The sequence below is a fragment of the Flavobacterium sp. CR10 genome, from assembly GCF_055814415.1.
In genome coordinates this window covers 3,342,721-3,400,391 of sequence record NZ_CP185985.1, presented here as the reverse complement: position 1 = coordinate 3,400,391, position 57,671 = coordinate 3,342,721, and the positions used below count along the sequence as shown (strand labels likewise).

The window sequence follows — 57,671 nt, the reverse complement described above, 5'->3', positions numbered from 1 at the left end:
GTATTTCAAAATGATAAAATAATAATCATGAGAGAATTTGAACAAAAGAAAATAGCCAATCACTCCTCTTCTACTTTTTTTGGACCAAAAGTTCAAAAGAAATTAACTACGGGGGCTGTAGGAGACAAATATGAAGTAGAAGCCGACAATGTAGCCGATAAAGTAGTCAACAAACGCAAAACTGGAGGTTTACTTCAATCCAGAAGCGAAGAAGCTGTACAGCAAAAACCTATTGCAGAAAGCATTTCAACAGTTCAAAAAAAGGACTTGGCACAAGAACCGCCTCTGCAAAAAAAAGGCGAAAAAGAGGAAGACAAAAAAGTCCAAAAAAAATCCGACAAGGAAGAAGATAAAAAAGTACAAAAAAAGAGAGAAAAAGAAGAAGACAAAAAGGTTCAAAAGAAATCGGATAAGGAAGAAGACAAGAAAGTACAGAAAAAAGGCGAAAAAGAGGAAGACAAGAAAGTGCAGAAAAAATGTGCCGAATGTGAAAACGAAGACAAAAAGGCTCAGAAAAAAGAAGACAAATCTGTTCAAGCAAAACTAAAGGAATCGAACTCGGTTGACGAAAACGTCGAAAGTAATCTTAACAGCTCTAAAGGCGGAGGAAATGCTATGGATAAAAACACAAAGCGTGAAATGGAATCGGGTTTTGGAGCTGATTTTAGCAACGTAAACATCCATACAGACAGCAGAGCCGTTCAAATGAGCGAAGAACTGGGCGCACAAGCTTTCACACATGGCAACGATGTCTATTTCAATAAAGGAAAATACAATCCAGACTCTAAAGAAGGCAAACATCTGTTAGCACATGAACTCACACATACGATTCAGCAGACCGGAGCCAAACAAAAATCAGGAACAGTACAAAAATCATCTATAGAAAACCATTCAGAAGATCTATATGCAGAAAGACCTGAAAACCCACAGTTTAAAGGCAATCCTCCGTTGGAAAAAGCAAATGACAATCAGATGCTTATTTCTGCTGGTCAAAAAGGGCAATATGTTTCAGAATTGCAGCAAGGTCTGATGAAAGCGGGTCAGAGTTTACCAAAATTTGGAGCAGACGGCGATTTTGGAAGCGAAACACGAAATGCAGTAATAGGCTTCCAAGAAGAAAATGGTTTGAATAAAATTGACGGTATTGTCGGACCAGAAACTATAGGAGCTTTAGACAATAAACTGGTAGGACAAAAACGAGGTGGTGATAATTGTTGTGGTGAAGCGTCTCAATTACCGCAAACTAGGGATTTTAATATCGATGATACCTCTGTGCCATCTACAACTTTCTGTTCAAAAGGAAATTTTAAAATAACTTCAACAGCAAATTGGGCCAAACCACATAATGCAAAACATTATCATATAGTATTAACAGCTATACAAGGAGGCACAATACGTAAAACTAGCAGAAGATATGATGTTGGCAGAACAGAAACACAATCATTTGCTGTAAAAACCAAAGATTGCATCTTCTTCAAAGTAGAGGTTCAGGTAATTAATCCTGGAGGCAGTCCAAATTTAAAAGGAAGTTTTAATGTAACCAATTAGAGATGCCAGCATTAAAGCAAATATCAAAATCAAATTCTCCGCACTCCGCGTCGCATCATGACAAGGGGAAGGAATCTTTTTTTGGTGTTCAGGCAAAATTGAATATAGGAAAATCTAACGATAAATTTGAAGTCGAAGCCGATAGAGTCGCAGACCACGTGGTGGCCAATAAACAAACGCCAAAAGCAGACTCTTTCTTTTCACCGTCACCAGTAGTGCAAAAGAAACTGGCACGCAATGTTCAAAAACAAGAAGAGAAAAATAAAGAAGTGCAGCAAAAAACAGCTGCGCAAACTATAACACCTGTTGTACAACTCAAAACGGATTTAATCCAAAACAAACTCGATTCTAGAATAACCGAAAAACGGGAAGCCAATCCCGCTTTTTCTGGATCAAAATCATTAATTCAGCGCAAGCTTGAAGATAAAGTCCAGAAAAAAGAAGAAACGGTTCAGAATAAAAAAGAAGTCAAAAAACCTGAAACGGTCTCAAAAGATACTCCAGCAATCAAACCTTTAATTCAAAATAAAGGAGAAGAAGAAAATGTACAGCAGAAAAAAGAAGAAGAGAAACAAAACTCAGACGAAGAAAAACAACTTCAAAAAAGTGCGGCTAGCGATGCCAGTCCTAGCGATGATTCTAATATCGAGTCCAAACTAAACAGCAGTAAAGGCGGTGGTTCTCCTCTATCTGGAAAAATAAAAACCGAAATGGAATCTGGCATTGGAGCCGATTTCAGCAATGTCCGCATACATAATGACTCCAATGCTGTTCAAATGAATAAGCAATTAGGCGCTCAGGCTTTTGCTACGGGAAACAATATTTATTTTAATGAAGGAAAATACAATCCGAATTCGAAAGAAGGCAAACATTTACTGGCTCACGAATTAACGCATACCGTACAGCAGGGAGCGGCAATTAGAAAAAAACCAGAGCCTATCTCCCCTGCTCCTGAAATGGTTCAAGGTTCATTCCTCGATTTAGTTCCCGACTGGATAATCGATGGTGCACGACACGTTCCGGGTTACACCCTATTTACTGTTATTATTGGTTATGATCCTTTACGACAAGTCGATGTAGAGCGAACTCCAATTAATCTTGTTGAAGGTTTAATGGGACTTATTCCATTTGGAACCGCCATATTCGATAAGCTTCAGGAATATGGAATTTTACAGCAGGTTTTTGACTGGGTAGAAGGAAAATTAGGAGAACTGGGACTAACAGTTGACAGTATTCTTGATTTGGTTGAAGAAGTTTGGGACGAAGTATCATTTCCTTTTACAGGCATAATTGATTTAGTTACAGAAAAATTCAATGAAGTCGTTAATAGAATAACTTCTTTCGTTAGTGCAACAGTTGATCAAGTAATTACTTGGATAAAAGAAGCTTTGATTAATGTTGCTGAACCTTTATTGGCAGAAAACAAAGCTTGGTCATTAATCAAAAAAATAATCAAATACGATCCGTTACGAGATGAGGCTGTAAATGCCACAACGGTGGAAATATTAGAAGATTTCTTAATCCTGATAGACAAGCAAACTGAACTGGAGCAGATGCGCGAAAAAGGCACACTGCAAAAAACTGCCGATTGGCTTGATACTCAGGTTGGAACTTTCAACTCTTTACTTGGCGAACTTCGCGGACTTATTACCGCAGCTTGGGATGCCATTCAGCCATCCAATTTGGTCAATATTGCAGATAATCTTTCTGCACTTGCCAATCAAGCTGGAGATTTTTTACAAAGAGTTTGGGATTTCGCTTCAGGTGTGGCATTAAAAGTATTAGAACTTGTCAAAGATTCACTATTAACATGGCTGTCTTCTCAAGCCGCTACCGTAAGAGGGTATTCGCTTGTTAAAGTAATTATCGGAAAAGATCCTTTTACACAAGAAGTCGTACCTCGCACAGTTCCAAATATGATACGAGGTTTTATGAGCCTTATGGATGGCGGAGAAGAACAATATGCGCAAATGGTGGAATCTGGTGCAATAGCCAGAATTGCAGGCGAAATTGAAGCCGCAGTAGAGACGCTCAACATGACGCCACAATCTATCATACAGCTCTTTACTGATATATGGGATTCTATGACTATCGATGATCTCATTCATCCGATAGATGCTTTCATGAGAATCATTGAGAAATTTGGAGAACCTATAGGCCGATTAATTGCTTTTGTGGCAGAAATTGTTAGAATCGTTATTATGGCCATTCTCGAAATTATGAATTTCCCATTTGATCTCATCGGAAATATTATTACAAGAGCTTTAGAAGCGATTGATGACATCAAAAAAGATCCAATTGGTTTCTTAAAAAATATACTGCGAGCACTTAAACAAGGATTTGTACAATTCTTTGACAATATCGTCACACATCTAATCAATGGTGTCACTGGCTGGCTGATGAGCGAGTTGAAAGATGCTAATATTCCAGTTCTAACTGATTTCTCTTTACGCGGTGTTATTACCTGGATTATGGAAGTGCTGAATATCTCGATGGAAAGAATCTGGGAAAAACTAGCCGCACATCCTCGCATTGGCCCTGCAAGAGTAGCTAGAATCCGCAGTATGATTAATACGCTTGAAGGCATTTGGACATTTATTAAAGATGTTCAAGAACGCGGTATGGCGGCCATTTGGGACAAAATACAAGAACAGCTGAGCAATTTATGGAATACCGTTCTCGATGCCGTGAAAAACTTTGTCATGGAACGTATTGTCAATAGAATTACAGCCAGACTTTTAAGCATGCTTGACCCAACGGGAATCATGGCCGTCATAAACGGTGCTATGGCATTCTTTAATGCAATTCAAAGTTTTATAAAATACTTGCGCGAAATGCTCGAAGTGGTCAATTCGTTTGTTAATGGTGTAGCCGATTTAGCACGAGGAAATGTCGCCACAGCCGCAGATTATCTAGAAAGAACCATGGGACAAGCTATGCCTGTTGTAATAGGCTTCTTGGCAAATCAAGTCGGTTTAACTGGTATTGGAGCAAGAATTGGAGAAATGCTTATTGCTGTTCGCCAAATGGTTGATGATGCGTTGACTTGGTTGGTAAACAGAGCTGTAGATACAGGAATGGCATTGTTAGACAGAGCTATGGCAATGGGTGCAAGTGTAAGGGATGCTATTTTGGGATGGCTCGGAATAAGAAAAGAATTTGTTGCTGATAATGGCGAAAATCATACTTTATATTTTACTGGAGATGAAAATGCTCCTGTTTTAACTATAGCTAGTAATCCAACAGCATTTACAACATTTATAACTTCAGTTGATGTTGGTAATGATCCTGTGAAAACAAATTCTAAAGCTCAAGCCTTAATTATTGCTGGGCAAATTGATGCTAAAAAGAGAGAATCTGTTGCTGCACCAACTCCTGCGGAAGAAAATGCAAATAGCGAAAGAAAAAAACGAGAACTTGAAGCCTTATTAAACCAACTAAGTAACCATGCAAAATCTCTTTTTGGCGTGTCAGATGCTGACTTACCCGAATCCGTAATTGATCAACAACAAGAAAGCAAAGGTGGCGATATCGTTGGTAAGAAAATGACTGCATCAATACTTACAAAAAAAGGTCCTGCAGGCTCAGAACCTACACAAAGAAGTCATGCTTTATTTGACAAACTTGCCAAACGCAAAAATGGAGGAAGTAGTTATTACATTAGAGGTCATTTATTAAATCATAACACACATGGCCCTGGAACATGGGAAAACATGACTCCATTGTCAAGAGAAGGAAACAGTGCACATGAAGGATCTGTAGAGTCACTTGTTAAAGCAGCTGTTCAATCAGGAGCAATAGTTTTTTACTCTGTCGAACCAAAAAATTATATTGGAAATTTAAATACTCCAAATGATGCAGATCCTACAATTAAAGAAATTAGAGAAGCAGAACAGTTTGTACCAAGAACTTTAGATTGTAAAGCTGTATTACTTGAAAAAAATGGAAATAATTATACTGAAAAAGCTGGAGGTAATATTGCTACACTTTCTGTAAATAATCCAGTTGACACAAATATTAATTCATACGAAATAAGCACTACAAGCAGAGCAAGAGTTAGCATAATAAATAGTTCAATAGATGATCTAGTAAACAATACGGTTGGAATTAGAAGCGGAACTATGACTACTATCCAAAACAAAGCAAAAACCATTGCAAATCTTAGATTGTATAATCAAATAAAAGACGAATTTCCTGATACACCTGAAAATGCAGTTATTAGAGCTGCTATTAACTCACTTCAAGCATTATCAAATGTTGTTATTAATTAAAAGAACAAACCCATGGAAAATATTTTTAACAAAATAGATTTAACATTTCTAGAAATTAGCCAAAACGAAAAAATAAATAAACAAAAACAGGATTTTAATTCTTCTGCAAATAATGACCTCATTTTAGAAGGACAAAAAGCAGGCTTAGATCATAACACATTATCTTTTTTTAAAGAATCAAATGGGTATGAGATGAGTTGGGAAAAAGATTCTCAAGGCAATATTTCGGGGAAAATTAATATTTTAAAATTAGAATACATTCTAAAAGGTATAAAAAGTAATTACCCCAGCTTATCAGATAAGGATCCTCTTTATAATTTCCATCCTATTGATCAATTTACAGATGAAGCTCATTGCGGTATTTTTATAAACAGCATCGCTAATAATCGAATGTTCTTTCACAGAGATGGAGAATCTGAAACTATTGATTTAATGATTGATTTTAATGCTTACATGGAGCTAGCATTAGAAGCAAGAGGATTTTTTTATTGGCAAAAGTATATCATTGAAAAACTATATGATATCTCAAGCCCAGAAAGTGAAAGTTTTAAAAAACATATGTCTGAAATATTTACTGATTTTAAACTTGAAAGTTTTGATAAGAAATATGAAAGCTTGAAACTTAAATAAAATATGAACACTCTTCTAAAAAAGTCTTCAAGTAATAAAAAAAGAATATGCAAAGAAAAAAAATGACATAACCTCCACTAGTGAAACATAAGGAGAACTTTTTATTATGGCTATTTTGGCCACGAAAATAAAAACTGGAGAGGTTGTAGAGACAATAATTTTAAAAACATTTAAAACACTAAAGTCATGCAAAAAACATTCTACCAAAAAGAACTGCTTATTAAAGCACCACAACAAAGAAACGGAGCAAACAACAACAAGAAAGACGTCGAAAAAATTCAGTCTTGGCTTAATTTATTTGCTATGCAGAATCCAGGCTCAGGAACGTCAACGGGTATCGATGGCGATTTTGGTCCTGCAACAGAAAAGGCAGTATTGAATTATCAAAAATTTAATGGTTTGCCTCAAAACGGAAATGTAGATCAAAGCTTATTCGATAAACTGGCATCGCCACTCAAAAAAGCTTTTGAAAGTCCGATATCTGGAAGTAATCTGAGAGAATTGATTCTGAATACAGCCAAAAATCATCTCAAAAATCAGCCTTTTGAACTTGTCATAAACAACCAAAGCAATACTGGACCGTGGGTTCGAAGCTATATGGATGGACACGAAGGAACGGAATGGTTTTGGTGCATGGGTTTTGTTCAGGCTATTATAGATCAGGCGGCTTCTATTCAAGGAAAAAATTTCAAAACGTTAATGCCGCTAACCTATAGCTGCGATACTGTTGGAACAACTGGTCTTCAGAAAAAAATATTAACTCGCTATCAAACGGCCAGAACCAATTCCGCTTTGATAAAACCCGGAGATATTTTTCTTCTTCAAAAAACGCCAAACGACTGGATTCATACCGGAATTGTAACTGCCGTTCATGCCGATACCATAGAAACTATTGAAGGCAACACAAATTCTGGCGGTTCTCATAACGGAAACGCTGTGATGGACAAAATCAGAAATTATAAACAATCTAAGCTTGATTTTTTCTCAATCGAATCATTAGTATAGCAAATGGAAAATGTATTTACCTATATCAAAAACCAATTCGTATTTCAGCTTGATGCTTTATTTCAGGCCGAAAATCCAACGGAAAAACCTGTTTTAAATCAGCTTGATGCGAATGATTTTATTGACGAATTTATTATCGAAAATAATCTTTCAGAAATTGATATTCTTATCTTAGGATTAGCTCTGGTTCCGCATTTGAAACCCGATTTTTTGAATTCGATTATTGCCGAATATTTGCCAAATGGCGGCGAACTGCCTGAGTTTGGCGGAATCAAAACAAAAAATCATCGAGGAATTCTGCCAACAGGCGAAACGGCTCAGTTTTTAGTTGCTGGAAATGATCTCGAAAACCGAATCGCATTTTATAATTTCCTTCACAATCAATCTTTTTTATATAAAAAAGGAATGGTCAAAATAGAATCTGTTCCAAATGGCGAACCTAAACTAAGCGGTCTATTAATTTTAGAAGATGAATACATCGAAAAATTCATAACTGGAAAAATCCTAAAACCTCAATTGAGCAGCATTTTCCCTGCCCAATTAATAGAAACGCAATTAGATTGGGACGATTTGGTCTTGAATTCTAACACCTTAAATCAGATAAAAGAAATTGAAACTTGGCTTAAATTCAACGATATTCTGCTTCACGAATGGAATATGAAAGCCAAAATAAAACCCGGTTTTAGAGTAATGTTTTACGGTGCGCCAGGAACAGGAAAAACACTTACTGCTTCGCTTTTAGGAAAATATACCCAAAGAGATGTTTATAGAATAGATTTGTCGATGGTGATTTCGAAATACATTGGGGAAACCGAAAAAAACCTGTCTTCTCTTTTTGACAAAGCAACTGATAAAGATTGGATTCTATTTTTTGACGAAGCCGATGCCGTTTTCGGAAAAAGAACCAATGTTAGAGATGCGCATGACAAATATGCCAATCAGGAAGTTTCATATTTATTACAGAGAATCGAAAATCATCCTGGATTAGTGATTCTGGCCTCAAACTTTAAAACGAATATTGATACTGCTTTTACTCGTAGATTCCAATCTATAATTGAGTTTGAAGTGCCTTCTTATGGCGAGCGTTTAAGATTGTGGCAAAATAATCTTCCAAAAGGAATTAAAATTGCTGAAGATGTAAATCTCAATGAACTTTCAAAAAAATACGATATTACAGGCGCCAACATTGTCAACATTATTCAATATGCCTGCTTGAAAACTTTAGAAGATCAAAACAAAAGTATCAATCTCAATCATTTACTTCAAGGAATTAAAAAAGAATACGCAAAAGAAGGAAAAATGATGTAATTGAATATCACTTCAGATCTTTTTATGACCTTTATGTAAAAAGCATAACTCCATTTATTATAGATTATAAATTACAGTAAATAGATTTCCTAAAAAATCAGATTATCAATAAATTAAAATCTACTGCATTACTTTCATTCAATTAATTAATTTGCAACGTGATTTTTCAATCTTTTATTTTAGTAAATTTACTAGTGTTTATAATAATCGATTTACATGGAAATCACTAATATAGGTCCTGTTTCTGTCAAGGATGTGCCAATCACAAAGATCAATGCTTTTAATAGCGAAGCAGTATTGGATATGCTTTCAGTTGAAGAGCCGCTGGAAATAAAGATTCTGTACGGACCCGAAAATCAGAGAACTCAAAAAAACATCTCTGTGACAATGAGAACTCCAGGTAATGATCATGAACTCGCTACAGGTTTTTTATTCACTGAAGGAATTATTCCTTCATATAGTGTTATTAAAGAGGTCAGCCATTTAGCAGGACAATGTACAAGACAAAAACAAAATTCCATTCAGGTCGAGCTCAGAGAAGATTTTATTCCTCAATTAATGCAAGCTGACCGAAATTTCTACACTACTTCAAGCTGTGGGGTTTGTGGGAAAAGTTCAATTGAATCTATAAAAACAGTAAGTGCGTTTAGCGTTAAAAATAAAACTGTCTTACATCTTTCTAGAGAAATCTTGTCTCAGCTTCCTCAGAAATTAAGAACGGCACAAACCGACTTTTCCAATACTGGTGGTATTCATGCGTCTGGATTATTTTCTGTTGATGGAGATCTTATCCTTCTTCGTGAAGATGTGGGAAGGCACAATGCCCTAGACAAACTAATTGGATCAGCATTATCAGCAGACTTGTTGCCCCTTAATAAACATATTTTGCTGCTGAGCGGAAGAGCAAGCTTTGAGCTAATCCAAAAAGCAGCTATGGCTGGCATATCGGCTGTTGCAGCAATAGGCGCACCATCAAGTCTTGCTGTCGATCTAGCAAAAGAATTTAACATGACTCTTATAGGATTCCTCAGAGAAGATAGATTCAATGTCTATAATTCCTCTGATGTTGCACCCATACTGATTTCTGATTTAGAGAATAAGACTGTTTAAAAATCAATAAAATATTTCCAAATAGAGCGAAAGCAACATTATTCACAAATTTCACAAAGTGCCAATTAATACCAAAAAGCGATGAAAAAGGATCAAAACGAGAAAAGTAGCAATGGAGAAAATATAAAATCACCAGACGCTGAAAACCCATATAGACTTTTAGATCTGAAATTAACGAAAGTTGAAAATTGGGCGGCGGGAGTTCCAGCCGTGGTAGCTGCTTTTAGCGATCTTATTGAAGAGAAAACCTTGGTTAGAGGAACAAAAGCTCTCTTTAAGATGAATCAGACTGGCGGTTTTGACTGTCCGAGCTGTGCGTGGCCCGATCCTGATGATGAACGGTCTTCTTTGGGCGAATATTGTGAAAACGGTGCTAAAGCACTGGCTGAAGAAGCCACTACAAAAAAAATTACTGCCGATTTTTTTAAAGAAAACTCTATTTATGATCTCGCTCAATTAGACGATCATCAGATAGGAAAAATGGGCAGGCTGTCTGAACCCATGTACCTTCCCGAAAACGGCACTCACTATGAACCTATAAGCTGGAATGATGCATTCAAAAAAATAGCGCAACAGCTCAATACGCTCGAATCGCCAGATCAGGCCGCTTTTTACACTTCTGGAAGAACGAGCAATGAGGCTTCTTTTCTTTATCAGCTCTTTGCCAAAGAATATGGCACCAACAATATGCCAGATTGCTCCAATATGTGCCATGAAACATCTGGAACTGCTTTAAGACCGACAATTGGAATCGGAAAAGGCACTGTTACTCTGGACGATTTCTATGATACAGATCTCATTATAATCATTGGTCAAAACCCTGGCACCAATGCTCCGAGAATGATGAGCGCCTTGGCAAAAGGCAAAAAGAACGGAGCAAAAATTATTGCCATCAATCCATTGCCAGAAGCCGGTCTGATGGGTTTTAGAAATCCTCAAGAAATTAACGGAGTTCTCCGAAGCGGGGTTAAACTGGCAGATCTATATCTTCCTGTAAAAATAAATGGGGACATGGCTCTTTTAAAAGCTCTTGAAATTATCTTAATTGAATTAGAAAAAAACAACCCAGGAAAGGTATTCGATGCTGATTTCATCAGAGAAAAAACAACAGGATATGATGCCTTTATAGAACAGTTTAGCCGCTATAATCTTGACGATCTTGCACAGCTTTCAGGTGTTTCTAAAGAAGAACTTTATCAGGCTGCGGAAATGCTTGCATTCAAAAAACGAATTATAGTTTGCTGGGGAATGGGACTAACCCAACAGCCTAATGGTGTTGATATGATTAGAGAAATTCTCAATATCTTACTGCTAAAAGGAAGCATAGGCAAACCTGGCGCTGGTGTCTGTCCTGTACGCGGACATAGCAATGTGCAAGGAAACAGAACTATGATGATCGATGAAAAACCTACCGACGAACAGCTTGACCGTCTGCAGGCGTTTTATGGTTTTAATCCGCCGCGTAAACATGGATATGATGTTGTACGTGCCATTAAAGCAATGCATGACGAAAAAGTAAAATTACTTTTCTGCATGGGAGGCAATTTTTTATCTGCAACCCCCGATACATCTTACACAGCCGCAGCATTAAGAAAACTAAATTTGACCGTCTGCGTGTCTACCAAACTTAATCGCAGCCATCTCATACACGGACGAGAAGCCTTAATACTGCCAACATTGTCTAGAAGCGATATTGATATGGTTAATGGTCAGGCGCAGTTTATATCGACAGAAAACTCTATGGGTGTGGTTCAGTCTTCAAAAGGCATACTTAAACCTGTTTCTGATAATCTTATTAATGAAACTCAGATTGTCTGCAGAATGGCCATGGCCACATTGGGAGAGAAATCCGTGATTAACTGGATGCGTTATCATGACAGTTATGACGCAATAAGAGATGACATCGAAAAATGCATACCTGGATTTGAGAATTATAACATAAGAGTGCGCGAAAAAGGCGGTTTCTATCTCCCAAATGCAGCGCGCCACGGAGAATTCATAACAAAAGAATTTGGAGATCGAGCACCATTTACCTTAACAGAAGTGCCACAAAATGAACTTGAAAAAGACGAATACATGATGGCAACAACTCGCACGCATGACCAGTTTAACACCACAATCTATGGTCTTGATGACCGCTATCGTGGCATAAAAAATGAACGCAGGGTAATCTTCATGAATCAGAAGGATATTGACAAAGCAGGCTTCAAAACTGGCGATAAAGTTGATTTGTTTAATTATGACGACAATATTGAAAGGATTGCTCCGCTTTTTATCATTGTTTCATATCAAATACCTGAAAAAAACACTGTCACCTATTTCCCAGAAACCAATGTTCTAGTATCTGTAAATAATGTGGTGAAAGACAGCAATATGCCAGCGTCCAAATATGTAAAAATTAAAATCAGGAAACACGATCCTGAAATTTACACTAAAATTAAACAATTGTAATTTCACTAAATTAATAGCGTGCCATTGCCTTTAAAAATAGTTCTCAGATGCCAATTCGTTTATATTTGCAACCGAAGTGCTGTTTTTAAAGGAACTCGAATAAATTGATTATGATAATAAAAAGTAAAGATAACTGGTTTAAAATGCTTTTTGTCTGGCATGGTTCGGTGCTGCCTCGTTTACTGCCAAGATTAGCTGTACTATTTCTGATGTCTCTAGCCATCGTATATTTTCACGGAATTATCTTCTCATTTAAAATTCCTCTTAATCCGGCACCACTCACTTTGTTTGGTTTTGTGTTGGCTCTGTTTCTAGGATTTCGCAACAATGCTAGTTATGACAGATTCTGGGAAGGTCGAAAACTTTGGGGAGCCTTATTGAACGATACAAGATCATTAGCAAGACAAAGTCTGACTTTAACAGATCCTAAAACAGATAATATACAGATAGTGGAATTTATTTCCCTGCTTCGCACTTTTCCTTACGCTTTGAAACATCAGCTAAGAAATACAAGTCCTGATGAGGATTTGAAAATGCGTCTCACAGAAAAACAGTTGGCAATAGTTTCTGAGGCACGCTATAAACCTATTGTTTTGACAAAACTTATGGCAGAATGGATTGGAAAGGCAAAACAAGAAAACAAAATTGATTCTATCCAACAAGCGCGTTTTGATGAAAATCTCGATGCTTTAACTATTATTGTGGGCGGCTGCGAAAGGATCGCCTCTACTCCTATACCATTTTCTTATCGTGTTTTACTGCATAGAACGGTATATATCTACTGTTTTCTGCTGCCATTTGGATTAGTAGACAGTTTGAATTGGCTTACTCCCTTTATTGTAGTATTCATTGCCTACACTTTTGTTGCTTTTGAGGCAATTGCCGATGAAATAGAAAATCCTTTTGGAACAGAACCCAATGATTTGGCCTTAAATAGCATGTGCCATATGATTGAAAATACGGTATGTGAACTCGCAGGAATAACTTTGAACGAAACGACAAAATCAGCAGCGATCATTATTGATTAAGGCTTTACTTATGCCTTAATAAATCTAGCTAATTTCACTATGAAATAAATTTATCAAAAAAAATCACTCGCCAAACTGATCTAGCATATCCAAAGTTGGTACAAAAAATAATGTTCCCGTTTGCGCTGCGCTAAAATCCAAAATGCGATCGTAATTGCCTGGCGGATTACCAATAAACATATTTTCCAACATTTTTTTGGTAGTGCTGAATGTGCTGGCGTAAGAAATGAAATAGGTTCCTGCAACACCTTTTGAAGGATTTCCGAATGGCATATTGTCCCTCACAATTTTAAGGTCATCGCCATTTTCATCTGTAATGGCAGTAAGAGCGCTATGAGAATTTGACGGTTTTACTTCATCAGACATTTCAATATCATCCATTTTAGATCTTCCAATTACCTTTTCCTGTTCTTCTGTTGAAAGACTTTTCCAGTCCTTCATATTATGCAAATACTTCTGAACAAATAGGTAACTGCCCCCTTTGTATGCAGGATCCTCATCTCCTACTACGGCAAAAAACTCCCTTTCTTCTCCTATTGGATTTTCAGTGCCGTCGACAAAACCGATTATAGAACGCCCGTCCCAATATCTAAATCCGTGGACTTCTTCGAGACACTCAGCATTCGGCCTTAGTACATCACTGATTGCCATGGCCATATCAAAACAAATAGCTTCATTTTCTGCTCTTAAATGAAAATGAAGGTCTCCAAAAGTGGCTACTGCAGTGTGTTTAATCCCTACAATAGGCTCAAAATTAACCAATTCCTTAGGCAGCGGATTTGGCATTCCCAGTCTTATCCATGCATCATGACCAACTCCCATCACACAGCTGGTGCGTCCGTCAGGCCTTCTTACAGCATAAGAATTATTTAAGTTACCTACTAATGAACAGAGTTTCTTAAATACAGCTGACGCATCGGTCTGATCTTTAAATTTCCAAACCATAAAAATCGTATTCTTATTTGGGTAATCTGTAACGTTTTGAGACTGATTCATTGTTGCTGATGTTTAATTGCCATTCAAATATAAAACTAAAATTTCGAAGTAAAAAGATCCATCGTCCAATAAAACCTACAGTTACAGCTAGGTATTCCCTAAAGCAAATCAGTCACATCTATTTCATTTATATGATGCCAAATTCTGAATTAAAAGTTCAAAACTTAATTCGGACGTTTAAACAAAACATATTCGGACGTTTAAACAAAATGACCTTACAGTATCGCACATAACTTTGCCTCATCATAATAACTTAAATAAAATTAAAATGGAACAGAACAATTATCAAGGTGCACTTCAGAGAGCTTTAGGTTCAGGATTTAATGCATCATCAACAGCAGAGGAAATAATTAGAGGAATTGATCTTCAGGGAAAAACCGTTATTGTAACTGGAGGAAATACGGGTATCGGATTACAGACCGTAAAAACGCTTTCTCAAGCGGGCGCTCAAATCATAGTGCCGGCAAGAGACATAGAAAAAGCAACAAGAAATCTGGAAGGATTATCCAACGTAACAATTGAAGAAATGGATTTGATGAATCCAGACTCGATTGATGCTTTTGCCCAAAAGTTTATCCTTACTGGCAGACCGCTACACTTGCTGATAAATAATGCCGGAATTATGTGGGTGCCTTTACGAAGAGATCATCGAGGATACGAATCACAGCTGGCAACCAATTATTTGGCCGTATTCCAACTTACGGCAAGACTATGGAGTGCTCTCAAAAAAGCAGACGGAGCCAGAGTGGTAAATGTTTCATCAGGCGGACACCAATTTTCTGATTTTGATTTTCAAGATCCTAATTTCCTAAATCGAGAATATGAAACTTTGACTGCTTACGGACAGTCCAAAACAGCTGTAAACCTTTTTTCAGTAGAATTGGACAAAAGAGCAAAACATCACAACGTGCGCGCTTACTCCTTATGTCCAGGATCAGTGGGAGAAACTGAATTAGGAAGAGAAGCTCCTGTTGATTTATTTCATAAACTAGGATTCAGCGATGCAGAAGGAAACATACTGCCAGAAGTTGCCGCATCCTTAAAAACAATTCCACAAGGCGCAGCCACGACAGTTTGGGCAGCTACGAGCAAACTTCTTGATACGATTGGCGGAGTATATTGCGAGAATGCAGATGTAGCAGATTTAAATTCTGATGTATCCATAATCGGCGGAATCAAACCGTATTCGCTAGATAAAGCAAATGCAGAAAAATTATGGAAACTGAGCGAAGAAATGACAGGCATAACATTCAATATCAGTTAAAATTGGTATCTTTAAACCGCACAGGCATTATGGAATATCAGGTAAATTATATCACAAGCGAAATAAAACTTTCCAACTACACTGGCAGACTCTTCAAAACAGAGGCTGCCTTTGATGACCATTTGCTTGTGTGGCTGATTTCGGGTGAAACAAAAATTATTCAAGCAGATGAAAGTTTTATATTTGGCGCTGGCAGCACTTTTTTAATTCCGCGAAACCAACTCGCTACAATAATCAATACCCCAAAAGACGGTTTACCGCACCAAGCTGTTGCCATGCATCTTTCAGCTCAAAGACTTAAGGATTTTTATAGCCATGTAAATCCTGCACCAAAGATTTCTAAATCAAGCATTTTCAGTTTTGGCCAGCATCCTCTGCTTTCTAGCTGTATGGCTTCGCTGATTCCTTATTTTGAAATGCAGGAGAGCTTTCCAGAAAATATAGCTTCACTAAAAATTACTGAGGCCATTACAATTCTTAGAACTATAAATAAAGATATTGACTCTATTCTATCAGATTTTGCTGCACCAGGCAAAATCGACTTAGCCGCTTTTATGGAAAAGAATTTTATGTTTAATATGTCTCTGGAAAAATTTGGCTATCTGACAGGCCGAAGTCTTACTACCTTCAAACGAGATTTTTACAAGGCCTTTAACCTGACGCCTCAGCGTTGGCTAACCAAAAAAAGGCTAGAAACGGCATACTATCAGCTTACAGAGAAAAATAGAAAACCTTCTGATATTTATTATGAAATCGGATTTGAGAATCTATCCCATTTTTCCTTTGCTTTCAAAAAACAATTCGGCTGCTCCCCTACCGATCTAACTAAAATATAAAGGCGTTACTTTATTTCATAAAAAAGACAGATATTGCTGATATCTGTCTTTTTTCATATACAAGAAATAATTAACTCTAATCTATATTTTTTTCAATACAGGAATCTTTATTTGCTGAAATCGTAGCTTATAGCAGCGCCAAGCCCAAATTGAAATGTTGTAGCATAATCCGTAACTGCTACAGGTCCCCAATAGTAGTCCCAATAATAGTCATATCCAACAGCTGCTGACATAGACTGCAGATAGGCATGAAGATTAATTGATAATGGCGAATTGGTTTTTACTTTCACACCGCCTTTAATCTCCCAAGCAAAATAAGTTCCGTTGCCACTTCTAGGCGTTTCAAGAATAGATACCCCTAAACCTGCACCAAGAAACGGAAGCGCCTTTTGAGAGCTCGAACCGAAATAATATGTATAATCTGCCAATATGTAATTGATAGCGCCTTTATCATCTCCCGCATTAAGCTGAGTGCCGGCAGGAATGGTATTAGCACCATTTATTATAGCAACTTTTGTATACAAAGGCATGTGTGTATCAAGCCTATTATACTTTAGCTCTACCGAAGCGTTATCCATTATAAAGTACTCCAAACCTATTCCGTACTCAAAACCATCTTCTACACGTGCGTAAGAAGAATCGAAATCTACTCTGTCAGCAAAGGTATAACCTCCGTACAGGTTAAGCAGAAATGACTGGGCGCTTTGGGCCGACAGCGCCAACGAAAAGAAAAAAAAGGTAACTAATAAATAATACTTTTTCATGATTTCTAATTTTAGTTTTTAATAAATGATTTTATTGTTCCAAGCCTGTCAGCTTAATTGAAAAATAATTAGAGTCTGTATGGGTGGCTTTTCTTACCCAAAGTTATCTTACAAAAGTGATTTTCTGCAAAAATGCGTAACCAATTATGTTTCAAATTATAAAATGAAACCATTATATGATAAATTCTAAAAAATCATGTGTTGTTTTTAAAATCAAAATGCTATTAGACAAATTTCTTTTTTATGTTTTTGGTAACGAATGTTTTATTCTGATGCAGAATCAACTTGGTTTCTTTTCTTGATTTTCCGTTCGCTCGGATTTGCAATTCGTACCCGCAACAATAAGACACAAAACAAATCATCAAAACAAAAGTTACACAAATTAATGCAATCTTTTATATTCCCCTGCTGGCGCGAGCGTATCGCTTGTGCGTACACAGAATAAAACTAACTCTAAAAAAGAATGAGCCCGATGCAATATCGAGCTCATTCTGATAAAATTTAATTATAAATGCGTCTGCAGTTCATTTTCTAAATTTTAATCTATCATTTAATAATCAATTTTTTAGAGACATTAAAAGCATTGGAATTAATTGTCACAATATATATTCCAGGGGCCAAATGATGACTGATTTTTGAAGATGAACTGATTCTGTTTACCAAAACTTTTCTTCCACTGCTATCAGTGACTGTTACAGTTGCTGTATCATCTGCTTCCAGTTCTGGCAAAACAATATTAAATTCTTTATTAACTGAAGGATTTGGATAAATGCTCACTACAGAATTCTCAACTGTAACTTCAGGAGTATTCACTTTTTTCGCTGTCGAAGTGTTTTCAAACTGCCATTGTGCACTTTCCCAATTATTTTGACCTCCAAGATATTGCGCAGAACCATTTAGATTTTCAATATGAATCATCGCTCCTGTCTGCCATCTGTTTTTGATTCTTACCCAGGTTGCGTCTACATTTTCAGAAGACCATTGTGCGCTCAACCAGCCGGACTGGCCTGCTGTACATTGTACTGCACCAGTTAAATTCTCAATATGCATTACGTCTCCTGTACCTACATTTTTTATCATATAGTAAGTACCATCAATAGCTACTTTTTCCCATTTGTAAGTATTGTTTGCCACTGTTGGACCATATCCTACATTGTTTCCGGCATCATATAAATAATTGCCTGTCCATTTGTTTTTGATGGTAAAATAGTTTCCTGTTGCGGCATTTACAGTAATTGCTGCAGTACTCGTTTTATTTCCATCAACTGTTGTTACCGTAATTGTAGCGGTACCTGCTGAAACTGCAGTAACTAATCCTGACGAATTAACCGTTGCCACACCTGTATTGTTTGAAGTATAATTAATCGATTTATTAGTTGCATTTGAAGGCAAAACTGTTGGTGTTAACTGCTGTGTTCCGCCTACAGCTAATGTAGCTGATGAAGGGCTTAAACTCACACTTGTTACTGCCACATTTGATGAATTTACTGTTATTGCAGAAGTCGCCGTTTTATTACCATCCTGTGTCGTTACGGTAATGGTAGCCGATCCTGAAGCAACCGCAGTTACTAAACCTGAACCATTTACCGTTGCAACACCAGTATTATTTGAACTATAACTTACTGTTTTATTGGTAGCATTGGCTGGAGAAACAGTAGAAGTTAATTGCTGTGTAGCGCCAACACCTAGAGTTACTGTTCCTGGCGAAAGCGTTACACCTGAAACCGGAACATTTGTAGTGGAACAGTTTCCGCTCTGCGTCCATGAAAATGTGCCAATTGCACTAATTTCTTCATTAGTTGTGGCATTTCCGCCTCTGTTAGAATAATTCATATTGCAATAGGTGCCATTTCCGCTTGGAGAACCTGCAATAAGCACAAAATAGCCTCTGCCCCAGTTTCTGTTCAATACATTGTTATTTGGATATTCTTTACCCGTTCCGTTAACGGTTATGTCTTTAAAAGAAAGATTATAAATACCATCTCCCGATCTTTTACTAATAGAAATTGCATCGTTTCTTGAATCTATAATATCAATGCTGTAAAGCTGAACATTCTTAACCTGACTTCCAGCATTTGTAGCACTAAAAATATCAATTGCCGCCACGGGATTGTTGTAAGTATCATTAAAAGTTCCGCAGGCTGTTATGGTAATATCATGAATTTCGTGCATACCATCGTTGTTAAATGGTGCTCCTGGAAAATTATTACTCACTCTGATTCCTGCTTCCAGATTATCTTTGATGATTAAATTGTAACCTTTGTTATTTTTCCCTCCGTAAATAGCAAGTCCACAAGCGCGCCAGCAGTTTTCTGAAGTATTGTATCGAAATGTATTATTGATGCATTCGAGTCCGTCAGCAGACCAAATCGCCTGATCGTCGTCTCCATTGTTTCTAAAATTACAGTGTTCTACAATTGAATTCGCTGTTCCTTTGCAAAGATTGATTCCATCAGCATAATTATTTCTAAAACGACAGTGCGATAATGTAAATCCGTCAGCAATTGCTGGCCCACCAGAATTGTATTGCGCAATCCAGGCACCACATTCAAAATGTTCTGCCCAGATATTTTTTACTATTGAACCACTTGTAAAAACTCCGTTTATTGCTTTATAAGAATTACTTCTCGAAGCCGAATTTGTGGTAAGATATAAATCTGTAAATGAAATGTTGCTTGCATTGGCACGTAATCCGCCATTTAAACTGCTGGTGTTAGTAAAATTAATCTGTGTGTACCACATTCCTGCACCAATTAGCGAAGTGTTTGCAGAACCAAAATATAATTCTCGGTTAACATTATAAACTCCGCTCGGAAGAAATATTTTTTTTCCGCCATTTGCATCAATAAAAGTCTGAAGATCACTTCCGTTTCCTGAATAAGTTACGGCACCTGCAGGAGCTGTAACAGCTGTTGGCACCGGTTCCATTTCTGCAAAGTCAATATGAACATTACCTGATTCTCTCACCAATTTTAATGTTCCGTTTACAGCAATTTTAGCAGGAAGTTTATAGCGAACTTCATCAAAACGCATTCTTGGGTTTTGATTTGTAATTCCGTTATTGTTCGGATTTCCGTTGCTCCACAAATATTCCCAAGACCAGGTTGAAGTCAAAGTAAGCGTTGTAAGCTTTGTGTTGCCATTATAAACCCCAATAGTTCCAGATTGCCCGTCAGGAACACTATAGCGAATTACTAATCCGTCAGCGGCTTCACTAAGCGTCCATTGAACGGTCGCATTTGTGGCAGACATATTCACACACTGCTGATCTGAAGCTTCTGACTGAAGATCGGCCTGACTGTATGATTTTGCAGTGACTGAAGCACCATTAGACAATTGCCCTAAATTTGCCTCGTACCTTTTATAAGGTGCATCATAATAACCGCGTTGGGCATAGGAACCTGAAGTAAAAAGAAGAAAAAAAAACCATAATATAATATGGTAAAATTGAGCTTTTCTCAAAAAAAAATAATGTAATTTGTTTCTCATAAGTTTTGGTTTATTAAATAGTTAGTGCCTTACAAAAAGGCCGTAACGAAACTATACTTAAAAAAGAAATTAAGGTAAAAATGGACAAAAAATCAAGATCAATAAAACGATTTTTTCATTATAAAAACTTAACAATCAATAAAATACATTTTTTAACAAAATAAAAAATCAAGAATCAATATAGATGCAAATTTGATAATTTAAGGTCTTGAAAATGAGAATATAAAAAAACAACCTTATTTTTTAAACTTACTTGCTTCTAAAAATTTACTTTCATTTATTCCTCAAGAATTGTTTGATTGCAAATCCGCGCTATCGTTACGGAGATAAATCTGCGTGATCGGGTTCCTTTTCTTGATTTTCTCAACTCCCCTTTCTCTTATGAATTCTACTGCATCAAGCATTTTGTTTATATGAATATAAGGTGTCATCAAATCGGGCTCGGAATCTGCGGAATGTGGAGACAATGAAAGCTCAAGGATTTGGTACAGAAATGATTCAAATTCTTCTAGCGTTTTTTCTGCAAATGCTTTTTGAAACACCAAAAATGGATTCTCATATTCTTCTTTTGTTAGCGAAGAAAGATGAAAAACCGTTTCAGATCGCAGAGAATCTTTTATTTTCCATTTTCTACTTTTCTCCTTTAGACAGGAACACACCTTGAGGAAAGATTTGATAACGGTATACAAAACAAAAACATGCGAAGGATTGTCCTGTTTGTAGACTTTTGTTTTATAGCTGTATAGTACAGCTTCGGTTAAACTTTTTTTGTAGTAATCCAGATGTGCAAAAGCAAAAAAAGCATCGATTGCCTTAAACGGATTTCCCGCTGCATATCCTGCCCAGAAGCTAGTTTCGAAGGTTGTTTTATTCTTTTTCATGGCTTATAGATTTAAAATTCTAAAGCGAAATTCTCTTCTTTCTAAAGGATAATCTATTCGAAATACAGATATAATATTCTTACAAAACAATTCTTCTTTGAAATATTTTTTTATCTTTGAAACTCACGATTTTTAGCCCAAATGGCTTTATCTTTGAATCTTCAGAAAACTCAATATTCATTATGGAACAGAAAATACATCAGGGAAGAAACGTAAAACGTTTTAGAGAAATGCTTAACATAAAGCAGGAAGCTTTGGCTTATGATCTGGGCGAAGACTGGAACCAAAAGAAAATTTCTATGCTGGAGCAAAAAGATGTTATTGAAGAAAATCTACTGAAACAAATTTCAGCCGTTTTAAAAATTCCTGTTGAAGCTTTTCAGAATTTTGATGAGGAACATGCTGTGAATATTATTGCTAATACTTATTCATTTCAAGACTTTAAAGATAATGCTGTTGCTTCTGGATTTAGCTATCAACCTACTTTCAATCCTGTTGACAAAATTGTTCAATTATATGATGAAAAAATTGCTTTATACGAGCGCATGTTGAAGGAGAAAGATGAGATGATGGTTAGGCTTGAGAAATTGATTGGGAAATAGTTACTTTATAGAGATATATAAAACAGAAAAGAGACTTTTAAAAGTCTCTTTTTGTTTATCAAATGATTATGCTCTATTATTTTATCATTAAGGAGTTAAGTGTCTAAATAAAAAAGAATTAGCATTCCTAAATAATGTATTTGACAACTCTTTTGACATGCCTACTTCAAACAAAAAGCCACTCACCAGTAGCATTTTTAATCTTTCAGATAAAAACATTAGATCTTTTTCAGAGATTTTTTTCTTTTCCAAGCTTTTACTATAATGTGTATAATAATTCCTTAAATCCTTAACTTGTTTAACAAAAGTTGTTTTTTCTGGAATAATTTCATCTATTATGTCATTAGAATACTTCTCAGTCAATTCTATAAGTCTTTGGGCTAAATCTAAATGATTGCCGAATTGTAGCTGTCCTTTCATCCAACTATGATATTTAGCTGGCAATATTTCTAATATTTCTTTTTTCATTTCACTATATTCTTCCTTTGGCATTTTTGTATGGTCATAGATTCTAGAATGTAATGTTTCAGCTGATTGTGCCAAATTGAGAAACGTATTTTCATCAAATACAGCACCATTATAAAATTGATCAAATAAAAGATTAAAAGCAGGGCTTAACTTATCGTACTTTTCAAACCAATTTTTTATAATCAACGGAAAAACATCTTTAATTTTAGTGTAATTAAAAAGCATCTCATATGGATGTTTTTCTTTTTCATTTCTTCTTTTGCGAGTAGTTTGATAAAATTCAATTGGCTTTCTATATTTACCAGCTACACCTAAATCATTTTGGATATTATTATTATAAAGAATTATTTTGTTTGGAAGAACACTTCTGTATATTCCAAGAATCAAGAAATTTTGAAAACGACTTAACAATTTGCGTATTTCTTGTAAACTTATTTCATTTCTAGAACTAAGTTCTAGTCGAGCTTCTTGAATTATATATTCATGCTTTTTAGAATAAAATTTAGGTCTAGAAACACTAAAAGTAAACTTCCCACTATGATTGTCATGAAGATCAAATTCAATATCTTTTGGCTTTATATAATTAATACTATATAAATTTTCAACAGTTGTTTTAGAATCATTCTGAAAACCTGAAATATCAAGCCACTCATCAAAATTTTGTAAAGAACTTGCAACCGTATTAAATTTAAGAGATTCTTCATCTTCAAAATGATAACCTTTTAAAATAAAATTAACATAAAAGGTTTCTTTCGTAGGACCTGGCACTTCACTGCGTAACGTCTTTCTTTCTCTAAAACTTAAATAGCATCGATAAAGTGTAATAGATTCACTATCAACCGAAGTCCCTAAAATTATACTACCATTCTCTAGAGAGGAGTTAAAATCCTGAAAACTTTTATTTTCGTCTAAAGAACCTATTAATTCCAAATAGGAACCTTCAATAGGGTCAAATCTTAATATCCCTGATACCTTCTTGTCTTTATTAGAAGGTAAAAACCATAATCCTTTTATTTCAAATTTTTCTGTCATAGATTATTTACACTAAATAAGTTTTAATTTAAACATTTCTGAGAGCTGAGTCATAGAAAGAATTTCCGAGCTATCGCAAAAAAATATTCTTACAACATAAATTCTGGACCGAATTCGGTGAATTCTGCTATTTGTCCATCATATTTATTTCGTGTGCTCCCTCCTTTTACTATTTCTTCTTGATTTATTACAGCCCCTCCACTAATATATATTGAAAATCCTATATCAGGTTTTTCCATAAAATGCTTTTTATTCTCTTTATTTAGTATAAAGTTGTTATAATAGAGATCTGAATCTTTGTTTATAACAGCTTTATTATATACTGTTATCGGTTGTCCGCAGCTTTGAGTATTAAAAATAAAATTTTCCAAATAGTTAACTGTATAGTCTAATTCTCCTATAAATTGATTAATGTAAAAACCAATATAAATCGGTTTTTCAATTTTATCGTAATATCTAATTTTAAAAGCCTTTTCTAATATTGCTACGAAAACGGGATCAAACTCTTGAGTAACGTCACTGTTAACTTTAGCAAGTAGATTTTTAAGCTGTTCGAATCTGTCAAAATGATAATTGTACCATTCTCTTTCTTGTAAATTAAAAACAATTATAGCTTTCAAATATTTTTCTACGGCAATACTTGCAAGAGCCAGCCCTTGAACGATATAATGATTATTAAGTAAAAAGCGCGCCGCAATATAATCTCGGTATCCAAGGTCAGTAAACGTATATCCTACAGATAACTTTTCCATAAATTTAATTGATCTTTTCATAATGTTATGTCTTACAATTAATAAAATCAGTCATGACGATTAATGATTCAAAGATACCAGACAACTACGCAATAATTTTGCGTAGTTAAATAATATTATTCAGATTCTATTAATTTTATAGCAAACATGACTAGTAATATATAGTTACAATCCAATCACGCGCATTTTTAATACTTTTCCGCAAAGTCTATAATAACAGATTTAAAAATACCAATTTATTATAAAAATAATTTACCCGATAGCACGGATTGCAAATCCGCGCTATCGGGTCATAAAATAAAAAACCAGTGAATCAACTTCACTGGTTTCTTTTTTTTCATAAATCATCATCTATTTTAAGATGACTTATAAAACTAAATTATTTTGTAATCCCAAACATCATGACCAATTTATCATTTAGATAAAAATTAAGCGTTTGGTCTGCTACATCAAAACGCAGATCTTTATTGTTTAAATAAGATAATATTTTTTGCTCTGTGTCATTTCCTTCACCAATGCAAGCCATTTTTGTAGTCGCTATTTTATCAAAAGAAATAGTATCACCGTTAGTTTCATAAATTCCAAAGAAGTTATTGCAACCCGTATTTCCGCTTACTTTCTTTTCTGATGGATTAAACTTAATAGAAGCTTTTCCGTAATCCTGTCCAACATTTTCTAGTGCGATTAGTTTCCAATTGTTTTTTCCAATAAAACTCCAAAGTTGGTCTTGAGTTGGAATAGAAAATTCCATAACCACTTTGTTCTTAGAATTTTTAAACTGCACTGTATTGTTTTTCTTTACAATTTTGAACTTTTTATTGGTTATCGCAGCGCTAAATTCTTTTTCCAATTTCATGCTTTCGTCGTCACAAGCCATTAAAGTTCCCATAGGAGAATTGGTCTTGATTTGATTTTTTGAAGAAAGCTTCGTGTATTTTACGTTGAAATTATTACATCCGTTTTTACCGCTTATTGTACCAGCTTCATCGTTAATTGTAATAAATGCTTTTCCGTTATTTACCTTTTTTCCGTTTAACTGGGTTAAAATCATTTTGGTATTATAAATTCCTTTTTCCTTATTTACAGGTGTTTTAGAAATTATGCTTTTCAGTTTATACTGGTATGCAGAAGCATCAGCCGGAATAGGTTCTGGTCTTTTGGTTCTCGTTACCAGTAGTTCATATCGATTTCCTTTTTCAAAATTAAAACCTTCAATATGATCATAAAATAATTGCCATTCTTTGCCATTATCATACTTTACCTGCAGACATTCCATAGGTGCAACTCCCGTACATGGCACTTTACTTTCTTTTACAAACATTTTTAAACTTTCCTGACCATATGTAAATGTTGATAATAACACTACTACAAAAACATACATACATTTAAATCTTTTCATTTATTTTAATTTTTTTAGAACACCGATTAAGCGCTCAGATTATTCAATGATTTTTTTGCAGGCAGGAATTGTGCCACTTTAAAATTAAGAATGCTTTTAACTTTTTTTTATCATCGCTGAATTCCGTTTTTTCTTTAACAATTAAACTATTACAACACTGGGAATCAGTTTATTTGTATAAATATAACAAAAATAAGCACTTTTGTTATATTTAAGAATATTTTTGTAGTATTTTTCAACTTCTTAAACTAAACTGCCATTATTTTGATTGGTCTTGACAGTCTTCTTTAAGCTCTATAATATGTTTATATCAAATTTTAAACTATAATTCATTATAGCTTAAAATTACTTCTCCTTTTTATTTTTACTATTTTCTCTTTTTTAACTTCTCTTCTCACTAACCTTAAATTTGGTTTATGTAAGCTTTCATCAAAGGAATTTTGGATTGCACGAAATGTGGCTACTTCATATGCCATAGCTCTTGCGTCTACAGGGTGATAAGTACTGTCAATAATTTCAAAAACAAACTTTTGCCCATCGGCTCTTTCCTTCTCAATAAAATCAATAAATAGGTTTGCAACTTTATCAACACTGTCCCTACAATATTTAGGCAATTCTTTCTCACTTACACTGCAAACTATTTCCGAATCGCTTTTAGTAGAAGTATAAAATCTAAATTTTACATGTCCATAGCGATCACTGCCAGAAATCATTATACAAGTACCTTCTCCATTGAGTTCTAAATTATCTTGATTTATTCTGCTTTTATCAAAATCTTCAAACTTCTTAAAATAATCATTTCTCACTAATTCTTCCATTGAGAGCTCAGAATTGACATCTTTATCTGGAGATTCCACAACAATCTCTTCATTTGGGGTTTCGCTCTTGCCATTATCATTTAGAAGAAAAATTTCTTTAAGAAAATCAAATATTCTCATATAAAGTCATTTTATTGCTGTTACACAAATAATTTAAAAAAGACTAAAAATAAGCGCTTAAGATTTAAGCACACCATCTCGAGAAGAAAGACTAGCAAGCAATTCTAAAGGCTCTACATAATGCGGGTTTTTGCTAATTTTTCCGTCCTTGATTACGTAAGGATGTGTAAGCAATATATCTGTAAGTGCCTTTTGGCTGAAACTGTTGATATCGTACATACAAATTAATGAAACTGAATGTTGTGGAGTGAGTAGGTTCAGTTTGGCTTCATACTCTAAAAGTTCATCAGTTCCTGGCAGGTTTTTGAGAGCCCAAACCATATCTCCGCACGCCCTTACACTATCATATCCCGCTCTTGAAGCCGATAATAAAGTCTGTTCGAGCATTTTGTACATTTTATCTGCGGCGAACTCGCCATCTTTGATATAGGAGTTTTCAGAAGCCAGTACTTCCAATTGTCCGGTTGATAATTTTTCGGCAATAGATATTCCGTTCTGAGCCAGACAACGGCAATGTTCACTATGGCGGTTTCCTTCAAGAATATTTATGACTTTTTCATTTGTCTCTAAACCTTCCATAATATAAGGAATAATTACTTCATACTGCTGTTCTCTAGAATCGAAAAAACCGCAAATGTGCATTGGAGCCGTCAATGATTCTCCACATACCGTAAAAGGAGTCTGTTTGTTCATAACTCAAATATAAATAAATATTTTTCATCAACAAATCAGCAGCAACCGATATTCCCCGTCATTTTCTATTGGCGCTCTATGCACACAAGGCAGTACTTCTTGCTTTGGGTGATCTACAGCCAATCGCCAAAGATGCCCTAAACCTAAATTAATTGGTTTGGCATTTGCACGAATCTGATAATGCAAATCAAAATAGTTTTCTTTCAAAAAATCTTCAAACTCTTCTTCTGCTCCATTGTGCAGTTCTTTGAGTTTTGCTCTAATTTCTGGAATTAAGATTTTTTGTTCTGCTTGCGAATTAGCCACAATATCACTTGCAGCTCCGTGATACGTGCATAAAAAAGTGTCTGTTGCAATTGGTGAACGATCTACATGAAACGAATAAACATCTGTAGAAATGAAATCAAATTCGTCATCACGTTCGTAACACTTTAGTAAATTGAGAGATGGCGAAGCTCCAAAATCGGCTAGTAATTGCAAATCATTTAAAATTATTTCTCTCGCTATATTCCCTTTTTCTGAGAGTTGGAGTGTTTTTAAATCTTCTCGAGAAACTTCTGTTATATTTTCTTTTAAAGATAACTTGGAAACAATCTCTTTAAAATCGCCTTCCAAATTTCTGTGCCAGCAAAGCGCATTCATTTCTCCTTTGAAATTGGTATGCACAAGTTCAGAAAAAGTAGATACTACTCCAATCTGGCTATTATCAGAAAAAGTATTGCTCATGAGAATATTTAGAAGTTTTTTACTTCTTAATTATAGAAGATTGATAGTTGCGGTTATTTCTTGGATTGCCAAAATCTGTCTTTTCCTTCTGCAATCCATTCTAGAGATTGTGCAATTCTTTTATTTCTAGTTTCATCTGTCTTTGCATCGGCAACCCAAATAATATAATTTTTACGGAATGACGGCGATTTGCTTTCAAAAATTTCGATTGCTTTACTATCCTTTTTTAATGCATCCATAAATTCTTGAGGCGCCACGACTTCTGCAGTCGATTTTTCTTTTACTGGTTTGGGTTTTGCGGTTCCATTTTCATTTAAAACCATTGCTTCTTTAATATATGCAGTCAATTTATCTTTGCTTGGTAACTCAGAAAAATCCTTAATCTTGTCTAAATAGCCAAATTTTTTACCCGCTTTTACACTTGCTTGAATCTCCTCATCTTTCATTAATTCAGCTTTATATAAGCTAAAAGAACAATGCTGTTTAAAACCGCCCATCATAACTAAATGATCTCCTTTATAAGAATAATGTGGTGTTCCCCATTTAATGTTTTCTTCTACTTCGGGACAAGCGTTAAAAACTATTTCTCGTAAATGGTTTAAAATAGGTTTTGCAAAGTCAGCCATTTTTGCAATGTAAGCCGTAACGTCTTTATTATAATTTTCCATTGATTGAATTATTTAATTTTCGATAAAATTTCAAACTACTTCAATATTACTATATTCTAACACAAAATGATTTTAATTATTTTGTGCTTATGACAAATCTACTTAAATAAGCATATATTTTGATTACTTCATTATATCATATTATGAACATTATTTCTTATCAATTTCCATTTCATTTTAGTATGACAAATATAGACTTCATAAAAACTAAAATCCCATTTCATTACAAATGGGATTTTAAAAACTATTTATTTTTTTACTTTAAAAACTTTATAGAATGCAAAAAGGATACCTAGCCAAATAGGAATTAATTCTACAGACAACTTCATTCCTGTCATCCACATAATGAATAAAATACCCAATAAAAACACAAAACAGATGTAATTGCTTATTGGATAAAATATAGAAGCAAACTTGGTTTTTATGTTTTCATTGTCTTTTGTACGTCTAAATTGCAGATGCGTATACGAAATCATAACCCAGTTAATAACCAAGCATGACACCACTAAAGACATTAAAATACTAAATGCTTCTTCTGGAATTATTTTGTTGATTAAAATACAAATGGCGGCAAAACATGACGAAATTAAAATCGCATTAACTGGCACCGATTGTTTGTTCAGTTTCTTTAAAAATTTAGGAGCACTGCCTTGGTCTGCCAAACCAAACAACATTCGTGAGTTACTGTATACACTGCTGTTATACACTGATAAAGCTGCAGTTAGTACAATTAAATTCAGCACATTGGCAATAAGACGCGTAAAGTATATTTTGTTGCCAAACAATTCAAATTCCATTCCGTTTAGATTCTGAAAAACCATTACAAACGGACTGCTATCTGTCGTAATTTGTCTCCAAGGCGACAAAGCAAACAAAATAACCAATGCACCAACATAGAATATTAAGATTCTATAAATAACCTGATTGGTTGCTTTTGGGATGTTTTTTTCTGGATTTTCTGCCTCAGCAGCTGTAATTCCAATTAGTTCTAAGCCTCCAAAAGAAAACATAATTAACGCCATTGCAGATAATAAACCTTGATAGCTTCCATTTGCAGTTTTTTCGAAAAACCCTTTCGGGAAAAAGCCTCCATCGTTATATAGATTATGAATCGTAGCATGCTCTCCTCCTGTTCCGCTTACTAACAAATAAGTTCCGAAAAGGATCATGGCAATAATGGCAACAACTTTTATGATAGAAAACCAGAATTCAGTTTCTCCGTAAACTTTTACCGAAGCAAAATTCAAAGCATTAATAACCAGAAAGAAAAATAAACTGGACGCCCAAAGCGGAATCTCAGGCCACCAAAACTGCACATAAACACCAATAGCAGTAAGCTCAGCCATACTAACCAGAATATATAAAATCCAATAATTCCAACCAGAAGCAAAACCAGCAAAAGAACCGCAATATTTGTAGGCAAAGTAGCTAAAACTTCCTGAAACTGGTTCTTCAACCACCATTTCGCCAAGCTGTCTCATAATAAAAAAAGCGATAATTCCGGCAATGGCATATCCTAAAATTACAGATGGTCCCGCCAGTACAGCCGCTGGGCCAATTCCGAGGAAAAGTCCCGTTCCTATTGATCCACCAAGGGCAATTAATTGAATGTGGCGATTAGTTAGTCCACGTTTTAGCTGATTGTCTTCTGCGACATCATGATTATTTTTCACAAATTATATTTTAAAGGAGTTAATTGTTTTTGGAAATCTATAAAAAGCGAAGATAAGTTAAAAAAGGAATCGTACAAAGACTGCTTTATGCTAAAACCCTAATTTGGTGTTTCTTTTTTAAAAGTTTTCTAGAAGTCTGTGTTTATGAGCTTAAAATGAAGTTTTCGAATAATTTCTTCAGATAAATTTTTAGAAATCTTTATTTATAAATATTCATTCCTTCATTATAAATAGGGCTTTGTATATTTAAAAAGTTTAAAACACTGTGAAATACATGATTTTGAGACAACATTTCATTTTCTTTAAGCTGTTTAGAATTGTCAGAAACCCAGACTATAAAAGGAATTTGATACTGTTCTTTAGGCGCAAAACTTATTGGAACTCCATGCATATACAGATTTTTTTCTCCTAAAGATTCTCCATGATCCGAAACAAAAATCATAGTGCTTTTATAATCTTTCAACTGCTGTAAATCTTGAATTATTTGAGACAAAATATAATCGGTATAGACGATCGTATTATCATAGGCATTTAAAAGTTCCTGCTGTGAACATTTTCCTAATTCAACACTATTGCAAACAGGTTTAAAAGTCTCAAAATCGAGCGGATATTTTTTGCTGTATGTTGGTCCGTGGCTTGTACTGGTGTGAAGTACAATTAGGATTTTATTTTTTGTACTGGCCAAAATCTGTTCTTTCAATCCTGTTAGAAGCACTTCATCATAATTACATTGCTCACCTTTACAATTCTTCCTCAAAAAATCTCGGTTTTGATACTCTTTAATATGTACAGGAGGTTCACCCCAATTGGTTGTTTTCCAAATAACTTCAACATTATTTCGGTATAGATAGTTGGGCAAAATTTCATAGAGATCATCTGAATTGGTATGTTCTAAAATACACTTTACGCCCGCGGTGGTATAAGTGGCGCAAGAAGTAGCATTAAAATGAAATACATTCTTTGTTTTAGAAAGCAGCGGATTCGTATTTTTAGGGTAACCATACAAAGAAAAGTTTTGGCTTCTCGCCGATTCTCCAATTACTAAAACAACAACAGATTTTACGTTGTCTTTAATTACTGCATTTGGAAGTAAAATTTCTTTTTCATTTTTTTTGTATTGATGAATGTAAAAAAGCGACGTATTTACAGTATATGACCAAGGCATTGCAAGACCGCCCAAACGCTTAGAATTTTTATCGATCCAAAGCCAGTTGGCCGCATTGACAAACACTAAAATAATAATAAACAATAAGCTGACTGAAAACTGAATTAGGAATTTCTTAACCGGCTCTTTTATTATTTTAACTTTAATAATATAAATGCCAGGCAATATTCCAAATAGAATCACATATAATATCAATTTGAAAGAAAAGAAACTGCTAGATTCTTCGTAATTGGTATTTAAAACATTCCCAATCATACTTTCGTCTATTATAACGTTGTATGTATTAATAAAATAAACCGCTATAGAATTAATCAAAAAAAACAGCACCAAGAAAAGCTTTCCAAGAAAACGAGATAGAAAGCAAATCAGGTAGAAAGCAAACGCGTTTGCCACTAGCATTAAAACGATTAGACTGATTACTAAAATTAATCCGTTGAAACTTTTGCAATCAACATTTTCAAAGACGAAAGTGAAAAAAGGCAAATGAAAGAATATAAAATTCAGCACACTCATTATCAGAACAAAATGAGTCAGTTTTAAACTACCTTTTAACATAAGCTTGAATAATTTTATACAAGAAACAGATTAAACGCAAATTGAAAAATAAAGATACTAATTGATGCAATAACTAAACCTAAAATTATTTTCCGACGATATTTCGTTGGCAATCAATTTTATAATTTTTTAATCTTACAGACATAATTATCAATACCTTCGTATAGCCAAAACCAATTTAACTAAACAAAAGATGTTTCTTAACCATTATAAAGCATTTTTGCTTCTCCTTGTTACATTTACAATTGGAGAACAAAATGCTTGGGCTTCTCATAGAAACAAAAAACAAGTCGAAACCGCCGAAAAAACGCTATCTGCCAAAGTATCTAATAGCAGTCAGAATACAAAGTATAATGAATTGCAGGTAAAAAAAGCCGAAAGTCTGCTTCATACATTACCGGAAGATATTAATAAAATCGAAATTTTATTAAAAGTAAGCGACTGGTATGAAGCATCTTATAATAATCCAAAAACACTAGAAAAAGCTTTTCAATATGCAGAGGATGCTCTTAGAATAAGCCAGGCTATTCATTCTAATATATATGCTGGAAAATGCTATTTGCAGCTTTCGATGATACATGAATTGAGAAATAACAATTCTATGATAGAAATTACTGCTAGAAAAGCAATAGCAATGTTAGCCAAAACCAATCAGCTTAATGACTTGGCTGAATCTTGGGTTATGGTATGGTCAGCAAAAATGCGTACTAATGCACCCATAAAAGAGAGACTTGATCCCATTTTCAAAGCGGCATCTTTATTTGAAAAAACGGGCAACAATAAAAGAATTGGCGACTGTTATAGAGAAATTAGCGAATTGTATTTTTCGTCCTCCAATTTTAACAGCTCTCTCCATTATCTCAAAAGAGCCGTATTTTACTATAAAGCTGCACATCTAAAAGAAGAAGCTATTTATCCTATTTCTACAAGGCTCAATATAATTTATGAGGCTGATAAAAGAAATAGGGATATTCTAAAGCTGAAAAACAAAACTCTTTTACAGCAAAGCAAACTGAACAGCGAAGTGTTTTTGCGCAATTCAATGATAACTTTTGTGATTCTCTTACTCATAATTCTTGGTCTTTTGTACAAAAGTTTTATGTTCAAAAAGAGAACAAATAAGATACTGGAAACCCAGCAGAATGAAATCAACAAACAGAACGTCAAACTGCAAAACCTTCTAATAGAAAAAGAATGGCTATTGAAAGAAATTCACCATCGGGTAAAAAATAATCTTCATATGGTTGTGGGACTTTTGGCAAGCCAGTCTGAGTTTTTAAAAAATGAAGAAGCAGTTCAAGCTATTAATGACAGCCAGAACCGAATTCATACGATGTCTTTAATTCATCATAGATTGTATCAATCAGAAAATTTATCGATGATTAATATGCCTGCGTACATATTTGAACTAACTGAGTATTTGAAAGATTCGTTTCAAATTCGAAACCGTATTCGTTTTATCCTTGAAATAAATGGCTTTAGCCTGCCTCTATCGCATTCCATTCCAATTGGATTAATACTCAACGAAGCGGTTACAAACGCTATAAAATATGCATTCCCTAATAATGAAAAGGGAACTATTTCTATTTCACTAAAAAAAGATAATGCAAATAATTATACCTTAATTATCCATGACAATGGCATTGGTATTCCAGACGATTTTGATCCCTATAACAATCCTTCATTAGGCATAAAATTAATGTACGGACTATCTGCTGATATAGAAGGAAAGTTTTTAATAATTAATTCAAATGGTACAAAGATTACTTTGGTATTTACTTTCGAGGAAAATAGTCTCCATAAATTTAATTGAAAAAAAATGGCAAAACCACTCAAAATCCTAATTGTTGAAGATCAGTTTGTAGAAGCAAATCACTTGCGATTAATGCTCAAAAAAGCCGGACATTCTATTATAGGAATCGCACGTTCGGTACCAGATGCCAAATACTATATCTCGCAAGAAAAACCAGAATTAGTTCTGCTGGATATTTTTCTTTCTGGAAAAGAAACAGGAATTGATCTTGCAGAAAAATTAAAAGAGGATAACATTCCTTTTATTTATCTGTCTGCAAATTCAAACGAAGAAGTTCTTAATAAAGCTAAACTAACACATCCGTATGGTTTTTTGGTAAAACCTTTTCGCGAAAGAGATTTATTGATAACCATTGAAATAGCGGAATATCATCAGCAACACGGAATTGAATCTTCTATCAGAAAAGAACTTTTATTTCAGCAGCAATTAAAAAGTATAGCAGGCAAAAAAGGCACTTGGGATGACAGAGTTTTGAATATCATAACCTCTCTGCAAGCCCTAATTTCTTTTGATCTTGTAATGGCCGTTTTTTATGTGGACAATAAATTATCTAATAAAGTTTTAGGCTATGCCAGAACAGGTCTGCATGAATATCAAAAAATAGGCATTGAAGAGCTACAGAATATAACAGCTTTAAAAGAATTCGAAATCAACGAATTAAGAAACAAAAGCAAAGTAGAAACTATCGCAACTTTCTACAATGATTTGGATTTTGTAAAAATATGCGAAAAAACTCCAATCAAAAAAATGATTGCCACTTCCATGAATATGAAATCCAATCTTATGCTGCCAATTCCTTTTAAACTTCTTGAAAATGGAGGTCTTTACTTGTCCTTTTTCAGCAGGCAGCCTAATAATTATAATAAAAATGTTTTAAACTTATGTGAAAGGCTTCAAGATCCTTTAATATATGCCATTGAAAATTTAATAAGCGAGGATAGAAAATTAGACCAAAAAGGTATTTCTAAGAGCCATGAAAACCGAAAAAATGTAAATGTATCAGGCTTTGAGTCAATTGTAGGTAAAAGTCCGATATTGCTCAAATTATTTGACCACATTATACAAGTTGCCCAAGCCGATACAACGGTTTTAATTACAGGCGAAAGCGGTACGGGAAAAGAAAGCATTGCCAATAGTGTCCATCAATTATCAGGCAGAAAAAATGAAGCTTTTGTAAAAATAAACTGTTCTGCTCTGCATCCGAGCCTCATAGAATCTGAATTGTTTGGCCATGAAAAAGGCTCTTTTACTGGAGCCACAGAAAAAAGAATTGGCAAGTTTGAACAAGCCAACAACGGAACTTTATTTCTGGATGAAATTGGAGATATGCCTCTTGAAATGCAGGCAAAACTGCTTCGTGCCATACAGGAAAAAGAAATTGAACGTGTTGGCGGAAATATTCCGGTAAAAGTAAACGTAAGAATTATAGCGGCAACAAATTGCAATCTCGAAAAAGAAGTGGCAGACGGGCGTTTCAGACTTGATTTGTATTATAGATTAAATGTATTTCCAATTCAATTGCCACCGTTGAGAGAACGCAAAGAAGATATTGGACTCCTTGTGCGCCATTTTATAGCATTATATAGCGCTAAAACAGGAAAAAATGTAACTGAAATATCAGAAACTGCCCTAAAAAGTCTTTTATCGTATCAATGGCCTGGAAATATCCGCGAACTCGAAAATCTTATAGAACGAAGCATCCTTTTGGCAAAAACAGATACTATCGAACATATTCCACTTCCTTCTTTTGATGAAACCAAAATAAATATCAAGTCCAATGAATGGTTCTTTAAAACGATTCAGGAAAACGAAAGAGAACACATTATTAACGTTCTCGAAAAATGCAATGGAAGAATCAGAGGTGCTGGAGGAGCATCAGAAATATTAGGCCTTCCTCCTACTACATTAGCCTCAAGAATGCAGAAACTGGGCATAAAAAGAAGCCATTTTTAATTATGAGTTATGAATTACTTATTTGTAATCTAGAAATTGAATTGAAGTTTTTAATAAAATTCGCAAAATCAAAAATCCAAAACTTACAATTCACATTTCATAACTCATAATTCATAACTCATAATTAAAGAAAGACGATATTTAGTTGTCTTTTTTTCGTTTTACGACGAAATATAGTTTGGCATACCCAAATCAAAAACACATAAATACTTAAAAATCAATACATTAAATAAATAGGCTTGATTTTAGTCTATAGTTTGGCATAACATTAAAACAATGTATTATGCTAACGGAAAATCCTACTACAATCCTTTTTATTACTGGCGCGTTTGTCAGCAATAAATGCTGGGAGGACTGGAAAATCTTCTTTGAAAATAAAGGTTTTAAAACACTGGCACCCGCATGGCCTTATAAAGATGCGCCTGCGACTGTTCTTAGAGACCGTCATCCTGATCCACAGATTGCTAGCTTAAGGCTTACTGATCTAATAGAACATTTTGAAAATATCGCTAAAAGTCTTTCTCAGAAACCCATCATTATAGGTCATTCTATAGGTGGATTAACGGCCCAAATACTTCTGCAGCGTAATTTGGCGTCGGCAGCAATAGCCATACATTCTGTTCCTCCTCAAGGAATTATGACTTTCAAATTTTCATTTTTAAAGGCTGGTTGGGGGCCATTAGGTTTTTTCACTTCTGCCAAAAAAACATTTTTAATGAGTTTTCCGCAATGGCAGTACGCTTTTACAAACGGAATGCCCGAAGAATGGCAAGAAAGAGCCTATTGCGAATCGGTTATTCCTGAATCTAAACTCATAGTTCGCGACACCATAACTTCAGCTGCAAAAGTGGATTTTCACGCGCCTCATAAACCGTTACTACTAATTGCAGGATCAGCAGATCATACCATTCCTGAATCGCTTAATTATTCTAATTACAAAAAATACACCGACAAAGATTCAATTACAGATTTTAAAGTCTTTACAGATAGAAATCACTTTGTTTTGAATCAGCCCGGATGGCAGGAAATCGCACTTTATATCCAAAACTGGATAGAAAAACTTCCAGTTCAAAATTCATAATAACCAATTATTCAATAACTAATTAAAATTTTAAAATCATGAAAACGAATTTATTAAACATCACTTTTTTAAACTTCAAAAGCAAATTGACACTGCTTATCTCCTTTGGTCTTTTGTTACTAACCTTAATTTCTTGTAATAAAAAAGCAGAAGAAACTCCTGCTGCAGAAGCAAAACCTGCCGAAACAACTGAAACAGTTCAAGTCGCTCCGGCAAATCCGCCTGCAAATTTCAAACATGCAACCGCGACAGTAAACGGAATTAAAATTCATTATGTTATTGGCGGACAAGGTGATCCGTTAGTTTTAGTTCACGGTTTTGGACAAAACTGGTACATGTGGAATCGTTTACTCCCAGAACTTTCTAAACATTTTACTGTAATTGCTCCCGATTTAAGAGGTGTTGGTGAATCTGATAAACCAGAAAGCGGTTACGACAAAAAAACAATGGCGTCTGATATTCACGAATTAGTGAATCAGCTTGGATACAAAAGCATCAATCTGGCGGGACACGACATCGGACTTATGGTTGCTTATGCGTATGCAGCACAATATGGCGACAGCGTAAAAAAAGTTGCCTTAATGGACGCACTTTTACCAGGAATCGAACCAGTTTGGTCTTCTGTAAAAGCTTCAGCGTGGTGGTTTGGTTTCTTCGGATGGCCTGCTTCTGGAGACATTGTAAAAGGAAAAGAAAAAGAATTCTTGACAAATTTCTGGCCAGTTGTAGGTCACGTAAAAGATCCTTTTACTGCTGAAGAATCTGCAGAATTTATTAGAGCTTATGCTACAGAAGGCGGAACAACGGCCGCTTTTAAATGGTTTGGAGCATTTGATCAGGACGGAAAAGACAATGTTATTTTCGCAAAGAAAAAACTAAAAATGCCATTATTGGCAATGGGTGGAGAATATTTCGCAGCAGCTTTTCTTAAAGATCATTCCAAATTGGTTGCAGAAAACGTGAGCGAATCTAAAATTGCTGGTTCTAGACATTGGCTTGTTCAAGAAAATACGGCTCAGGTACAAAAAGATTTACTTGCCTTCTTTTTGGCTAAATAATAAATGCCATGAAAAAATTATTATTAATTCTATTGCTTTCTGCGGGCTTGTCATCTCAAGCCCAGCAAAAAGCTGATCTGATTATTTACAACGGAAAAATTGCAACCATGCACAAACCAAACGAATTTGTTCAGGCCATTGCAATGAAAGACGGAATCATTTTGGACACAGGAATCGATAAAAACATTCTTGCTTCTTATAAATCTTCAACAACAAAATTAATTGATGCCAAAGGCAAAACGGTAATTCCGGGATTAAATGACAGCCACATGCATGTTATTCGTGAAGGTTTGAATTACAATTCCGAACTCCGCTGGGACGGCGTAAAAACACTAAAACGTGCCATGGAAATGCTGAAAGAGCAAGCCGCAAGGACTCCAGACGGTGTTTGGATAAAAGTTATTGGAGGCTGGAACGAATTTCAATTTGAAGAAAAAAGACAGCCTACAATTGACGAAATCAATGCTGCAGTTCCTGATAAACCAGTTTTTATAACGTATTTGTATGGAAAAGCTTTTCTGAACAAAAAAGGAATTGAAGTTTTAAAATATTCAAAAGACACAAAATATGAAGGAAGTCTTTTAGAACAAGATGCTAATGGAAATTTGACGGGTTTAATGTATGCCAAAGAAACGCCCAAAGCCATTTATATGACGATGGGATTGACAACAAAGTTGACTCCCGAAGAACGCAGCAACAGCTCGATACAGTTTAATCACGAATTGAACCGTTTCGGACTTACAAGTGTAATTGATGCTGCTGGCGGAAGCCAAAATTTTCCTGCTGATTATGTTACATCTCTTGACTTAGCGAAGCAAAATAAACTTAGCCTTCGAATTTCTTATTATTTATTTGCCCAGCAAAAAGGCAAAGAACTAGAGGATTATGAAAAATGGGTTGCGACAACTCAAGTCAATAAAAATGATAATCTGATTGTAGCAAATGGTTATGTCGAAGAAGGCGCTGGAGAAAATATCGTTGCTTCGGCTGCTGATTTTGAAAATTTCCTAGAACCGAGAATTGTTTTATCTGATGAAATGGAAACTGATTTGGAGCCTATCATTCGATTATTAGTCAAAAATAGATGGCCTTTTCGTTTGCATGCCACTTATGGCGAATCGATTGACAGAATGCTGAATGTTTTTGAAAAAGTAAACAAAGAAATTCCGTTTAACGGATTACGCTGGTTTTTTGATCATGCCGAAACCATTACGCCGTCAGAATTGCAACGTGTCAAAAAACTTGGCGGTGGCATTGCAGTACAGTTTAGAATGTATTATCAAGGAGAATTGTATAACAAATTGTATGGAGCGCCAAAAACACAATTGCCTCCAATTAAAAAAATGCTCGAATTAGGCATTCCTGTCGGAATGGGAACAGATGCAACTCGAATTTCAACTTTCAATCCTTGGATGGCTTTACATTGGCTTTTGACTGGAAAAACGATTGGCGGAATGCAGTTCTGGCCAAAAGATCAAGTTTTGGACAAATTCACCGCTTTGCAATTGTATACTTCTGGAAGCGCTTGGTTTTCTGGCGAAGAAAAAGACAAAGGAAAACTCGTAAAAGGAATGTATGCTGATATTGCAATTTTGTCTGATGATTATTTTTCAGCAAAAGCAGATGATGTTCGAAAAATCGAATCGGTTTTGACTATTGTAAATGGCAAAATTGTTTACGCTTCCGCGGAATATAAAGCTCTGAATCCCGAAATTCCTGCGGTAATTCCAAATTGGTCTCCTGTGAAATACTTTGGAGGTTATCAGAAACAATAACAAGCAGATTTTACGGATTCGCTTTCGCGAAGACGCGGATTTAAACGGTTTTTTTAGGCTCTAATTTGAGATGATTGCAAAAAAGCGATTTCTCTCCCTTTAGCCCTGATCGAAGCGGCATCCTTTGCTTTTTTTCTTTAAAAAAGCAAAGATATAGCGGAGAGCAGGAAACATGTTCATAAAAATGCCTTTTGTTTCTGCTTTTAAAAAAATTATTCTTCAATAAAAAACAATCATGAAAAAGATAAAAAATATATTAATGATACTGATGATGCTGTGTCTAGTACAGCATACGTATGCGCAATTTCCAATGCCACCAGAAGTTCCAATTTGGGATGCTAATAAAGTGACTTTACAATTGCATAAAATCTCGGATAATGTTTATGCCGTTTCGCCATCAACGACCGAAACTGAAACCACAAAAGGAATTCCGCAAGCTACTTCTGCGGGATTTATTGTGGGCGACAAAGGCGTTTTGTTAATTGAAACCATGTTGAGTAAACGATTATACGATCAATTATACAAACTGATTCGTTCTGTTACTCCAAAACCAATTGTTTATGCAGTAAACACAAGCGATCACGGGGATCACTGTTTTGGAAATTATCTGCTTCCAAAAGAAACTATTCTGATACAAAACGAATTCTGCAAAGAAAACCTTGCTAAGAATTATGACGGAATAAAACAATTTATGATCATGCTTTTTGGAAAAGACCGCGGGATAGAGCAAAGTGTGTTTCGTCCTGCGGATCTTACAATTGCTTTAAATCAAAGTTTGAAAATTGATATGGGCAGCGGAAAAATTGTAGAAATCATAAATGTTGGAACGGCACAATCTCCAGCCGATTTGTTTGTATTTCTAAAAGATTCGGATAAGAATGTTTTATGGGCAGGAAATCCTTTTATTGCTGAAAGTCCAACGATTCCGTGGTTGTTTGACGGTTATTTTTTGGAGCCTGTTCGCAATCTTCAAAAAATTTATGACATGATTGGAGATAATGATGTTGTGGTTCCGGGTCACGGGCGAATTACCAATAAAAATGGAATTAAATACACCATTGATTATGTAAATGCTTTGAAAAAAAATGTGGAAGATGCAGTAAAAAAAGGCGAAACTCTGGAACAAGTAAAAACTTCGGTAACAATGAAGGAGTTTGATAAAGGATATGTTCTTTTTAATTGGCTGCATTACAATTTTAATATTCCAAACGCATACAACGATATTAAGAAAAACTTAGGCAAATAGCCATGAAAAAAATCATTCTTATATTTCTTATTTGTTTGAAACTTCAGGCACAATCGTATCCAGATTTTAAATCCTTGCGATATGATGAAAACTATGAGGTTTTACAAAAAGATACTGTCAAAAAAAGCTGGTACAAAACCATGAAATATCTGCCTCTCTCCTCTTCGGGAGAAACTTATCTGAGTTTTGGAGGAGAAGTCAGGTATCAATATTTCTATGCCAAAAATGAAAAATGGGGAGATGATCCCGAAGATCCTGACGGATACATTTTGAATCGACTTTTGCTTCATGCCGATTTTCATTCGAGCAAATACTTTCGAGCTTTTATTCAGCTTCAAAGCAGCAATGCCAATGGGAGAATTGACCCGAGTCCGGTGGATAGTAATCCGCTCGAAGTGCATCAGGGATTTATTGACCTGAATCTGTTTTCTGAAAAAAATAAACAATTGATTTTTAGAGCTGGAAGACAGGAATTGAGTTATGGATCACAGCGTTTGGTTGCCGTGCGCGACGGACCAAATAACCGCCAATCTTTTGATGCTGCAAAAGCAATTTTTGGGTACAATAATTTCCACACCGATTTATTTTACAGCCATTATGTAGTGGCTCAAGATGGTATTTTTGATGATTATTCGAATAAAAAAAGACAATTCTGGGGAAGTTATTTTGTTATCAATAAAATTCCGGCGATCAAGAATGTTGACCTTTATTATTTGGGTTACCAAAGAGCCAATGCCAATTTTGATGATGCTAGCGGAAAAGAATTGCGCCACTCTATAGGAACTCGTATTTGGGGAAAATATGACGAATGGCGTTATGATGCCGAAGCGGTTTATCAGTTTGGAGATGTAGAATCTAAAAACATCAAAGCTTGGACAGTTTCTCTAAATACTGGATATCGATTTGCATCTGTAGTTTTAAAACCTGAATTTGGTTTTAAGGTCGAATTAATCAGCGGAGATAAAACAAACGGTGACAATCAATTGAATACTTTTAATCCATTGTTTCCAAGAGGTGCTTACTTCGGATTGGCTTCTGTTATTGGCCCTTCCAATTTAGTTGATTTTCATCCTTCCATCGCCTTAGAATTAGCAAAAAACATCGATTGGGTTATTGATTACGATATGTTCTGGAGATATAGCAGCGAAGATGGAATTTACGGTCCGAACACGATCATGATTTATCCTGGTGATGCCACCGACGCAAAAGAAATTGGAAAACAGTTGGAAAGTGAAATTATCTATACGCCTAACCAGTATTTGTATTTCCGCGTTGAGGCAACTTGGTTTAAAGCGGGGGATTTCTTAAAAGCTGCGGGAACTGGAAAAGATATGTTTTTTACAGGCGTTACGATGCAGATTAAGTTCTAAGTTAAATCATTGGCAAATTTTTAAACACATAGAAACATAAATTTTTTAATCTTAGAAAAGAATATTGAAAGAAACTAGTTTCTAACACATAGTCCCGATAGCTATCGGGATGCATTTAAATTAAGTGAAACGTCTTTTTTGGCAAAGTATATCTGTTTCTATGTGTTTAAAAAACTTATTGCTAAAAAAAATGATAATTTCTAAATATCAAAAAAATGACAACAAGAAGAGATTTTATAAAAATGGCTGGCTTGACAGGTGCTGCAGTGATGACAAATCCTGTTGATACATTTTCGAATCCTATAAAACAAGAAAAAATGGAATCAGAAATTCAAAATAAATGGTTAGATGGCTCAAGGTTGGTGGTTTCTATTTCTATGCAGTTTGAAGCTGGCGGACAGCCCGAAAATGCAGAAAGTCCGTTTCCGCAAAATATGCAAAAAGGCTATATTGATCAGCCTGCATTAACTTGGTATAAATACGGTTATAAAGAGGGAATTCCGAGAATGCTGGACAATTGGGATAAACATGGAATAAAAGTTACTTCGCATATGGTGGGTTCTGCCGTTTTACAAAATCCGCTACTGGCAAAAGAAATTGTGCAGCGAGGTCATGAAGCTGCTGCTCATGGCATGAACTGGAGTTCGCAATATGCCATGCCTTATGATGAAGAGAAAAAATTCATAAAAGCAGGTGCCGATGCCATAAAGCAAGTAACCGGATTTACTCCAGTTGGATATAATGCGAATTGGCTTCGACGTGGAGAAAATACCATTAAAATTCTGCAAGAATTAGGTTTTATCTATCATATTGACGATTTAAGCCGAGACGAACCTTATATAATTCAAGCCAATAAAAAAGATTTTGCAGTGGTTACATATACCATTCGTTGTAATGATATTGTTCTGATTGAAGGGAAAAACTTTTCAACGGATCAGTTCTTTAATCAGGTAAAAGCAGAATTTGACCAACTTTATGCCGAAAGCGAATTCAAGCGCAGACAAATGTCTATTAGCTTTCATGATAGAATTGGAGGCACTCCGCAAATGGTTCAAACAGTTTCTGAATTATTAAATTATATGAAAAAACATAATGGCGTATCTTTTAAAAGAAAAGACGAAATTGCCAAAATGACTCTAGAAGATAAAACATCTATTCGTGAGTAAACAAATTCAAAGTGGCTGAAACATTCAGTAAGGATTATAAACTTGAAAAGCCCATTTCAATAGAAATGGGCTTTTTATTATAGTTTTCATACCAAAATGTTAACTCCACTCTGGAAACTGGGTTTTATTTAAATCCAACTTTTCAATCGCTTTCATATCAGCATCGTCAAGCTTGAAATCAAAAATATTAAGGTTTTCTGTAATATGTTCTTTTTGAGAAGACCTCGGAATAGCAACAATACCTAGCTGGTAATGCCATCTTAAACTTACCTGTGCGGTAGTCTTGCCATGTTTCTTAGCTATTTGAGTCAAAACTTCGTTAGTAAAAAGACCATTTCGTCCTTCTGCAAAAGGCGCCCATGCTTGCATCTGTACATTATGCTGCTTTAGCACTTTATAGTCATTTGCCTGTTGAAAATAAGCGTGAGTTTCGATCTGATTTATAACTGGTTTTATTTGCGCATAAGATAAAAGATCAGCCAATTGGGCAGGATCAAAATTACTTATGCCGATAGCTTTGATTTTTCCAGCTTTGTACAGTTCTTCCATGGCTTTCCAAGATCCTTTTACATCGCCTCTCGGACGGTGTATTAGATATAAATCCAGATAATCTAGCTGTAATTTTCTTAGCGTTTCTTCAAAACCTTTTTTAGCATTTTCGTAACCAGCATCGTCAACCCATAGTTTTGAAGTTACAAAAAGCTGCTTTCTATCAATTCCGCTTTGTTTTATGGCTTTGCCTACTTCTACTTCATTCCCGTATACTTTTGCTGTATCAATAAGGCGATAACCAGCAGATATGGCTTCGACCACAGATTTCTGGCAAACTTCACCGCTTAATCCGTAAGTCCCGAACCCGAGCATAGGCATTTTTAGTCCATTATTTAGCTTTATATCTGGTATGCCTTTAGCATCTTTATCAATCAAGACATTTCCGAATACTTTAGGCATGCCTAAAATACCTAAGTAAATTCCAGCTGTCGCTAATGTACTATTTTGTAAAAACTTGCGCCGGCTTATTTCGTTTTTTGGGTTTTGAGAACTCATGTTTTTTTGGTCTATTAGTTAGTTAGTAATCAATTACTAAAAGTATATATTTTTTTTAATAAAATGATTCATTTTCTAATATTGAAAATTTTTCAAAAAGAAATTTAAAAGCTACTCCATAGCCATTTGTTTTTCTCCCCAAATTCGCATCTGGTCAATAAACGGAATTAATTCTTTTCCCGTTTCCGAAAGGCGATATTCTACACGAGGTGGCACTTCTTTATAAACCTTTCTCATAATTAATTTATCTTCTTCTAATTCTCTTAGCGTTTGAGTAAGCATTTTTGGTGTTATTCCTTCTACAATTCTTTTTAATTCGCCATATCTCATGATGCCATCTTTCAAATACCACAAGATTCTTCCTTTATATTTTCCGCCAATTCTTTGAAAAGCATAATCAACAGGACAATAAGCGGTTTTATTTTTTTTTATCATTTTTTTGATTTTAACAAACTGATAATCAGCATTACTTTGTTTTTGGTATGTAGGATACAAAATTGTGCCTACTTGTCGTAAAGATATCATTTAATTTACTTTGCATAAACATTTTAAATAGAAATAATATGGCTTATAATACACAAGAAGGTTCAAAAGATATCAAAGTATTGGAGATTCGTAATTATTTACTAAAACCCAATTTAGCCGACACATTCAGTAATTTTTTTCACACAAAGTTTGTTGAACCTATGCAGGAATTAGGCGGTTACACTTTGGGAGAATTTAAAATTGAGAACTCAAATGATCGATTTGTTTGGTTTCGTGGCTTTAAAAACATGGAAACCAGAATAAAATTTCTAAATGACTTTTATTGTGAAAGCATTGTATGGAAAGAAAACGGAAAAGCAGCCAATGAAATGATGATAAACTCTGATAATGTTTATCTCTTAAAACCATTGTATAAAAGCTCAAATCTTAAAACCAATAAACACATCACAGTTATTGATTTCTACATCTGCAACAGTACATTAGAACAAACAATAAAACTATTTGACATTGAATATATTCCGTTTCTGAAAACTATGGATGTTACTGATATTTCGTTTTGGGTAAGTGAAATGAAAGAGAACGATTTTCCGAGACTGCCTGTTTTTCAGGATAAAAATCTCTTGGTAGCTATAACCCATTATGAAGACAAAAGTGAGTATAAAACAAAACAAAAAGCAATTGACAATATGCCGTCTTCATTAAATTTTTCAATACAGCAACTGGTAACAATCCATCGTAAATTATTACTTTTAAACCAACAGACTAATAATCAAACAACTAAAAATGATGCAAACTGAAGATTTAGAAATTCCAAAAATAAAGTTTGATGCAAATGGAGAATTAATAATCACGCCTTCTCCTACTTCATCTAAAGATGATTTTGATTTTTTTCAAGGAAAATGGAAACTTCGCAATAAAAAACTCAATTCAAGATTGTCCAATTGCACTGAATGGACAGAATTTGAATCGACACAAGAAATGTATAAAATTCTAAATGGAATTGGCAATATTGATAATTTTCTTGCCACTTTTGACGGACATCCATTTGAAGGCATGACCGTAAGATTATTTAATCCGAAAAGTAAATTATGGAGTATTTATTGGGCCGATTCTAATGAAGGAAAACTAGATCCGCCGGTATTAGGTTCTTTTGAGAATAATGTTGGCCATTTTGTAACTAAAGATGTTTTTAACGGAAAAGATATCGTTGTGATTTTTCGCTGGGATGCCAGAGACAAAAATAATCCTGTATGGAGCCAAGCATTTTCTGAAGATAACGGAAATTCTTGGGAATGGAACTGGTATATGTATATGTCCAGATTTGAGCAGGAAAATTAAAAAAACTAAAGCCGTATCAAACTCTCTGCTAATACGGCTTTCCGATTTTTTATATCTCTTTTAAGTATATTTCTTTCTTTTCCCCATCCTTATCAATCGTCACGCGCTTCTCAATATTAGCTTTATCAGTATAAGATTGCCTTGCACTACCATAATTTGTTGTAGAACCTTGATAGCCAAAATAATTATAATAATTAGTATAACCAGATACGTACGAATAATTATATGAGTTTGTGAAATCAAAACTTACCATAACAACATAAGTTCCTGGCATTAGATCTGCAAATTCAAAATGTCCTTGATCGTCATACACTTTGGCCTTTTTAACTGAATAACCAAAATCGCTATCCAAAGGCACTTCTGGCATTTTTTTCTGTTTGCGAATTTTTTTGTTGACTTCTAGCCATTCTTCATAATACACAGAACTTGGAAATAGTGTAATTTCTGTACCTCTTGGAGCGTATTGTTTTTTGGCTGTATTAACCAAACCTCCCAATCGCTTACCCGAATCAGATCTTGCATAAGCTGTACCAATTATGACACTGTTGCCACTGGAAATCTGTCTGGCAACTTCTTCTTTATTAAATTTATTTTTAATTGGCTGATAATCTAATTCTTCATTAACAGTAATCTCCCACATTCCATTTGCCATAGACATTTCGCGCTGCCATAATCGACGGTCTTTTTTGTCTATAATATAATTATAATAAGCGTTAGTACTTTCTTCCAGAACTGAAACAATCCATGAATCATGCTTTCCAGTTCGAGGAGAATTGTAAACGAAGCTTTTTACTTCTTTAATAGTGTAATATTCAACAAGAACATTTGACTCGTCATTGTAATAAAATTGCGGAAAACGACCTTTATACCCAACATCCAATGGTAATGTTCCAATTAAGTGATCGGTCCAGTTGAAATCAAAAAATTCCTCCTTTGGCTTAAGCTTAAGCTTTTTGTCTTTTTTGGTTTTCTTCGAATAAAAATTACCTGTAATCGTTTCTCCAAAATTAAGGTTTAGTTTTGCATTCTTCGTTTCATCAGAATAACTAATCGCTTTAAGAGTTAATGCATCTGCTGTACTAATTCTTGTTGTAGGCTTTCCGTTGTCTTTTGGAGTAAAAGTATTATTTAAAGTCAGCTGATTGTTAGCCAAAGAAATATCGTAAGTCAATGCTCCCATATTTTTCCATTCTGTACCTTTTACATAATACACGGTATAGAGCGATTTTTCGGGTTTAATATATTTTGTATTGATATCTTTACTTCCAGGGACTATTTCTTTTTGGCTAAATGCAAGAAATGGAACTAGCATCATTATATACAAAATCTGTTTTGCTAAACTTGCTTTTCTATTCTCAAAAAATGTTAATTTCATTGCTAAAAAACCATCTAAACTGTTAACTTTCATCGGTATTTATTTGATTAGCCACAAATTTACTGACGTCAAATACAGAAAACAATACCTGATTACATGGTTATTTTCCATTAAAAAAAAATAGTTTTTTTTAAGTCTAAAGCATTATTTAAAAATATTTCGAATCGCTTTTCCTATTTCTGCAAAATCATCGTGACTGCTTACAGATCTTTTTTCTGTATTGCTTAATGCCGTTTTAGAAAAAGGATAAATAAGCATATAGTTGTTATTATTAAATCTATGATTCAATAGATCCGGAATATCTCGCATTCTCGGAAAATAGGAATGCATTCCTCTATCTCCCATCATAATGACTAGGCCTTCATTTTCTTCAATAGAAAGTGCTGTCTGTTCTGCATTTTCCCAATTTGAGAAAACATCAAATGTGGCTTCTATAGAGGCCTTTTTTGCAATTCTTTTCAGAATATCCAGCGTTTTCTCTTTTCCATAAAAACTCATTTTTGCTCCAGAATTACGGCCTATATTCCAGATTCTCAACATCGAATGAAAAAATCCAGCATCCAGCTCGGCATCTGCTGGTATAAAAACCAAATATCTTTTAATCGTGGCGGCAGGCTGTACAGCGTGATATACCATCAAATTGATGCTTTTATTTCGAAGATAACCGTTATACAAATTATACACAAATGAAGCCGAAAAACCTTTTCCGCCTTCAAGCCCTACAATAAGGTCTGTAATTTCTTTTTCTTTTATCACATTACTTATTCCGCTTGCTATATCATTGTCGTGACGTGTAATTGGGTGCAATTCAACATCGGCAGCAGAAGCGGCTTTAATGGCATTTTCTAATATTCGTTCAGCATTTTTTTCAGAAGATTCATTGGCATCTTCGTTAATTACATTTACAGCATACAGCTGCTTATTTGCAGAGGACTTTACCATCAGTCCAAGATTGACCATTTTTTCAACAGTAGCCTCATGGTTTACTGCCAAAAGTATATTTTCTTTCTCTTCGTTCTTACCCGATACGGTATTGTCTTTATCTGCCTGTGCTATACGCTGTGCACTTGCCATCGATACAAACGATGATACGGTACAAGAAACGAGAATAAGAAGAATACTGCCGTTAAGCACATGTTCATTTAAAAGTCTTATAGGTTCTCCCGCATCATTTTCGCCAATAATTATATTATATCCAACCATTACAGAAGCCAGCGTAGCTGCCGCAGATGCAGAACTCAATCCAAAAATCAGCTGACCCTCATCATTTGTAAGTTTAAATGTCTTTTTCGTTAGCATAGCTGCAACGTATTTTCCTCCAATAGAAGCAATAAGCATAATTGATGCTACCCACAATGTCTCCCAACTTTGTATAAAAGCACTAAAATCAATCAGCATTCCGACACTTATTAAAAAGAAAGGAATAAAAATCGCATTTCCGACAAACTCCACTCTATTCATCAACGATGAAGTATGCGGAATTAACTTGTTTAAAGCCAATCCAGCAAAAAAAGCTCCAATGATAGATTCGATACCTGCCAATTCAGCCAAAAGTGAAGCCAAATAAATCATGACGAGTACAAAAAGATATTGAGAGATTTTATCCTCCACATTTTTAAAGAACCAGCGGGCAATTATCGGAAAAACAAGCAGTACAATTAATGTGAAAATGACCATCGAAACTGATAACTTCACCCAGAAAGCTGTTCCGACTTCTCCCTGTGACATTCCGACTACAGCGGCCAAAACGAGAAGCGAAAGCACATCGGTAATCATCGTTCCTCCTACTGTTATATTAACTGCAAGATTTTTGGCAATTCCTAAACCGCTTACCATCGGGTAAACGATTAAAGTATGTGACGAAAAAAGACTGGCAAAAAGAATTGAGGTAAGCAATGAAAATCCCAGTATATAGTAACCACCAACGAGTCCTAAAATAAACGGAACAGCAAAAGTGAAAATAGAAAAAATGATACTCTTCCATTTGTTCTTTTTAAAATCGGCCATATCGATTTCCAGACCTGCTAAAAACATAATGTACAAAAGACCTGTAGTTCCAGTAACTACTACACTGCTGTCCCTAGAAAGCACTCCAAAACCATTTGGACCTATTAGCGCACCGGCAATAATAAGACCCAACAGATGTGGCACTTTAATTTTATTCAATAAAAGCGGAATGCATAAAATAATGATAATCTCGATAAGATACTTTAACAAAGGATCTTCAATAGGAAAACTTATATGATGTATACTCAGCTGCATAAATTACTTTTTATTGGATGGAGTAAGTTCAACTGAGAATTTTGCGATGCAATTATCTTGACCCGTAATGGTCTGCGTGCCTTTGATTATATTTTTTTTAATATCATCAAGTACCACGCTCACTTTTATTCTGTTTTTAGAAGAAGTTTCCTTTGCCGAATCCAGCACTATTTTATTCTCAAGATATTGCCCTGTAAAAACTCGTTTAATTTCATTATTGCTCAATACATTGGTATACATTCCTGTCGAATCTGATCGGAACTCCCAAGTTTCAGTGCGCTGATCGCCAATGACATAATTACTGCAATTCGATTCCCTGCAAACCATTTTGCTGTTCCATGCTATTTTTAGGTTTTCAGGCCATTCTTTTATTTTTGGAAGCGTATCTTTTACTTTAGAGAGAGACAGTAAACTGTCTTTCATTTTTAACAGCTTTTCGTATTCTGCTTCTTTATCTTGAAACTGTTTCTCCCTTTCTAAAAGTGAGTTTTCGCGCACAATAAGCTCCTGCTCTTTTTTGTTTCCACAAGAATATAATGCAAGTATAAAACCGATAAGAATAAGTCCTTTTAAAGTCATAAGAATTGATTTTGGATTCTACAAGTTAAGCAGAAAAATCCTTTTAACCTTCCAAAAACTGATAAAAAAAGGAAAAATTGATTTTTAATTTGCAAGGATCTTAAAAGAAAAAGACGCCAATTATGACGTCTTTTTACGTTTATTGCTTTTCGCTAATATTCTTTTTTCAAATCAAATCTATCCAGATTCATTACTTTAGTCCAAACGGCAATAAAATCATGCACAAATTTCTCATGTGCATCAGATGCAGCATACACTTCTGCAATTGCTCTCAATTCTGAGTTTGAACCAAAAACAAGATCGGCACGTGTTCCTATCCATTTAGGCTGTCCAGTGCTTCGGTCGTTTCCTGTATAAAGTTCTTTATCGTTAGAAACGGCTTGCCATTGTGTGTTCATATCCAAAAGATTTACAAAGAAGTCATTTGTCAGGCGACCTGGTCTAGTGGTAAAAACACCATTTTTGCTTCCGTCAGCATTAATATCCAGCACACGAAGACCTCCTAAAAGCACTGTCAATTCTGGAGCTGTAAGGGTCAGTAAATTAGCTTTATCGATAAGCAATTCTTCTGTCAAAACAGATGATTTTGTTTTTCTGTAGTTTCTAAAACCATCTACTTTGGGCTCAAGATATCCAAATGATTCAACATCTGTCTGTTCTGCAGATGCATCCATACGTCCAGGAGCGAAAGGCACAGAAACTGAAGCTCCTGCGTCTTTAGCCGCTTTTTCAACGGCAGCAGTACCACCAAGAACTATTAAATCTGCCAATGAAACTTTTTTTCCGTCTCCTTGTACAGCATTAAATTCTTTCTGAATGGCTTCTAATTTATCTAAAACCACTTTTAATGCAGTTGGATTGTTTACTTCCCAATCTTTCTGTGGTGCAAGTCTTATACGTCCACCGTTTGCACCTCCTCGCTTGTCTGATCCTCTAAAAGTAGAAGCCGAAGCCCATGCTGTAGAAACCAATTGCGAAATACTTAAACCTGAGTTTACTATTTTCTCTTTCAGTTGAGCTACATCCTGATCATTAATTAAAGCATGATTCACTGCAGGAATTGGATCTTGCCACAATAATTCTTCCGCTGGCACTTCAGGTCCTAGGTAAAGGGCGCGCGGTCCCATATCACGGTGTGTCAGTTTAAACCATGCTCTTGCAAAAGCATCTGCAAATTCATCAGGGTTTTCTAAAAATCGACGGGAGATTTTCTCATAAGCTGGATCAAGTCTTAATGATAAATCGGTTGTAAGCATTGTTGGCAAATGTTTTTTGTTGGCATCAAAAGCATCAGGAATAATGGCTTCTGCATTTTTTGCTACCCATTGATGCGCTCCTGCAGGGCTTTTGGAAAGTTCCCATTCAAAACCAAATAAATTTTCAAAGAAGTTATTGCTCCATTGCGTTGGCGTTTTTGTCCAAGTCACTTCAAGTCCGCTTGTGATGGCGTCAGAACCTTTTCCTGAACCATAACTATTTTGCCAACCTAAACCTTGCAATTCTAAACCAGCAGCTTCTGGCTCTTTACCTACGTGATCTGAAGAAGCAGCTCCGTGCGTTTTACCAAACGTGTGACCCCCTGCAATTAATGCCACTGTTTCTTCATCATCCATTGCCATACGTCCAAAAGTATCTCTAATATCTTTGGCTGCAGCTATAGGATCTGGATTTCCGTCTGGTCCTTCTGGGTTTACATATATAAGTCCCATTTGCACTGCTGCAAGAGGTTTTTCAAGATTTCTGCTATGAATATTTCCATCTGCATTATCATCTGATGAAACAACGCCATGATCTTTTGGAACACCTTCAGAACCATCTTTATAACGTTCGTCACCTCCAAGCCAAGTCGTTTCAGATCCCCAATATACAGATTCGTCTGCTTCCCACACATCGGCACGTCCTCCTGCGAAACCAAATGTTTTAAAACCCATTGATTCTAAAGCCACATTTCCTGTTAAGATCATTAAATCGGCCCATGAAATTTTTTGTCCATATTTTTGTTTTATTGGCCAAAGCAATCTTCGTGCTTTATCAAGACTCACATTGTCTGGCCAGCTGTTAAGAGGTGCAAACCTTTGTTGTCCTGCTCCTGCTCCTCCACGTCCATCATGAACTCTGTAAGTACCAGCACTGTGCCAAGCCATTCTTATGAAAAGTCCTCCGTAGTGTCCAAAATCGGCAGGCCACCAATCTTGTGAATCAGTCATAAGAGCATGCAGATCTTTCTTTACTGCTTCGAGATCCAAACTTTTAAAAGCTTCTGCATAATCAAAATCCTTATTTAGCGGATTTGACAATGCTGAATTTTGTCTCAGTATGTTTACCTTTAACTGTTTAGGCCACCAGTCACGATTTTTCGTACCCGAAGCGGCTTGTTTGTCCATGCTCCCATTATGAAAAGGGCATTTGCTGATGTCATTTGATTGATTATCCATAGTTGAAAATTTTTATTTTTACTAAATTACAAACTAATGAAAGAGAAAATTAAGGCTGTAGATTGTAAATAATACTTCCGAAATAGACAAAATCTATTCTTAAATCTTTTTACACCCATGAATCCTTATAACTCAGATACTTCTACAAAAAAGGCTTCTTTCTAAAAAGCAACATTTTTTTTAAATGAGATTTTAACTACATAAATTTAATAAAAAGAATCTTTTTATTCTATAAAATTTTATCATCCAGCCATTTACTGATTTTAAAAACTATCGAAAAAGTATTTCTGATTTACTGGCGCTAAAAATCTTAGTGTATATCCCTTTGAAACCTCAACAAAATATAGAGAAAACATGGCCTGTATTTTTGTGTACGTAAAAACGTACTTTATTACTCCTTCCAAAAATTATTATTATCCAACTTTACACTTTCGGTTCCAAATACTGTAATCTACTATCTATTACTAACGATTAATCGTTTTACTAACCTTAAAATTTAAAAAGATGAAGAAATTCTTAAAATTAACCAGTATGCTACTTACCATGGCATTGGTACTTACTTCTTGCGAAAAGGAACAAGAAGACACGAATGGGCCCCAAACCTCTAAAAAAGAAGCTCAGCAAATCGCTAGCAAAGATACTCTAGCATCTAATTCGCCACTTGAAGGCAGCACCACAGCAAAAGGTACAGCTGGAGCTAGGACAATTACATTGCAAACTAATACGCTGTCTTGCCCTGGAGGTTTATGCACATCATATGGTGTTTGGTCAACAGGTGTTTACACTGTTTGGTTTCAAATGAAATTTAATAACGGATTCTATTGGAGCCGTGGCGGTAAATGCGGATATGGAATCTTAATTGGTGACCAAAATACAGGCGGTGATGCAGCATGGGATGGAAATGGCGGAAGTGCAAGATTTATGTGGTATTGCCCAAATGGATCTAACACTGCTAAAGGAAGCGGCGCTTATCTTCAGCCATATGTATATTATAGAGATCAGCCTGGACAATATGGTAATGATTTTGGAAAAAAATATTACATTCAAGAAGGCGTAACTTATAACTGCCAGATATCTGTTAAACTAAACACTGGATCAAATACAGATGGATATGTGAAATATTATGTGAATGGAACAGAGATATTGAATGAAAAGATTCGTTGGGTAACTAATGATTCTAAGAGAAATGTTAATGCTGTCAGCCTACATACTTTCCGTGGCGGAAGCCAAGATTATTGGACAGCTCCTGTAACAAGTTCAATCTACTATCCAAGTGCATCTTGGGATGCTCTGTAGTGCATAAGCTTTAAAAAGAATTTGAACCGAAAAAACAAAATATACAACTTCGATGTTTTTATCATTACCAATAAAACATTGGAGTTGTTATTAATACAAAAATCAGACAGGCAAAGGATGCTAATCGAATTGATTTTTAAAAATAAATCCTGAACCAAATTATTGATTCAGGATTTTATTTTTTTAAGCAATAGAATCTATCTCCAACCCAATGCCGGAGCCACGTGTTCTAGTATAGAAGATAAAATGTGTACATTATAATCTACACCCAAAGTATTCGGAATGGTCAACAGCAATGTATCTGCTTCCTGAATAGCTTCGTCTTGCGCCAATTCTTCAATCAGTTTATCAGGTTCTGCGGTATAGCTTTTACCAAAAATTGCTCTTTTGTCTTGCTCTATATAACCAAAACTATCATTGCCTTTGGCTTGTCCGCCAAAATAATATTTGTCTTGATCGTTGACGAGTGCAAAAATCGAGCGACTGACAGAAACTCTCGCTTCACGCTGATGCCCAGCTTTTTTCCATGCTTCTTTATATAATCTTATTTGCTCTGCCTGCTGAATATGGAATGGCTTTCCATTTTCGTCATATTTAAGCGTAGAACTCTGAAGATGCATGCCGTTTTCTGCTGCCCAAATAGCAGTTGCATTAGAGGCCGCTCCCCACCAGATTCGTTCTCTTAATCCTTCAGAGTGTGGCTCTATGCGCAACAGGCCAGGCGGATTTGGAAACATCGGGTACGGATTGGGTTCTGCAAATCCTTCTCCATTTAATTTATCCAAAAATTCCAAAGCTTTTTTACGCCCCATATCGGCATCGGTTTCACCTTCTTCGGGTTCATAACCAAAGTAACGCCATCCATCAATAACTTGTTCTGGCGATCCTCTGCTTATTCCTAGTTGTAAACGTCCTTCTGATATCAAATCGGCTGCTCCGGCATCTTCAACCATATACATCGGATTTTCGTATCGCATATCGATTACGCCCGTCCCAATTTCTATTTTGCTCGTTTTAGCTCCAACTGCAGAAAGCAACGGAAAAGGAGATGCTAACTGCTGTGCAAAATGATGCACACGAAAGTAAGCTCCATCTATTCCTATTTCTTCTGCAGCTACAGCTAAATCAATAGATTGCAACAAAGTATCTGCCGCTGTACGAGTCTTGTATGATGGATGATTAGCCCAATGCCCAAATGATAAAAATCCTATTTTCTTCATAACGGCTTTTATTTTTTTATTCTCTCAAATATACGCATCAGAAGCGAGTAATGCTATATTTTATATCATTAATGCATAAAATTAAAAAAACTAAATATTAGCTTTCAAACTTGTTTCAAATTATAATATGCAACATCAAAAAATAAATTTCAAAGAAGACATTCTGTAAATTTGATAGTACTCACTGAATATAATCCTAAAAAACAAGTCAACATGAAAAAGTTATTAGTATTATCTACCTGTTTCTTTTTAATTATTTTAACAGGTTGCAAAAAAGAATCCACAACCAATCCTGAAAAAGCTACCGCAGAAAAGGTATCTGATACACTAAGTACAGATTCTATTAAAGTTCCAGGTTCAGATGTTCTTCTACATCCTGAATATACCAGAACTATTGCTCGTACTGCCTATATTTGGGGATATCCTTTAGCTAATGTTTTTAATAGAAGAAATGCTTTTCGCCCTTTAAAAGAGCCTGGCAGACTTAACGGAGTTCTTCCTGGTGCCCCACTTGGGCAAATCTGTATGCTTTCTGATTATATAGCGCCGCAACAAAACAGTGTCGCATGTCCTAATCAGGATGTTGCATATGGTTATGGTTATTTTGAGCTTGATAAAACTCCTGTAGTCATTCAGGTTCCAGATTTTGGAGATCGTTTTTGGGTTTATGCTCTTTACAACGCCCGAACTGAACAAACTGGTCATGTTGGTAAAATGTACAATACAAAACCTGGATTTTATCTGCTTCACGGCCCTAACTGGAAAGGAGAAGTTCCTAGTGGAATTACTGGCGTAATTAAATTTGAAACCGAACTAGGAAATGCGATTCCAAGAGTCTTTCTTGATGACACGCCACAAGATAGAGCAGCTTTACAGCCTGTTATAAATCAAATTGTAGCCTATCCGCTTTCAGAATTTGATGGAAAAATGAAAACAAAAGAATGGAGTAAAGTTCCAAACATTCCAACAGGTAATACTGGCGGAGGTGAAATTAAATGGGTAGTTCCTGAAAAATTCTTCGATCTCTTGCCTGAAATTTTAGAAAAAGTACCGCCACTAAAAGGAGAAGAAGCTTTGTATGCTCAATTTAAAGCCTTACTGGCAACAGCGGCAAAAGATCCAGAGATTAAAAAAATAATTGTTCAAGAAGCGGTTACTTTAGACCAAACACTCATAAAAGATTATTTGAAATGGAAATATAATGGAAAACCTGCTGGAAATGGGTGGAACAGATCTTTTCATAATGCGGTATGGGGATTTGATTATACAAACCGAACCAGTTCTGGAAGAAGCAACATATTTGACAACAGACCAACAGAAACTCAGTATTTCTATACTGACAATACCACAAAAGGAGAAAAGCTTAATGGTAACCAAAATTATAAAGTAACTTTTAAAGTGCTTCCTCCTGTTAAAGGTTTCTGGTCAATGACATTATATAACGCTGAACATTTCTTTTTTCCTAACGATCTGAAAAGATATTCGCTTGGTACAAAAAACAAAGGACTTAAGAAAGATGCTGACGGTTCATTAACACTTTACGTTGGCAATAAAAATCCTGGTGTAGATAAAGAAAGCAATTGGATTCCTGCTCCTAAAGGTGATTTTTCATTATACATAAGAGCATATTGGGGAGAAAAAGCAATTATAGACGAAAGTTGGATTCCGCCTGTAGTTGAAAAATATTAATTTGATAAAAAATCATATCTAAGAAATTTGTTTAACATCTAAAAAATACTTTAAAAATAAAAACCTCCAATTGGAGGTTTTTTACTTAAAACACTCATTATCAAACAAAAACTTGCAACTTAATGTTGCAAGTTTTTTTGTTTCAAATTATAATTTGAAACATCTCTATCTATTTTTTGTGTAATTATTCTGACTTTCTAGCCTAATTTTGAGAAGCCTAAAAAATCTGT

At 35.1% G+C, this 57,671-nt stretch carries 43 protein-coding genes; 23 read left to right on the top strand and 20 right to left on the bottom strand.

Features of this window, described 5'->3' with window-relative positions; genetic code table 11:
- Window positions 1-27: 27 nt before the first annotated feature.
- From ACNRYB_RS14910 to ACNRYB_RS14875, 8 genes are all read left to right on the top strand, one after another.
- Window positions 28-1,548: an eCIS core domain-containing protein gene (locus ACNRYB_RS14910; protein WP_473727749.1), complete on the top strand. Its 1,521-nt coding sequence runs from the start codon at window positions 28-30 to the stop codon at window positions 1,546-1,548.
- Window positions 1,549-1,550: 2 nt separating this feature from the next.
- On the top strand, window positions 1,551-5,819 hold the full coding sequence (locus ACNRYB_RS14905; protein ID WP_473727748.1) for an eCIS core domain-containing protein: 4,269 nt from the start codon (window positions 1,551-1,553) through the stop codon (window positions 5,817-5,819).
- Between the two features lie 12 nt (window positions 5,820-5,831).
- Window positions 5,832-6,449, top strand: coding sequence for a hypothetical protein (locus tag ACNRYB_RS14900; protein ID WP_129747576.1), 618 nt, complete (start codon window positions 5,832-5,834; stop codon window positions 6,447-6,449).
- 186 nt (window positions 6,450-6,635) lie between these two features.
- Window positions 6,636-7,454 carry a peptidoglycan-binding protein gene (locus ACNRYB_RS14895; protein ID WP_129747574.1) on the top strand — a complete coding sequence of 273 codons (819 nt, stop codon included), beginning with the start codon at window positions 6,636-6,638 and terminating at the stop codon, window positions 7,452-7,454.
- 3 nt (window positions 7,455-7,457) lie between these two features.
- A complete protein-coding gene (locus tag ACNRYB_RS14890) occupies window positions 7,458-8,762 on the top strand; it encodes an ATP-binding protein (protein WP_473727747.1) in 1,305 nt (434 codons plus the stop codon).
- A gap of 216 nt (window positions 8,763-8,978) precedes the next feature.
- Window positions 8,979-9,872 (top strand): formate dehydrogenase accessory sulfurtransferase FdhD, encoded by an 894-nt coding sequence (gene fdhD / locus ACNRYB_RS14885; protein ID WP_473727746.1) that lies wholly within the window; start codon window positions 8,979-8,981, stop codon window positions 9,870-9,872.
- A gap of 81 nt (window positions 9,873-9,953) precedes the next feature.
- Entirely contained in the window at window positions 9,954-12,323 is a 2,370-nt protein-coding gene (locus ACNRYB_RS14880; protein ID WP_473727745.1) for an FdhF/YdeP family oxidoreductase, read from the top strand.
- Between the two features lie 110 nt (window positions 12,324-12,433).
- Complete coding sequence (locus ACNRYB_RS14875) at window positions 12,434-13,351, top strand: bestrophin family protein (RefSeq protein ID WP_473727744.1); 918 nt, start codon at window positions 12,434-12,436, stop codon at window positions 13,349-13,351.
- Window positions 13,352-13,414: 63 nt separating this feature from the next.
- On the opposite strand, the gene ACNRYB_RS14870 is transcribed toward ACNRYB_RS14875, so the two are convergent.
- Window positions 13,415-14,347 carry a Dyp-type peroxidase gene (locus ACNRYB_RS14870; RefSeq protein WP_473727743.1) on the bottom strand — a complete coding sequence of 311 codons (933 nt, stop codon included), beginning with the start codon at window positions 14,345-14,347 and terminating at the stop codon, window positions 13,415-13,417.
- Between the two features lie 268 nt (window positions 14,348-14,615).
- Between ACNRYB_RS14870 and ACNRYB_RS14865 the strand changes: the two genes are divergently transcribed.
- A complete protein-coding gene (locus ACNRYB_RS14865) occupies window positions 14,616-15,611 on the top strand; it encodes an SDR family NAD(P)-dependent oxidoreductase (RefSeq protein ID WP_129747562.1) in 996 nt (331 codons plus the stop codon).
- Window positions 15,612-15,640: 29 nt separating this feature from the next.
- Window positions 15,641-16,447, top strand: coding sequence for a helix-turn-helix domain-containing protein (locus ACNRYB_RS14860; protein WP_129747643.1), 807 nt, complete (start codon window positions 15,641-15,643; stop codon window positions 16,445-16,447).
- Window positions 16,448-16,554: 107 nt separating this feature from the next.
- Here ACNRYB_RS14860 and ACNRYB_RS14855 read toward each other — a convergent pair whose 3' ends face one another.
- The 3 genes from ACNRYB_RS14855 to ACNRYB_RS14845 all read right to left on the bottom strand — a co-directional run bounded on the left by ACNRYB_RS14855 (window position 16,555) and on the right by ACNRYB_RS14845 (window position 21,581).
- Window positions 16,555-17,211, bottom strand: a complete 657-nt coding sequence (locus ACNRYB_RS14855; RefSeq protein WP_129747560.1) for an outer membrane beta-barrel protein — start codon at window positions 17,209-17,211, stop codon at window positions 16,555-16,557.
- Window positions 17,212-17,757: 546 nt separating this feature from the next.
- Window positions 17,758-20,700 (bottom strand): Ig-like domain-containing protein, encoded by a 2,943-nt coding sequence (locus tag ACNRYB_RS14850; RefSeq protein ID WP_473727742.1) that lies wholly within the window; start codon window positions 20,698-20,700, stop codon window positions 17,758-17,760.
- 284 nt (window positions 20,701-20,984) lie between these two features.
- Entirely contained in the window at window positions 20,985-21,581 is a 597-nt protein-coding gene (locus ACNRYB_RS14845; RefSeq protein WP_473727741.1) for a hypothetical protein, read from the bottom strand.
- 182 nt (window positions 21,582-21,763) lie between these two features.
- Between ACNRYB_RS14845 and ACNRYB_RS14840 the strand changes: the two genes are divergently transcribed.
- On the top strand, window positions 21,764-22,183 hold the full coding sequence (locus ACNRYB_RS14840) for a helix-turn-helix domain-containing protein (protein WP_473727740.1): 420 nt from the start codon (window positions 21,764-21,766) through the stop codon (window positions 22,181-22,183).
- 87 nt (window positions 22,184-22,270) lie between these two features.
- On the opposite strand, the gene ACNRYB_RS14835 is transcribed toward ACNRYB_RS14840, so the two are convergent.
- The 9 genes from ACNRYB_RS14835 to eptA form a co-directional block, all read right to left on the bottom strand.
- The gene (locus ACNRYB_RS14835; protein WP_473727739.1) at window positions 22,271-23,683 is read right to left on the bottom strand and encodes an ApeA N-terminal domain 1-containing protein; all 1,413 of its coding nucleotides are present in this window, start codon (window positions 23,681-23,683) and stop codon (window positions 22,271-22,273) included.
- Window positions 23,684-23,772: 89 nt separating this feature from the next.
- Window positions 23,773-24,435, bottom strand: coding sequence for a HEPN domain-containing protein (locus ACNRYB_RS14830; RefSeq protein WP_473727738.1), 663 nt, complete (start codon window positions 24,433-24,435; stop codon window positions 23,773-23,775).
- A gap of 379 nt (window positions 24,436-24,814) precedes the next feature.
- The gene (locus ACNRYB_RS14825) at window positions 24,815-25,834 is read right to left on the bottom strand and encodes an META domain-containing protein (protein WP_473727737.1); all 1,020 of its coding nucleotides are present in this window, start codon (window positions 25,832-25,834) and stop codon (window positions 24,815-24,817) included.
- Between the two features lie 332 nt (window positions 25,835-26,166).
- Window positions 26,167-26,772, bottom strand: a complete 606-nt coding sequence (locus ACNRYB_RS14820; protein WP_473727736.1) for a hypothetical protein — start codon at window positions 26,770-26,772, stop codon at window positions 26,167-26,169.
- 57 nt (window positions 26,773-26,829) lie between these two features.
- Window positions 26,830-27,465, bottom strand: coding sequence for an MEDS domain-containing protein (locus ACNRYB_RS14815; RefSeq protein WP_473727735.1), 636 nt, complete (start codon window positions 27,463-27,465; stop codon window positions 26,830-26,832).
- A gap of 27 nt (window positions 27,466-27,492) precedes the next feature.
- Window positions 27,493-28,191 (bottom strand): DUF1826 domain-containing protein, encoded by a 699-nt coding sequence (locus ACNRYB_RS14810; protein ID WP_473727734.1) that lies wholly within the window; start codon window positions 28,189-28,191, stop codon window positions 27,493-27,495.
- A 53-nt stretch (window positions 28,192-28,244) separates the two neighbouring features.
- Entirely contained in the window at window positions 28,245-28,859 is a 615-nt protein-coding gene (locus tag ACNRYB_RS14805) for a YdeI/OmpD-associated family protein (protein WP_343706235.1), read from the bottom strand.
- A gap of 248 nt (window positions 28,860-29,107) precedes the next feature.
- A complete protein-coding gene (locus tag ACNRYB_RS14800) occupies window positions 29,108-30,532 on the bottom strand; it encodes an amino acid permease (protein ID WP_129747539.1) in 1,425 nt (474 codons plus the stop codon).
- A 199-nt stretch (window positions 30,533-30,731) separates the two neighbouring features.
- Entirely contained in the window at window positions 30,732-32,270 is a 1,539-nt protein-coding gene (gene eptA / locus ACNRYB_RS14795; RefSeq protein WP_473730247.1) for a phosphoethanolamine--lipid A transferase EptA, read from the bottom strand.
- Window positions 32,271-32,445: 175 nt separating this feature from the next.
- Here eptA and ACNRYB_RS14790 point away from each other — a divergent pair, with 175 nt between their 5' ends.
- From ACNRYB_RS14790 to ACNRYB_RS14755, 8 genes are all read left to right on the top strand, one after another.
- A complete protein-coding gene (locus ACNRYB_RS14790; protein WP_473727733.1) occupies window positions 32,446-34,065 on the top strand; it encodes a sensor histidine kinase in 1,620 nt (539 codons plus the stop codon).
- Window positions 34,066-34,071: 6 nt separating this feature from the next.
- The gene (locus ACNRYB_RS14785; protein WP_473727732.1) at window positions 34,072-36,018 is read left to right on the top strand and encodes a sigma 54-interacting transcriptional regulator; all 1,947 of its coding nucleotides are present in this window, start codon (window positions 34,072-34,074) and stop codon (window positions 36,016-36,018) included.
- 283 nt (window positions 36,019-36,301) lie between these two features.
- Window positions 36,302-37,099 carry an alpha/beta hydrolase gene (locus ACNRYB_RS14780; protein WP_473727731.1) on the top strand — a complete coding sequence of 266 codons (798 nt, stop codon included), beginning with the start codon at window positions 36,302-36,304 and terminating at the stop codon, window positions 37,097-37,099.
- A gap of 38 nt (window positions 37,100-37,137) precedes the next feature.
- A complete protein-coding gene (locus ACNRYB_RS14775; protein ID WP_473727730.1) occupies window positions 37,138-38,157 on the top strand; it encodes an alpha/beta fold hydrolase in 1,020 nt (339 codons plus the stop codon).
- 8 nt (window positions 38,158-38,165) lie between these two features.
- Entirely contained in the window at window positions 38,166-39,932 is a 1,767-nt protein-coding gene (locus ACNRYB_RS14770) for an amidohydrolase (RefSeq protein WP_473727729.1), read from the top strand.
- 235 nt (window positions 39,933-40,167) lie between these two features.
- A complete protein-coding gene (locus tag ACNRYB_RS14765) occupies window positions 40,168-41,178 on the top strand; it encodes an MBL fold metallo-hydrolase (RefSeq protein ID WP_473727728.1) in 1,011 nt (336 codons plus the stop codon).
- Between the two features lie 2 nt (window positions 41,179-41,180).
- Window positions 41,181-42,548 (top strand): alginate export family protein, encoded by a 1,368-nt coding sequence (locus ACNRYB_RS14760; protein WP_473727727.1) that lies wholly within the window; start codon window positions 41,181-41,183, stop codon window positions 42,546-42,548.
- A gap of 215 nt (window positions 42,549-42,763) precedes the next feature.
- Entirely contained in the window at window positions 42,764-43,714 is a 951-nt protein-coding gene (locus ACNRYB_RS14755; protein WP_473727726.1) for a polysaccharide deacetylase family protein, read from the top strand.
- A gap of 99 nt (window positions 43,715-43,813) precedes the next feature.
- Here ACNRYB_RS14755 and ACNRYB_RS14750 read toward each other — a convergent pair whose 3' ends face one another.
- The gene (locus tag ACNRYB_RS14750; RefSeq protein ID WP_473727725.1) at window positions 43,814-44,761 is read right to left on the bottom strand and encodes an aldo/keto reductase; all 948 of its coding nucleotides are present in this window, start codon (window positions 44,759-44,761) and stop codon (window positions 43,814-43,816) included.
- A 111-nt stretch (window positions 44,762-44,872) separates the two neighbouring features.
- Window positions 44,873-45,193: a winged helix-turn-helix transcriptional regulator gene (locus ACNRYB_RS14745; RefSeq protein WP_410501065.1), complete on the bottom strand. Its 321-nt coding sequence runs from the start codon at window positions 45,191-45,193 to the stop codon at window positions 44,873-44,875.
- A 131-nt stretch (window positions 45,194-45,324) separates the two neighbouring features.
- Between ACNRYB_RS14745 and ACNRYB_RS14740 the strand changes: the two genes are divergently transcribed.
- Window positions 45,325-46,044, top strand: coding sequence for a hypothetical protein (locus tag ACNRYB_RS14740; RefSeq protein WP_473727724.1), 720 nt, complete (start codon window positions 45,325-45,327; stop codon window positions 46,042-46,044).
- On the top strand, window positions 46,031-46,585 hold the full coding sequence (locus ACNRYB_RS14735) for a hypothetical protein (RefSeq protein ID WP_473727723.1): 555 nt from the start codon (window positions 46,031-46,033) through the stop codon (window positions 46,583-46,585). Before ACNRYB_RS14740 ends, ACNRYB_RS14735 begins: the two co-directional genes overlap by 14 nt.
- Before the next feature lie 49 nt (window positions 46,586-46,634).
- Here ACNRYB_RS14735 and ACNRYB_RS14730 read toward each other — a convergent pair whose 3' ends face one another.
- The 4 genes from ACNRYB_RS14730 to katG all read right to left on the bottom strand — a co-directional run bounded on the left by ACNRYB_RS14730 (window position 46,635) and on the right by katG (window position 53,236).
- Window positions 46,635-47,993 (bottom strand): DUF3108 domain-containing protein, encoded by a 1,359-nt coding sequence (locus ACNRYB_RS14730; RefSeq protein WP_473727722.1) that lies wholly within the window; start codon window positions 47,991-47,993, stop codon window positions 46,635-46,637.
- 111 nt (window positions 47,994-48,104) lie between these two features.
- Window positions 48,105-50,222 (bottom strand): cation:proton antiporter domain-containing protein, encoded by a 2,118-nt coding sequence (locus ACNRYB_RS14725; protein WP_473727721.1) that lies wholly within the window; start codon window positions 50,220-50,222, stop codon window positions 48,105-48,107.
- 3 nt (window positions 50,223-50,225) lie between these two features.
- Complete coding sequence (locus ACNRYB_RS14720; protein WP_473727720.1) at window positions 50,226-50,801, bottom strand: hypothetical protein; 576 nt, start codon at window positions 50,799-50,801, stop codon at window positions 50,226-50,228.
- Window positions 50,802-50,953: 152 nt separating this feature from the next.
- Entirely contained in the window at window positions 50,954-53,236 is a 2,283-nt protein-coding gene (gene katG, locus ACNRYB_RS14715; RefSeq protein ID WP_473727719.1) for a catalase/peroxidase HPI, read from the bottom strand.
- A 504-nt stretch (window positions 53,237-53,740) separates the two neighbouring features.
- Here katG and ACNRYB_RS14710 point away from each other — a divergent pair.
- The gene (locus ACNRYB_RS14710) at window positions 53,741-54,532 is read left to right on the top strand and encodes a polysaccharide lyase (RefSeq protein WP_473727718.1); all 792 of its coding nucleotides are present in this window, start codon (window positions 53,741-53,743) and stop codon (window positions 54,530-54,532) included.
- 197 nt (window positions 54,533-54,729) lie between these two features.
- Here ACNRYB_RS14710 and ACNRYB_RS14705 read toward each other — a convergent pair whose 3' ends face one another.
- Window positions 54,730-55,752, bottom strand: a complete 1,023-nt coding sequence (locus ACNRYB_RS14705; RefSeq protein ID WP_008463550.1) for an LLM class flavin-dependent oxidoreductase — start codon at window positions 55,750-55,752, stop codon at window positions 54,730-54,732.
- Between the two features lie 213 nt (window positions 55,753-55,965).
- On the opposite strand from ACNRYB_RS14705, the gene ACNRYB_RS14700 reads away from it, so the two are divergent.
- The gene (locus ACNRYB_RS14700; protein ID WP_473727717.1) at window positions 55,966-57,441 is read left to right on the top strand and encodes a DUF1254 domain-containing protein; all 1,476 of its coding nucleotides are present in this window, start codon (window positions 55,966-55,968) and stop codon (window positions 57,439-57,441) included.
- Window positions 57,442-57,671 lie beyond the last annotated feature (230 nt).

Coding starts and splice junctions, on each gene's coding strand:
- ACNRYB_RS14910 (WP_473727749.1), top strand. CDS start 28: ATGAGAGAATTTGAACAAAAGAAAATAGCCAATCACTCCTCTTCTACT.
- ACNRYB_RS14905 (WP_473727748.1), top strand. CDS start 1,551: ATGCCAGCATTAAAGCAAATATCAAAATCAAATTCTCCGCACTCCGCG.
- ACNRYB_RS14900 (WP_129747576.1), top strand. CDS start 5,832: ATGGAAAATATTTTTAACAAAATAGATTTAACATTTCTAGAAATTAGC.
- ACNRYB_RS14895 (WP_129747574.1), top strand. CDS start 6,636: ATGCAAAAAACATTCTACCAAAAAGAACTGCTTATTAAAGCACCACAA.
- ACNRYB_RS14890 (WP_473727747.1), top strand. CDS start 7,458: ATGGAAAATGTATTTACCTATATCAAAAACCAATTCGTATTTCAGCTT.
- fdhD (WP_473727746.1), top strand. CDS start 8,979: ATGGAAATCACTAATATAGGTCCTGTTTCTGTCAAGGATGTGCCAATC.
- ACNRYB_RS14880 (WP_473727745.1), top strand. CDS start 9,954: ATGAAAAAGGATCAAAACGAGAAAAGTAGCAATGGAGAAAATATAAAA.
- ACNRYB_RS14875 (WP_473727744.1), top strand. CDS start 12,434: ATGATAATAAAAAGTAAAGATAACTGGTTTAAAATGCTTTTTGTCTGG.
- ACNRYB_RS14870 (WP_473727743.1), bottom strand. CDS start 14,347: ATGAATCAGTCTCAAAACGTTACAGATTACCCAAATAAGAATACGATT.
- ACNRYB_RS14865 (WP_129747562.1), top strand. CDS start 14,616: ATGGAACAGAACAATTATCAAGGTGCACTTCAGAGAGCTTTAGGTTCA.
- ACNRYB_RS14860 (WP_129747643.1), top strand. CDS start 15,641: ATGGAATATCAGGTAAATTATATCACAAGCGAAATAAAACTTTCCAAC.
- ACNRYB_RS14855 (WP_129747560.1), bottom strand. CDS start 17,211: ATGAAAAAGTATTATTTATTAGTTACCTTTTTTTTCTTTTCGTTGGCG.
- ACNRYB_RS14850 (WP_473727742.1), bottom strand. CDS start 20,700: ATGAGAAACAAATTACATTATTTTTTTTTGAGAAAAGCTCAATTTTAC.
- ACNRYB_RS14845 (WP_473727741.1), bottom strand. CDS start 21,581: ATGAAAAAGAATAAAACAACCTTCGAAACTAGCTTCTGGGCAGGATAT.
- ACNRYB_RS14840 (WP_473727740.1), top strand. CDS start 21,764: ATGGAACAGAAAATACATCAGGGAAGAAACGTAAAACGTTTTAGAGAA.
- ACNRYB_RS14835 (WP_473727739.1), bottom strand. CDS start 23,683: ATGACAGAAAAATTTGAAATAAAAGGATTATGGTTTTTACCTTCTAAT.
- ACNRYB_RS14830 (WP_473727738.1), bottom strand. CDS start 24,435: ATGGAAAAGTTATCTGTAGGATATACGTTTACTGACCTTGGATACCGA.
- ACNRYB_RS14825 (WP_473727737.1), bottom strand. CDS start 25,834: ATGAAAAGATTTAAATGTATGTATGTTTTTGTAGTAGTGTTATTATCA.
- ACNRYB_RS14820 (WP_473727736.1), bottom strand. CDS start 26,772: ATGAGAATATTTGATTTTCTTAAAGAAATTTTTCTTCTAAATGATAAT.
- ACNRYB_RS14815 (WP_473727735.1), bottom strand. CDS start 27,465: ATGAACAAACAGACTCCTTTTACGGTATGTGGAGAATCATTGACGGCT.
- ACNRYB_RS14810 (WP_473727734.1), bottom strand. CDS start 28,191: ATGAGCAATACTTTTTCTGATAATAGCCAGATTGGAGTAGTATCTACT.
- ACNRYB_RS14805 (WP_343706235.1), bottom strand. CDS start 28,859: ATGGAAAATTATAATAAAGACGTTACGGCTTACATTGCAAAAATGGCT.
- ACNRYB_RS14790 (WP_473727733.1), top strand. CDS start 32,446: ATGTTTCTTAACCATTATAAAGCATTTTTGCTTCTCCTTGTTACATTT.
- ACNRYB_RS14785 (WP_473727732.1), top strand. CDS start 34,072: ATGGCAAAACCACTCAAAATCCTAATTGTTGAAGATCAGTTTGTAGAA.
- ACNRYB_RS14780 (WP_473727731.1), top strand. CDS start 36,302: ATGCTAACGGAAAATCCTACTACAATCCTTTTTATTACTGGCGCGTTT.
- ACNRYB_RS14775 (WP_473727730.1), top strand. CDS start 37,138: ATGAAAACGAATTTATTAAACATCACTTTTTTAAACTTCAAAAGCAAA.
- ACNRYB_RS14770 (WP_473727729.1), top strand. CDS start 38,166: ATGAAAAAATTATTATTAATTCTATTGCTTTCTGCGGGCTTGTCATCT.
- ACNRYB_RS14765 (WP_473727728.1), top strand. CDS start 40,168: ATGAAAAAGATAAAAAATATATTAATGATACTGATGATGCTGTGTCTA.
- ACNRYB_RS14760 (WP_473727727.1), top strand. CDS start 41,181: ATGAAAAAAATCATTCTTATATTTCTTATTTGTTTGAAACTTCAGGCA.
- ACNRYB_RS14755 (WP_473727726.1), top strand. CDS start 42,764: ATGACAACAAGAAGAGATTTTATAAAAATGGCTGGCTTGACAGGTGCT.
- ACNRYB_RS14750 (WP_473727725.1), bottom strand. CDS start 44,761: ATGAGTTCTCAAAACCCAAAAAACGAAATAAGCCGGCGCAAGTTTTTA.
- ACNRYB_RS14740 (WP_473727724.1), top strand. CDS start 45,325: ATGGCTTATAATACACAAGAAGGTTCAAAAGATATCAAAGTATTGGAG.
- ACNRYB_RS14735 (WP_473727723.1), top strand. CDS start 46,031: ATGATGCAAACTGAAGATTTAGAAATTCCAAAAATAAAGTTTGATGCA.
- ACNRYB_RS14730 (WP_473727722.1), bottom strand. CDS start 47,993: ATGAAAGTTAACAGTTTAGATGGTTTTTTAGCAATGAAATTAACATTT.
- ACNRYB_RS14725 (WP_473727721.1), bottom strand. CDS start 50,222: ATGCAGCTGAGTATACATCATATAAGTTTTCCTATTGAAGATCCTTTG.
- ACNRYB_RS14720 (WP_473727720.1), bottom strand. CDS start 50,801: ATGACTTTAAAAGGACTTATTCTTATCGGTTTTATACTTGCATTATAT.
- katG (WP_473727719.1), bottom strand. CDS start 53,236: ATGGATAATCAATCAAATGACATCAGCAAATGCCCTTTTCATAATGGG.
- ACNRYB_RS14710 (WP_473727718.1), top strand. CDS start 53,741: ATGAAGAAATTCTTAAAATTAACCAGTATGCTACTTACCATGGCATTG.
- ACNRYB_RS14705 (WP_008463550.1), bottom strand. CDS start 55,752: ATGAAGAAAATAGGATTTTTATCATTTGGGCATTGGGCTAATCATCCA.
- ACNRYB_RS14700 (WP_473727717.1), top strand. CDS start 55,966: ATGAAAAAGTTATTAGTATTATCTACCTGTTTCTTTTTAATTATTTTA.